Raw genomic sequence first — 52,541 nt, 5'->3', positions numbered from 1 at the left:
ACCTGTTCGCCTGCATCGAAGGCTACTACAATCGCCAGCCGCTCCACTCGGCCCTCGGCGACATCACCCCAGAGCAGGCCGAACTGCAGACCGCGTAACCCGGTGTCCATTCTCCCGAGGGAAGCTCACCCCCATCAGATCTCGATCTGCATGCCCAGTTCAACCACGCGGCCCGGCGGAATGCAGAAATACTCCGACGCGCTGGCCGACATCTTCGACAGCGCGATGAAGACCACCTCCTGCCAGCGCGGCAGCCCGGTCCGCCGGGTGGGGATCAGCGTCTCGCGGCTCACGAAGTAGGTCGTGTCCATCGGGTCGAACGGCAGGCCCGGAATCCGGCGCTCGTTCAACGCGGCGGGGACGTTCGGCTCGTCTATGAACCCGTAGTGCATGATCAGCCGGAAGAAGCCGGCGGGGTGGGGCGTCAGCTCGAACCGCCGCGCGGACGGTATGGTCGGGACATCCTCGATCTCCACCGTCATCAGCACGACGCGCTCGTGCAACACCTTGTTGTGCTTCAGGTTGTGCAGCAGCGACGGCGGCAGGCCGCGCGGGCTGCTGGTGAGGAACACCGCCGTGCCCGGCACCCGCTGGATGGTGCCGCCGCCCTTCATCCGCCCGAGAAGCGCGTCCAGGGGCATGCCGGCCTCCTGCAGCTTGTCCCGCAGTTCGGCGCGGCCGCGCCGCCACGTCATGATGAGCGTGAACACCGCCGCCGCCACCAGCAGCGGGAACCAGCCTCCCTCGACCACCTTCAGGAGGTTGGCCCCGAAGAACGCCACGTCGATGGTCAGAAACCCCGCCAGCGCCAGCCCGGCCTGCCACAGCGTCCACTTGCCGAGCCGCCGCGCCACCTTGTAGGCGAGCAGCGTGGTCGCCACCATGGTGCCGGTCACCGCGATGCCGTAGGCGGCGGCCAGATTGCTCGACGTCTTGAACCCGAGCACCAGGATCACGACCCCGGCCAGCAGCAGCCAGTTGACCGCCGGCAGGTAGATCTGCCCGATCTCGTGCGCCGAGGTGTGGCGGATCTCCATGCGCGGCAGGTAGCGCAGATGGATGGCCTGCCGGGTCATCGAGAAGGCGCCGGAGATCACCGCCTGGCTGGCGATCACCGTGGCGGCGGTGGCCAGCAGCACCAGCGGCAACTGCCCCCATGACGGCGCCAGATGGAAGAAGGGGTTCTCGATGGCGGCGGGATCGGCCAGCAGCAGGGCGCCCTGGCCGAAGTAGTTGAGCAGCAGCCCCGGCAGCACCAAGCCGTACCAGGCGATGCGGATCGGCCGCCGGCCGAAGTGGCCCATGTCGGCGTACAGCGCCTCGCCGCCGGTGACCGCGAGAACGACGGCGCCCAGCAGGACAAAGCCGAGCCCGCCGTGCTCCTCCAGGGTGCGCAGCGCGTGGGTCGGCAGCAGCGCCTGCAGCACCCGCGGCTCCTGCGCGATCTGTATGGCGCCGAGCACGCCGAGGACGATGAACCAGAGGGCGATGATCGGCCCGAACAGGGCGCCGACCCGCGCCGTACCGTAGCGCTGCACGACGAACAGCAGAACGAGGATGACCAGCGTGATCGGCAGCACCCAGTGCTCGAACACCGGCGTCGCGACATTCAGCCCCTCGACCGCGCTCAGCACCGAGATGGCGGGCGTGATGATGCAGTCGCCGTAGAACAGCGCCGCCCCGGCGATGCCGATTCCCATCACGGCCACGGTGCGGCGGTGCCCCGGCCGCATGCCACGCAGGGCAAGCGCCGTCAGCGCCAGGATGCCGCCCTCGCCCTGGTTGTCGGCGCGCATGACGAAGGTGACGTACTTCACCGTCACCACCAGCATCAGCGCCCAGAAGATCAGCGACAGCACGCCCAACACGGTGTCGTGCTCCACGGCCAAGCCGCTCTGGGTGAAGCATTCGCGCAGCGTGTAGAGCGGGCTGGTGCCGATGTCGCCGTAGACCACGCCCAGGGCGCCCAGCGTCATGGCGCGCAGCTTTGCCGTATCGGCGGTCGGGGTGGTGATGCCTGCTTCGCTCATGCGCCTGCTCATGCCAACGGAACCGGCCCGCACCGCACGCGATGGCCATCGCGCCGCCGGATGGGAAAGACGATCCCGTACGTGTCTGGAGAACAGAAGACAAGGCCGAATGTGCGAACGACGTTCCTGATTATGCGCAAATCGTCGTCGCATATATGCCGCATATATTTCCGCAATCGTCTTGAGGTGTCTTTCCTTCATGACGGCCGGGTGCGGGCACGACCGGCGCGCCGCGGCGTATGCGTCGGGCATATTTCGGGAGCGCCAACGCCCCATCGATTTTATACGCCCCTTCGCCCTTCTTTTAGGAGGTTGGTCGAGCCCGAAACGAGCGGCATCCGCCTCGGGCTTCACCGGCAGAGGGCGAACCGCCGCGGCGTCACGCCGCGCTCCGGTGCTCGCCGGGATTCGAGGGTGATGAGGACGACATGCTTACGAAGTCTGAACGCACGCTCTTCGAGAGCCGCCACGGCGGGTCCAACATCCTGTCTGCCAAGGACGAGCAGACCTATCCGACGGCCTCGGAGGTGCTCCATGAGATGGCCCTCACCCTCGCCGGCTTCCTGGGGATCGCGGTGGTGATCAACCTGCTGCTGATCGCGTTCGGCGGATGAGCGTCGAGCGCGGCCGTTGAAGCGACGATCACAGGCGGTTCCATGGATGCGCTCTGCGCCCGTGACGTTACAGGCGGATCAGGACGACACCCAGGATCAGGGAGGCTGCGCCGGCCAGCCGCGCGGGACTCACCAGCTGCTGCGTCAGGCCGAACAAGCCGAAATGGTCGAAGGCGAGCGAACCGAGCATCTGTCCGACGACGATCAAGGCGAGAACGGTCGCGGTGCCGAGACGGGGAATCATGAGAATGGCGGTCCCGATGAACAGCGCGCCGAAAAGCCCTCCGGTCCATGACAGCCACGACGTGGATCCGGCAAGCGATTCCGAAATCCGGGGGCCGGGAGCGGTCAGCGCGACCGCCAGCATCGCCAGCATGCCGACGAAATAACTGATGAACCCCGCCCACCACGGCGATCCAAGATCGGCCCTCAAGTTCGCGTTCAGGACCTGTTGCAGAGCGACGCTCACTCCGGCGCCGATCACCACGAGATATGAAAATGCAGACAAAGCTGTTGCCATGCCGACCCCCCCGGTAACGCGCGCGCAGCGGAATTCTTCCGCATGCCGCGCTCCTGGAGCGATGGGTAGCAGGCCTGTGCCGCAGCGGTCTGGAACGGATGTGACCTAACCGGCCCGGTATCGCCCCGGCGTGACGCCGAACGCCCGCCTGAAGCAGCGGCCCAGATGGCTTTGATCGGAGAATCCGGTCTCGGCGGCAGCCGCGGCAATGGAGTCCCCCGCCCGGAGCAGCCGCCGCGCAGCGTTCAACTTCTCCAGCAGCCAGTATGCGTGCGGTGGCATGCCATGACGCTTTCTGAACTGACGGGAATAGCCCTCACGGCTCATGCCTGCGTGGTGCGCCGCTTGGCCTACGGTTCGCCATGGCTCACCGCCCATATGACCGGCCGTTGGGTTCACACGGTTCCCAGCAAAGCACCGATGGTCTTCCGCAATGATCATCAAGTCGGCCCAGTCGAGCTGTCCCCTCCTTCGCCAGTGCCGGGCCAAGCTGGAAAGCAGGTCGCGTGTCGCGTATTCCCCCGGTGACGTGTAAATGTTGATGCAAACAACCTCGGATGGTTCGGATAGCGAACGGTGCGGTGTTCCCGCTGGGATGTGCCAGCCCTGGCCCGAGGCGATGCCGAGCACGTCATCGCCGATGACGAAGCGGCGGCGTCCCGACAGGACGAACGTGAGTTGGTCCTCGGCATGAAAGTGGGGCGGCAACGCCACATCCAGCCCGAGCACTGTTCCCAATTCGACGATGCCGCTGCCGGTTGGACGCCAGTATTCCCAGGCTCCATGTGAAATCGGCGCGGATCTCAGGGCTATTGGAAGCAGAGGCGATGTCATCGTCGCGTGATTCTGTATTGGCTATGCCGCCGTTTGCGTTATTGCTCGCCGTTGTGGCAGATACTGCGCGGTGGCGGCCACGAGAATGGGGGGCAAACGGTTAAACGTAAAGGCAGGGTTTTCCCCCGAGCGACGATGCATGATCACACTGTCCGCGACGGGTCAGCAGCGTTCAGGGCCGAACATCTCGTGCATCTCGCGCTGATAGTGCTCCTCCGATGTGCTCCACCGCAGATCGGCGAGGAGCTTGGTGTCCGCCCCGGCGGGATATCGGATCCTGAAGCCTTCGTCCGTGGCGGCCGCGTAGACGGCGTCGGCCACCTCCGCCTCGGTGCAGAAGGCGGTGGGATAGTTGGCGAACCGGGAGAAGCAGGCCTGCGCGAAGCCGGCGTAGTCGTCGGGGATCAAGCCCTGCATTCGTGGGCCGCCGTTGGCGCTGAAACGCGTGGTCGGGGCGTAGCCCGGCTCGACGAGTCGCGCCCTGATGTTGAACTCCGCCAGTTCATAGGAGAGCGACTCGGTAAAGCCCTCCACGGCGAACTTGCTGGCGGCATACACGGCGACCAACGGCATCACGCCGACCGTGACGCTCGACGTCACGTTCACGATCACCCCGCCGCCTTGCCGGCGCATCTGCGGGATGATGGCGCGGCAGGCGGAGACCACGCCGAACGTGTTGGTCTCGAAGACGTCGCGAACCGTGCTGTCGGGCGTCGCCTCGACGATCGAGGCGAGGCCGATTCCGGCGTTGTTCACCCAGACGTCGATCGCACCGAACGCGTCCACGGCGGAGTCGATCGCATCGGCGATGCTCTGTTCCCTGGTGACGTCCAGCGGGAGCACCTTCAGCTGCTCCGGCTTCGCCCGGAACAGGGTCGGGTCCGGGCGGCGCATGGTGGCGACGACGTTCCAGCCGTGCTCAAGGAAGAGTTCCGCCGTGGCCTTGCCGTAGCCCGACGATGTTCCGGTGATGAGGATTGTTTTCGGCATAGAGGCCTCCGTCGATTGGATGAGGCCATCCTAGACAACGAGCTATGGACGAACCATAATCTACAGTCCGCATTATATTATGGATCGTCCGGAATGGATCCGCTCAGCGACATCATCGCGCTGCTTCGCCCCAGCACCGCGATCTCCAAGCCGATCACGGGCCGCGGACGCTGGGGGGTCCGCTATGCCGCCCACGACGCACCCGGATTCACGATCATCCTGCAGGGAGAGTGTTGGATCGCCCTCGACGGCAAAGAGCCGGTGAAGTTCCGGCAGGGCGACTTCGTGCTGCTCCCATCGACACCGCCGTTCGCGCTTTACAGTCATCCGGGTGTCGAATGCCCTTTCCGGGAGCCGCAGACTGCCGCCGTCCGGCACGGGGATCAGGATGGCGAACCCGACTTCGTCTCCCTCGGCGGGACGTTCCAGATAGAGAAGGTCAATGCGCACCTGCTGCTCGCGCTGTTGCCGGATATCATCCACATCCGGGCATCGGAAGGCGGCGCCGGCAGGCTTGGCCGGGTCATCGAACTGATCATGGACGAGTGCGCGACCGAGGCCCCGGGCAAGGAAATGATCTTGCAGCGGCTGCTGGAGGTTTTGCTCGTGGAAGCCCTGCGGCGGCTCGGCATCGATCCGGACGCGGCTCCCGCCGGCCTTCTCAACGGCATGCGCGATCCAGGGCTCGCCCGCGCACTGCGCGCGATGCACGCCGACGTCCGCGCCGCCTGGACGGTGTCCGAACTCGCCGGGGTCGCCGGCATGTCGCGATCCGCGTTCGCCGCCCGCTTCGCGGAGACCCTGGGCTGCGGGCCGATCGAATATCTCGCTCGATGGCGCATGGCGTTGGCGAAGGATGCGCTGATGCGTGGTGCAAAGACGCTCGACCGGATCGCCGACGACATCGGGTATGAATCGGCCAGTGCCTTCAGCACGGCCTTCCGCAAGCGGCTTGGGTGCCCGCCTGGAAGGTTCGCGCGCTCCCATGGCTTTTAAATCTTCGAGGTCGTCCTCCCGTCACGGGCGCTGCGGTGCGGGTGGATCCCGCTGCTGCGGCATCCGCCAGCGCCGCCACGCCGAAAACAGCGCCAGCACACCCGACACGGCGCCGACATAGACGAACAGCGCGCGGCTGCCGAAGCACTCCATCGCCAGCGTCGCCAGCATCGGTCCGAGCGCGGCGCCGAGCGCCCATGAGAGCAGCAGGGCGCTGGACAGCGCGACCGCCTCGCCGGGCGGCGCGTGATCGTTGGCATGGGCGACGCAGATGGCGTAGAGCGACAGGGCGGCGCTTCCCCACAGCGTGAACAGGACGAAGAGGATGGTCTCCGAGGCCCCTCCGGCCGCGGCGATCAGCAACGCCGTGGCCGCGGAGGTGCCGGCGAGGGCCAGGATGACCAGACGCCGGTCGCGGCGGTCGGAGAGCCGGCCGATCGGCCATTGCACGACGGTGCTGCCGACCTGCACGCCGGACATGATCACCGCGATCACGGTCGCCGAATGCCCCATGCCGGCAAGATAGGCCGGGCCGATCCCGGTGACCGCCGTGTTGCACAGGCCGATCACCAGGCAGCCGACGAAGGCGACCGGCGACACCCGGACGTAGCGCCATGGCATGCGCGCCTGCGCCGCCGTCATCGACGGCGGCAGCTCCCGCACGGCGGCCACCGGCAGAAGCGACAGCGCATAGCAGACGGCGGCGGCAGCGATGAGCCAGGCGCCCGGGAGGTCCGGGCTGGCCAGCAGCATCTGCCCGCCGACCACCGCGACCTTGCACGCGACCATGTACAGCGAGAACACGCTGCCGCGCGCCCCGGGCCCCGCCCGGGCGGCCAGCCAGCTTTCGGCCACGGTCAGCATGCCGACGTAGGACATGCCCATCAGCACCCGCATCCCGGTCCACGCCCACGGGTTGGGCAGCACCTCCAGGCACACCGTCACGGCGCCGGCCAGCAGGGCGAAGGCGCCGAACGCCCGCACCATGCCGATCCGGCCGATCAGCCAGGGCGCGGCCCAGCAGCCGGCGATGAAGCCGATCGAGTAGCCCGAGGCCACGGCGCCGACGGCAAGCGGCGGTGCCATGGCCTCGGCAAGGCGGATCGGCAGCAGAACCTGCAGGATGCCGTTGCCGACCTGGACGAGACACACGCCGAGGATCAGCGCGATCAGCACCGGGGTGCGCGAGGCCAGCGTCAGGGAATGCAACACGGGTGTGGGGCAGCGGCGGGAGGAGAGGATGGGAAACGCCGGTCAGTGGTCGTCGGGCAACGCCGCCAGCGCGTCTGGCGGCGTGGGGAGGGGGCGTGCGCCGGCCAGATGCCCGTCGACCAGCGCGCGCAGGAAGGCCCGCGTGCGCTCCTGCGCCGGGGCGGAGAAGACGCGCTCCGGCGGCCCGGATTCGACCAGCCGTCCCTCGGCCATGACCACCACCGTGTCCGCGACCTCACGGGCGAAGCCCATCTCGTGCGTCACCACCATCATGGTCATGCCCTCGTCGGCCAGCGCCTTCATGACCTGCAGCACCTCGCCGACCAGCTCGGGGTCGAGCGCCGAGGTCGGCTCGTCGAACAGCATCACCGTGGGGCGCATGGCCAGCGCCCGGGCGATGGCGGCGCGCTGCTTCTGGCCGCCCGACAGGGTCGACGGGTAGACGTCGGCCTTCTCCTCCAGCCCGACCTTGCGCAGCAGGTCGAGGGCGAGGTCGTGCGCCTCCGCCTTCGGCGTCCCGCGCACGACCATCGGCGCGCGCATGACGTTCTCGACGGTGGTCATGTGCGGGAACAGGTTGAAGGACTGGAACACCATGCCGGTCTCCGCCCGCACGGCGTTCATCTCGCGGTCCGGCAGCGGCCGGCCGTCCTTGATGATGCTGCGGCCGCCGATCAGGATCTCGCCGCGGTCGGCGATCTCCAGGCAGTTGCAGCAGCGCAGCAGCGTGCTCTTGCCCGACCCCGACGGACCGATGACGACGGTGGTGCTCGACGGCGCCACCGTCAGGCTGACGTCCTTCAGCACCTCGACGCCGCCGAAGCTCTTGTGGAGATTGCGGATCTCGATCACCGGTTCAGCCCCTTCCGACGCTCAGGCGCCGCTCGGCGATGCGAAGCAGGTGCGACGCCGCGTTGGTCAGCACGAAGTAGATGAGCGCCACCACGAGATAGACCTCCAGCGCGCGGAAGCTGGTGGAGATGATGCGCTGCCCCTCCCGCATCACGTCGTCGATGGTCAGCAGCGACACCAGCGCCGAGTTCTTGATGAGCGCGATGGTCTCGTTGCCGAGCGGCGGCAGCATGCGCCGGAACGCCTGCGGCAGGATCACCTCGCGCATCGCCTGCCGGTACGACATGCCCAGCGAGCGCGCCGCCTCCATCTGCCCGCCCTCGATCGACTGGATGGCGCCGCGCACCACCTCCGACACGTAGGACCCGCTGTAGATGCCGAGGCCGAGCACGCCGCACAGCAGCGCCGGCAGCAGGATGCCGAACTGCGGCAGGCCGAAGAACAGCAGGAACAGCTGGACCAGGAGCGGCGTGCCGCGGATGAAGGCGACGTAGCCGGACGCCAGTCCGTAGATCACGCGCCGCCGCGGGTTCAGGCGGGCGATGCCGACCGCGAGGCCGAGCACGGCGCTGAGCAGCAGCGCGGCGGCGGTCACCTCGATGGTGACCGCCGCCCCCTTGAGCAGTTCCGGCAGCCCCGCCCAGACCGGATCGAAGTTCAGGGTCATGGACAGGGTCCTCCGTTCACTTCTTGGCTTCGAACCACTTGTCCACGAGCTTCTGGTAGGTGCCGTCGGCCTTCAGCTTGGCGATGGCGGCGTTCACCTTGGCGACCAGCTCCGGGTTGTCCTTGCGCATGGCGAAGCCGTAGTCCTCGGTGGTCAGCTGCTTGTCCAGCACCTTCACGCTCGGGTGCGTCTGGGCGTACAGCTTGGCGGCGGGCTTGCCGGTCACCACGAAGTCGGTGCGGCCGGTTTCGACCTGGCCGAACATCTCGGCGTTGGTCTCGACCTCCACCACCTTCACCGTCGGGAAGTTGTCCTTGAGGAACTTGACCGACTTGGTGCCGATCTGCACCGCGGCGGTCTTGCCGGCGATGGCCTCCGGCCCGGTGATCGCCGTGTTGCCGGCCTTGACCATGATGACGAGGCCGCCCGGATAGTAGGTGTCGGAGAAGCCGACCACCTGCCGGCGCTCGTCGGTGATGTACATCGCCGAGGCGATCATGTCGAAGCGGTTGGCCAGCAGGCCGGGGATCAGCCCCTTGAAGTCGATGTCCACCCACTCGACGCCCTTGGTGGCGCCCAGCTCCTTGGCGATGGCCTCGACCAGCTCGATGTCGAAGCCGGTCTTCTTGCCGTCCTGGCTGAACTCGAAGGGCGCGAAGGTCGCGTCGACGCCGACGCGGTAGGTGCCGGTCTTGGCGATGGACGCCAGCACCGCGTCGTCGGCCCGCGCCGGCGTGGCCGTGACGGCGGCGAGGAGCGCCGTGGCGGCGACGGTGGCGGCGGCCAGAAGCGTTTCAACAGACCTCATCGCAATGGTCTCCCTGATCGTTGCAGCCGTCCGGTGGAGGGCCGGCTGGTCGTGGTTCGGCGGTGGCGACGCCGGTCCCTGTCGTACAGCTGTCTTGGCAGCTTTGTGTTTAGCCTATAAAACAGATGTTGTGTGGACGCAACTGCATATCGGCGTACATCAGTATGTGAGCATGAGGCCGGAGGCTTGGCAATGACTCTCGCAACCCCGGCCGCGGTTCCGCCCGTCATGGTTTTGTCAGCAAAACAGCAACGCACCAGGATGAACGCATGAGCGTCTTCGACTTCCGCCCCGCCCGGCGCCCGCTTCTGGTCAGCCTGCCGCACGTCGGCACCGGGCTGCCGCCCGGATTCGCCGACCGGCTGTCCGGCCCGGCACAGGCGTTGCCGGACACCGACTGGCACCTGCCCCGGCTGTACGATTTCCTGGACGGACTGGGCGTGGGCGTGATCCAGGCGCGGTTCTCCCGGTTCGTCGTCGATCTCAACCGCGCGAGCGACGACACCCCGCTCTACGCCGGCGCGACGACCGGCCTGTGCCCGTCCACGCTGTTCGACGGCACGCCGGCCTACCGCCCCGGCGCCGGGCCCGACGCCGCCGAGGTGGTGGAGCGGGTGGCGCGCTGGTGGACCCCGTACCACGAGGCCATCGCGGCGGAGATGGCGCGCCTCCATGCCACGTTCGGACGGGCGGTGCTGTTCGACGCGCACTCGATCCGGTCGGCCGTGCCGCGGCTGTTCGAGGGCCGGCTCCCGGACCTCAACCTCGGCACCAACGAGGGGCGCAGCCTGGACCCCGGCCTCGGCGCCCGGTTGGCCGGGGTGTGCGCCGCGGCCGGCGCGGACGGCTTCACCCACGTGCGCGACGGCCGCTTCAAGGGCGGCCACATCACCCGCCACTTCGGCCGCCCGGCGGAGGGCTGGCACGCCGTTCAGCTGGAACTGGTGCAGGCGACCTACATGGAGGAGGATCCCCCCTACGTCTTCGACGAGGCGCGGGCGGCGCGGATCCGGCCGCATCTGCGCCGCTTCGTCGAGACCCTGCTGGCGTGGGCGGAGGACCGGGCATGACGGAGGGAACGATGGACGGGCCGTTGGACGGGCTGTTCTGCCGGCGGGCGCTGCTGCCGGACGGCTGGGCGTCGGACGTGGCGCTGCGCTTCGACCGCCAGGGCCGCATCGCCGCCGTCGAGCGTGGCAGCGACGGCGCCGGCCTGCCGTACGCCGCCGGGCCGGTCGTCCCGGGCATGGCGAACCTGCACAGCCACGCCTTCCAGCGCGCCATGGCCGGCCTCGCCGAGCGGTCGGGCACCTCGGACGACAGCTTCTGGACGTGGCGGGAGACGATGTACGGCTTCGTCCGGCGGATGACGCCGGAGGCGGTCGAGGCCGTGGCGGCGCTGCTCTACATGGAGATGCTCGAGCAGGGCTACACCGCGGTGGCGGAGTTCCACTACCTGCACCACGACGCCGACGGCCGTCCCTTCGCGGAGCGGGCCGAGATGTCGCGCCGCATCCTGGCGGCGGCCGACAGCGCCGGCATCGGCCTGACCCACCTGCCGGTGCTCTACGCGCACGGCGGCTTCGGCGGGCAGCCGCCGAAGGACGGGCAGAAGCGCTTCGTCAACGACGTCGACGGGCTGCTGTCCATCGTCGCGGCGACGCGCGCGGCGTGCGGCGACTCCCCGAACCGCCGCGTCGGCCTCGCGCTGCACTCGCTGCGCGCGGTGACGCCGGAGGAGATGCGCGACGCGCTGGACGGTCTCGACGCGCTCGACCCGACGGCGCCCGTGCACATCCACATCGCCGAGCAGACCGCGGAGGTCGATGACGGCCTCGCCTGGAGCGGGCGGCGGCCGGTGGACTGGCTGCTGGGCAACGCCCCGGTCGGGCCGCGCTGGTGCCTGGTGCACGCCACCCACGTGACGCCCGCCGAGGTCACGGCGCTGGCCGCCAGCGGTGCCGTCGCCGGCCTGTGCCCGACGACGGAGGCCAACCTCGGCGACGGGGTGTTTCCCGCCGCGGACTTCCTGGCGCAGGGCGGCCGGTTCGGGATCGGCTCCGACAGCCACATCAGCGTGTCTGCGGCCGAGGAGCTGCGTCTGCTGGAATACGGGCAGCGCCTCGTGCACCGGCGGCGCAACGTGCTGGCCGGCGGTCCCGGCCGGTCGATCGGCGCCGACCTCTACCGGGCGGCGCTGGCCGGCGGCGCGCAGGCGCTGGGGCAGGCGGACGCCCGCGGCGCGCTGGCGCCGGGACGCCTCGCCGACCTGGTCGTCCTTGACGCGAACGACCCGAAACTGTTTTCTCGCGCCGACGACGTTCTGCTGGACGCCTACGTCTTCGCCGGCGGCGGGCGCGCGGTGCGCGACGTCGTCGCCGCGGGACGCCTGGTCGTGCGCGACGGGCGCCACGTGCGGCAGGACGGCATCACGGCCGCCTATCGTCAGGCGGTTCAGAGGCTGCTGCGGGATTCATGAGCGACACCGAGCCCAACTACATCGCCCCGGCGCTCCAGCGCGGTCTCGCCATCCTCGAGCTGTTCACGCCGCAGCGGCGGACGCTGACGCTGAGCGACATGGCGAAGGCGCTGGGGATCGGCCGCGCCTCGGCCTTCCGGCTGGCGTTCACGCTGGAGCACCTCGGCTATCTCGATCGGACCGGCAGCGACGGCAAGGCCTACCGCCTCGCCCCGCGGGCGATGCAGCTCGGCTACCATTACCTGTCGGGCCTCGACTGCGCCGAAGTCGCCATCCCGTTCATCGACGCGTTGAGGGACTCCACGCAGATCTCCGCCCACATGGGCGTGCGCGACGGGACGGAGGTCGTCTACGTCTACCGCGCCCACTCGCACATGACGCTGTCGAGCAACATCGCGGTCGGCTACCGGCTGCCGGCGCACGCCACGGCGATGGGGCGGATCCTGCTGAGCGGCCTGTCCGACGACGCCATCGCCCAGCTCTACACCGGCGTGCGGCTCGACCGCTTCAGCGAGGCGACGGCCGTCACGCTGACCTCGCTGATCCAGCAGGTGGCGGCCGACCGGGCGCGCGGCTGGACGCTGAACCGCTCGTCCTTCGTGTCGGGCATCGTCGCCATCGCCGCGCCGGTCCGCGACCACCGCGGCGCGGTCGTCGCCGCCATCAACTTGTCGGGGCCGAGCGCCGTGATGGACACGCCGGCGACCCTCGACCACCTGACCGCCAAGGTGGCGGACACCGCGGCAAGCATCTCGCGCCAGCTCGGCTGGACGGCGCCGGCCCAACATATCGATTGAGCGAGCGGATTCACGCTTCCGGCCTTTCAGGCCGTCCGCGATCCGCTCTGGCGGTCGTCGACCCGGGCGACGAAGGCCCACGCGCCCGCGTCCGCCTCGATGGCGCCGTCCTCGCCGTCCAGGCGCAGGGTCCAGCCCGCCGGCACGCGCACGGTGCCTCCGGCCCGGCGCACGCTGACCGCGCCGTCCACGGCGTAGACCAGAACGACGCGCGCGGCGGGCACCGGCACGGCATGCCCTGCCGTCACGACCTCGAGCGATCCCCTCGCCCGCTCACGGTCGACCATGAGATTGAAATCGCGGATCGGCCCGTCGAGCAGGTCGCACCGCACCCCGGCGTCGCCGGAGAAGCGCACCGCCGGGTCGCCGCGGCGCGCCTCCGTCGCGACGCCGTCGATGGTGAGCCGCATGCCACCCCCCTCGACGACGGCGATCAGGCGCTCGCAACCGTCGAATGCGGAAAACGGCCCGGACTGTCCGACATCGGCAACGCTGGCGCGCCAGAGGAACCGGCCGGGCGCGCCGGCGGACGGAGCGACCGCGATTTCGGCCGTGGTTCCTCCGCCGTTCTTCCAGGGCATGCGACGGTAGCCGGCGGGATCAAGGAGCGTATGGGTCATCGGCATGTGCTTCGTTTTCCAAGGAACTCGGACGCATTCCTTACCCCATGACGGCGCAAGCACCAAACGCGCGCCGCTTGGAGTATTCCCGTGATACGCGTCAGCGGTCTATGACGCTCCACCCGAGTCGGCTGTCGGCGACGCCTGAATGCCGACGACGTTTCCATTCGCGTCACGAATAAGGCGGATTCCCTACGCTTCCAAGCGCTACGGCGCCTTCAGCGGTGGGTGTGTCTGCTACCGGATATCGTTTCGATGCCGAGTCGGTCGTGCTCGCCACCGCAGAGTGGGAGCAAGGCTCCTTCAAGTCCCTCCTTCAGCGGGGCTGGGGGAGGGAAAGAAACCTTGCCGGGAGCATATCGGCATTTCCCCTGTTGATCGGTAGGAACCCGGACCGCAACAGAGGGACTTCGTCATGAAACGTTTCAAGCTGATGGCTGCTGCTCTCGCTGCCACCATGATGCTGGCGGCGTGCAACACCGGAACTCTGGTCGGCGGCGGCGCGGGCGCGGCTGGCGGCTACGCGCTGGGCGGCAAACGGGGCGCCATCATCGGCGGCCTCGGCGGCGCCGCGGTGGGGACGGCGCTCGACAACTGATCGGACGCACAAGCAACCGGACGGAAGGGCGGGGACGACGCGCGAGGCGCGGTTCCCGCCCTTCCCGCGTCCGGCCGGATCACTTCTTCTTGGCGCGGCCCTTGGTGCGGCCGCCCTGCAGGCCGAGGCCCGAGGCCTTCGCAAGCTGCGAGCGTGCTTCCGCGTAGTTCGGCGCGGTCATCGGGTATTCACGCGGCAGATTCCACTTGGCGCGGTACTGGTCCGGCGTCAGGTCGTGGTCGGACGCAAGATGCCGCTTGAGCATCTTCTGCTGCTTGCCGCATTCCAGGCAGGTGATGTAGTCGGGCTTCACCGACTTCTTGATCGGAACCGCGGGGGTCTGCGGCTCGGCAACGGCCGAGTCGCCGGTTTCACTGCCGACACGGCTGAGCGCCGAATAGACGCCCTGAATGACCGAAGGAAGGTCATTCACCGAGACGCTGTTGTTCGCCGCGTACGCTGCGACGATCTGCGCCGTAAGCTGCTGTAGATCCTCTGCCACCTGGGCTCTCCCTGCATTTATCTGGAGTCTGACAGACAGCATACATGAATGTGCCTGATCGTCCAGTGTTTAGCGTGGTGAAAAAGGCGAATTCATTACACGTTCGTGTATCGGCCCCGGCAATCCCCAGTCGAGTCCGGAAAAGAATCGAGTTGAGCCGGTATCGAATCTTCCGCGCCGCGGCGACTCAAGCAGTGGTCGTGCCGATGATCCGCGACGCCGGCAGTACGATGGTGACCGTGGTGCCGAGGCCCGGCGCGCTGTCGAGCTCCACCCGGCCGCCGTGCAGTTCGGCGAAGCGGCGCACGATCGGCAGGCCGAGCCCGATGCCCTCGTGCTGGCGGGCCAGCGAGCGCTCCGCCTGGGTGAAGGGGTTGAAGATGCGGTCGATCATCTCCGGTGCGATGCCTGGCCCGTCGTCGGCGACGCGGATCGCCACGCCGTCGGCGTGCGGGCCGGCGCTGAGCGTCACGTGGCCGCCGGAGGGGGTGAACTTGATGGCGTTGTCCAGCAGGTTCAGCAGCATCTCGCGCAGCCGCCGGTGGTCGGCGCGCAGCGTCACCGGCGGCACCGGCGACAGGGTCAGTGCGACGCCCTTGGGCTGCGCCTTGGCGGACAGCAAGTTGACGCAGGTCGCCAGCAGCGCCGGAAGCCGCACGTCCGACTCCTGGATCTCCACCGATCCGGTCGAGCCGCGCGTGTAGTCGAGGATCTTGTTGACCATGGAGAGCAGGACGTTGCCGCTCTCCTCGATCAGCGTGACGTACTCCTTGTAGTCCGGGTGGCCGAGCGGCCCGAGCGACTCCGCCGCCATCACCTCGGCGAAGCCGATGATGGAGTTCAAGGGCGTGCGCAACTCGTGGCTCATCACCGACAGGAAGTCGAGCTTGGCGCGGTCGGCCTGGCGGGTGGCGGCCAGCGCTTCGGTCAGCTCGGCCGTGCGGTCGGCGACGCGGCGCTCCAGGTCGCGGTTGTGCTGGGCGACCCGCCGGTACAGCGTGCGGATCTGCAGCATGTTGTGCACGCGGTGCAGCAGCTCCCAGGCGATGAACGGCTTGGTCAGGAAGTCGTTGGCGCCGAGCTCCAGCGACTTGCGGCGGGTGTCCTGGTCGGTCTGCGCGGTCAGCACCAGGACCGGGACGTAGTCGCCGGCGTAGACCGCCTTCAGGCGCTCCATCAGCTCGAAGCCGCTCATGTGCGGCATGCGGATGTCGAGCAGCAGCAGGTCGAAGGCCTGCGCCTCGCACAACGGCGGCACCTTGCGCGGGTCGGTCTCGCCGCGGACGTTGGTGTAGCCGTCGTGCGCCAGCATCTCGCGCAGCAGCTCGACGTTCGAGGCGTTGTCGTCCACGATCAGGATCGCGGCGTCCCTGATGTCGTCCTGCGCCATGGTGAACCGCTGCTGTCCCTTTGCTGTCGGCCGGCGATCAGCCTTGCCAATCATTGCCGGAAAAGCAATGGGGTTGTGGACGATGCGGGCCTACGCTTTTTTCTCCCAGGCGCCGCGCTCGTTCTCCTGCCAGTAGGTGAGGCCGTGGCCGGCCGCCTTGCAGGCCTTCCAGCGGTCGCGGGCGGCCATCACGGCCTCCTCGTCGTTGCCGTCGAACAGGTCGCAGACGAGATCATAGGTTGCGAGGTTCCCGCTGGCCGCGCCGTCGATCTGGAACAGCACGGTGGCGCCGTTGGGGTTCTCGTCCTCCGCCGTCAGCCACACCGGCTGCGCGTCGGCGAATCCGTCGCGCTTGGCGCCGTGCGGCAGGAAGGACGCCGGGTCGTAGGTCCACAGGTGCTGGTTCAGCGCGTCGACGCGCTCCGCCGAGCCGGCGAGCACGACGGCCCGCCAGCCGCGCTCCAGCGTCTTCTCCAGCAGCTTCGGCAGCACCTGTTCCAGGCTGCGGCGCTGGAGATGGTAGAAGCGGACTTCGGTCATGGAACGGGAGCCCCCACCTTACCCCTCCCCCCGCCGAGCGGGGGGAGGTCGGGAGGGGAGTAAAGCCCCTCACCCCTCATGGAAATCCGCGACGAAGCGGTCGAGCAGGCGGACGCCGAACGCGGTGCCGCCCTTCGGCACGGTGCTGGTGTCCTTCTTCGACCACGCCGTGCCGGCGATGTCCAGGTGCGCCCACGGCACGTCGTTGACGAAGCGCTTGAGGAACTGCGCCGCCGTGATGCTGCCGGCACCCCGGCCGCCGCCGGTGTTCTTCATGTCGGCGGCGTCGGTGTTGATGTCCTTGTCGTAGGCGTCGGCCAGCGGCAGGCGCCACAGCGGCTCGCCCACCGCCTTGCCGGCGCCGGTCAGCGCCTCGGCGAGCGCGTCGTCGCTGGCGAACAGGCCGGCGTGCTCGTGGCCCAGCGCGATGATGATGGCGCCGGTCAGCGTCGCCACGTCCACCATCAGCCGCGGCTTGTAGAGGTCCTGCGTGTACCACAGGCAGTCGGCCAGCACGAGCCGGCCCTCGGCGTCGGTGTTGACGATCTCGATGGTCTGGCCGGACAGCGAGGCGACGATGTCGCCCGGGCGCTGGGCGGTGCCGGACGGCATGTTCTCCACCAGCCCGACGACGCCCACCGCGTTGACCTTCGCCTTGCGGCCGGCCAGCGCCATCATGGTGCCGATCACCACGGCCGAGCCGGCCATGTCCCACTTCATCTCCTCCATGCCGGCGGCCGGCTTGATGGAGATGCCGCCCGAATCGAAGGTGACGCCCTTGCCGATGAAGGCGACCGGGCGCTTGTCCTGGGCGTCGGGCGCGCCGTTCCAGCGCATGATGACGACGCGCGGTTCGTGCGCGCTGCCTTGCGCGACGCCGAGCAGCGCGTTCATGCCGATCTTGCGCAGCTTCTTCGGGTCCAGCACCTCGACCTCGAGGCCGAGGGCGGTCAGCTCCCGGCACTTGTCGGCCAGCGTCTCAGGGTAGATGACGTTGGCCGGTTCCGACACCAGGTCGCGGGCGAACAGCACGCCGTCGGCCACCTTGTCCAGCTTGCCGAAGGCGCGCTTGGCGGCCTCCGCCTCGTCGGTCAGCAGGCAGACCTTCTTCAGGGACGGCTTGGCGTCCTTCTTGTCCTTGGTGCGGTACTTGTCGAAGCGGTAGGAGCGCAGCCGGCCGCCGAACGCCATCTCGGCCGCGGCCTCGGCGGGCTTGATGCCGGAGCCCTGGGGCAGTTCGACGAAGACGTGCGCCTCGCTCTCGCCGCTCTTCTCCAGCGCGGCGACGACAGTGCCGCCGGCCGACTGCAGGGCGAGCGGGGCGATGTCCTCCGCCTTGCCCAGGCCCAGCAGCAGCACGCGCCCGGCGTCCAGGTTGGCAGGGGCGAGGACGGCCAGCGTCTCGTCCTTCTTGCCGGTGAAGCGGCTCGCCTCCATGGCGCGCGTCAGCATGCCGCCGGTCTTCTGGTCGAGATCGCGGGCGGCGCGGCCCAGCGTGCGCTCGGCAAGCACGGTGACGACGATGGTGCCGGCCTTCGGCAGGGCCGGCTTGGCGAAGCTGAACTTCATCTCCCCCTCTTTCCTTCAGCGGATGGCCGGCCGAGCGTAAAGGGACTGCACCGGCTGTCAAGCCGCAGAGAGGTTGGCCGCAGAGAGTTGGCCGCACGGGTTGTCTTGGCCGCGGTTCGGGCGTACATAGCGCACCGGTTCCCGTTTCCGGCCGCTGGAGGCCGACCTCATGTATTCCTCCGCGACGCTGTCGCGCTACATCGGCCGGCAGTTCGTCACCTGGTTCGTGCTGCTGCTGCTGGTCTTCCTCGGCATCATCCTGCTGCTCGACGTGGTCGAGCTGCTGCGGCGCGCCGGGTCGAAGCCCAACATCACCTTCGGCCTGGTGATGCAGATGGCGATGCTCAAGCAGCCGGAGATCGGGCAGCAGGTCTTCCCGTTCGTCATCCTGTTCGCCGGCATGTTCACCTTCTGGCGGCTGACGCGCAGCGCCGAACTGGTGGTGGCGCGCGCCGTCGGCGTGTCGGCGTGGCAGTTCCTGATGCCGGTGCTGCTGGCCGCGGCGCTGATCGGCGTGATCAAGGTGACGCTGATCAACCCCGTCGGCGCGGTGTTCATCGCCAAGTACGACCAGTTGCAGACGCGCTACCTGAAGCAGCGCTCCAGCAGCTTCGACATCTCCAAGTCCGGGCTGTGGCTGCGCCAGCAGCTCGACAGCGAGCAGTACTTCATCCACGCCGAGACGGTGAACCCGGCGACGCTGGAGCTGAGCAACGTCATCGTCTTCCTGTTCCAGGACGACAAGAACTACGTCGGCCGCATCGATGCCCCGTCGGCGGTGCTGAAGGAGCGCAAGTGGGAACTGCGCGAGGCGGTCCTCAGCCGGCCCAAGCGCGACCCGGAGGATCTGCCGACCTACACCATTCCCACCGAACTGGACATGGAGCAGATCGAGAGCAGCTTCGCCGCGCCCGAGACCATCTCGTTCTGGGACCTGCCGCGCTTCATCCACACGCTGGAGCTGACCGGTTTTCCGGCGACGCGGCACCGGCTGCACTACGCCTCGCTGCTGTCGCAGCCGCTGCTGTACTGCGCCATGGTGCTGTTCGCCGCCGCCTTCTCGCTGCGCCTGCCGCGGCGCGGCGGCACCATGATCATGGTGGCGGGCGGCGTGCTGACCGGATTCGCGCTGTTCATGGCGACCGACATCGTCAAGACGCTGGGCCTGTCGGAGACCATCCCGGTGCCCATGGCCGCCTGGATGCCGGCGGGCATCGCGTTGCTGATCGGCATCAGCGCGCTGTTGCATCTGGAAGACGGCTGAGCCCGTGTCATAGCTCGGCCGAACGAACGATCCCGTTTGCAACTCGGACGGCGGAGCCGTATTAAGGGCCGTTCATCTGGGGAGCGGAAGTCCATGTTCAGTTTGCGTGCCGTCCGGACGGCCCTTGCCGTGGCAAGCGCGTGCGCGGTCGTGGCGCTCGCCCCGGCCGAGAGCGCGGCGCAGAAGGCCCGGGGCCAGTCGTCGCAGCCTCCGGCGCAGGGCGGCCAGTCCGCCGGCCCGTCCGCCGGCCAGGTCGGCGAGCGCATCGCCGCGGTGGTCAACGAGGATGCGGTCTCGGTGTCGGATGTCAACGCCCGGCTGCGGCTGATGGTGGTCAGCGCCGGCATGCCCGACGGCGCCGAGACGCGCCAGCGCCTGATGCCGCAGGTGCTCCGCCAGCTGGTGGATGAGCGGCTGCAGATCCAGGAGGCCAAGCGCCAGGGCATCACGGTGCCGAAGGCCGACGTGGACAAGGCGGTCGAGCAGCTGGCCCAGCAGAACCGCATGGACAGGGCGAAGCTTGTCAAGTTCCTCGCCGACTCCGGCATTCCGCAGGCGACGCTGACCGAGCAGGTCCGCGCCCAGCTGTCGTGGCAGCGCGTCATGCAGCGCCGCGTCCGCCAGGAGGTGGCCATCGCCGACGAGGACGTCGACGCCGCCATGCAGCGCGTCAAGGAGAGCATCGGCAAGCCGGAGTACCTGGTCGCCGAGATCTACCTGGCCGTCGACAACCCCGACCAGGACGAGCAGGTGCGCCGCGCCGGCGAGCGCCTGATCGACGAGATCCGCAAGGGGGGCAACTTCGCCGCCGTGGCCCGCCAGTTCTCGCAGTCCACCACCGCCGCCTCCAGCGGCGACCTCGGCTGGGTGCGTCCGGGCGAGCTGGACCCGCAGATCGACGCGGCGCTGGCGCAGCTCCGCCCCGGCCAGCTGTCGCAGCCGGTGCGCACGGCGTCCGGCTACCACATCCTGCTGGTGCGCTCGAAGCGCGCGGTCGGCGGCGAGGAGGAGGCGGCACCGCCGCCGCAGCCGGTGGTGCAGCGGGTGCAGAAGCCCGACATCGCCAAGGCCAAGGTCAACATGAAGCAGATCGCCATGCCAGCGTCCGACCCGTCGCAGCTCAAGGCGGTGGCGGCGCAGATGGAGCAGGTGCGCAAGGCGATCAAGAGCTGCGCCGACTTCACCGCCAAGGCCAACGCCATCGGCATGCCGGACGGCGGCGACATGGGCATGCTGCGCGTCAAGGATCTGGCGCCGGGCCTGCAGAACCTGGCGCTGGGCATTCCGCTGGGCCAGCCGAGCCCGGTGATCAACACCCCCGGCGGTTCGCTCATCCTGATCGTCTGCAAGCGCGATGTGCCGATGATCACCGAGACGGTGACCGAGAAGGTCGCCGCCCCGCCGCCCCCGCCGCCGAAGCAGGCCCAGGCGCCGCGCCTGCCGACCCGCGACGAGGTCGAGGGCATGCTGATCCAGGAGCGCGCCGAGCTGGTGGCCCGCCGCTACCTGCGCGACCTGCGCCGCGCCGCGTTCGTGGAGTACCGCGTCTGATGACCGCTCGCCTCCCGTTGGCCGTCACCATGGGTGAGCCGGCGGGGATCGGTGGCGAGATCGTGCTGAAGGCCTGGGCGGAGCGCCGGAGCACCGGCGTTCCGCCCTTCGTCGTTCTGGACGACCCGGATCGCCTCACCCGCCTCGCGTCGCTGATCGGGCTGGCGGCGCCGGTGCGCGCCGTCGCCGGGCCGGAAGAGGCGGGCGCCGTCTTCGACTCCGCGCTGCCCGTGCTGCCGCTGGCCCTGGCGGCGCCGGTCGAGCCCGGGCGGCCCGACCCGGCCAACGGGGCGGCGGTGATCGCCGGCATCGACCGCGCGGTGGAACTGGTCCGCGCCGGGCGGGCGTCGGCGGTGGTGACCAACCCGATCCAGAAATCGGCGCTCTACGCCGCCGGCTTCCGCCACCCCGGCCACACCGAATACCTCGCCCACCTCGCCGGGATGAGCGAGGAGCCGGTGATGATGCTGGCCGGCGGCGGGCTGCGGGTGGTGCCGGTGACCATCCACGTGTCGGTGCGTCAGGCGGTCGAGATGCTCACCGCCGAGGCCATCGTGCATTGCGGCCGGGTGACGGCGGCGGCGCTGGCGCGCGACTTCGGCATCGCGGTGCCGCGGCTGGCGGTGGCGGCGCTCAACCCGCACGCGGGCGAGGGCGGCTCCATGGGCCGCGAGGAGATCGAAGTGATCGCGCCGGCGGTCGCCGCACTCTGCGCCGAGGGCATCGACGCCACGGGGCCGTGGCCGGCGGACACGCTGTTCCACGCCCGGGCGCGGGCGCGCTACGACGCGGTGCTGTGCATGTACCACGACCAGGCGCTGATCCCGCTGAAGACCGTGGACTTCGACACCGGGGTGAACGTGACGCTGGGGCTGCCCTTCGTGCGGACCTCGCCGGACCACGGGACGGCGCTGGATCTTGCCGGGACGGGGAAGGCGAGTGCCTCCAGCCTCGTGGCGGCGATGCGGATGGCCGCGGAGATGGCGGTGGCGCGGGCGGGCGGCACCAAAACGGCTCGCCGGAAGGCGTAATCCGCCTTTTCCGCGCCGGACGGTGCCCGTTCCTCATGCGGGTTTGTTAGTATTTCCAATATTCATTGCCGTCCCGAAATGGTTGTGCCGGGGCGGAGCGCCACCATATCGGGATGATGTCGATCTCGACGCAACGACGGCAATCGGGCACACTTCAGGGGCTGTCGGTGCGTCGCGAGGCCCGTGGCGCTCCGTAATGCCGGGGGGCTGTGCGATGGGCGACGCACCAAAGCTGAACTCACTGTTCGTCAGCTACAGACGCAAGGACAGTGCGGGGTGGGGCGGGCGGCTCGTCGAGGAGTTGTGGTCGGTGTTCGGTCGGAGAAACGTCTTCTACGACGTGGACGGCATTCCCCCGGGCTCCAATTTCCGCGTGGTGATTGAGGAAACGCTCGATAAAGTGGATGCGGCCCTGGTGATCGTCGGTCCGCATTGGTTGACCGTGACCAATGCGGAGGGCCGGCCCCGGCTTATGGAACCGGATGATCACGTCCGCTTGGAGATTGCATCGGCTCTGCGGCGGAGCATTCCGACCATTCCCATTCTGGTTGGCGACGCTGAATTGCCCAGGCGGGAGTTCCTGCCGGAGGATATCCAAGGATTGCTGGACCGCAACGCGGTCAAGCTGAGGGACGAGCGGTGGAGCGACGACACCGCGAACCTGATAAGGAAGCTCGGGAAGACGCCGCCGTCGAAACGGGGCTGGGGGGTATCCGGCGTGATTGGTGCCGGCGTCCTCTTCGCCGGCATCCTCTTCGGTAAGGACATCTACGAGTACCTGTTCCCCACGGAACGTGTGACGAAGGCTATTCACGAAGAGAGAATAGAGCCCGGTGCCGCGCTCAATTATGCGCTGAACCTTAAGCACGCCGGGCCAGTGGATGTCTTCGTGGAGGACATCGTTCCGGATTGGAGCGGGCGCCAGAAGAGCCCGGGGCTTCCGGAACTCTTCATGTCCATCTGTTCGGCGGAGGAGGGAAATGCTTGCCCTTCGCGTGAACAGGTTGCGAAATCAAACTCACGGCGCCGTGTGCTTCAGCCCGGACCGGTAACGATCACTTTTTTCAATTTCGTCGCGAATCCACCGCTTGGATATAAGGTTTCCGTTGAATATCCACGATAGCTTGGTCGAGTTCGATCAGAATCCTGGCCGCCGTTTCAAACACGGTGTCGAACATCGCCGGCGTCAGCCGCCCTGTGTTGGTGTTCTGCGGGCTGGGGTGGTAGCTGTCCACCAGCGTCAGCCTTCCGAGCGCGTGCACCGCGCCGTGGCCGAACGCGAACCCTCGAAGGTCCGAGGCCGCCAGCACCGCGTCGTGCGCCACCCGGCCGAGGGCCACCACCGCACGCAGGTCCGGACTCGATAACTCATCCACGAGGAATGGCCGGCACGCCGCCACCTCCGCGGCGGTGGGCCTGTTCGCCGGCGGCACGCAACGCACGGCGTTGGTGATGCGGACGACGTCCTCGCCCAGCCCGTGCCGTTCCAAGGCCGCGCGCAGCCAGCGGCCGGAGGCGTCGCCGCGAAACGGCAGGCCGGTCCGATTGCCGCCCTTCAGGGCCGGCGCGAGGCCGACCACAAGAATACGCGCACCGATGCTGCCCTCCGACGGCACCGGGGCGTTGTGGAAGTCCGCGAACGTGACGCGGTTCTGCGCGCGGAACGCCGCCAGACGCGGGCACCGCGCGCAGTCGCGATCCGGCCCGTTACAGCAAGTCGTCGCCGTTGCCGTAGTCCTGCATCGGGCTCTGGGTCTGGGACGGTCCCTGCTGGACGGTGCCGCCCCCCATGCCGCCATGCTGCGGCGGCTCGCGGTGGTGGTGGACGCGGGCGATCGAACCGGCGAGGTCCTGCAGCTCGATGAAGTTGTCGGCCTGCCGGCGCAGCTCGTCCGCCACCATCGGCGGCTGCGAGCGCACGGTGGAGATCACGCTGACGCGCACGCCCTTGCGCTGCACCGCCTCGACCAGCCGGCGGAAGTCGCCGTCGCCGGAGAACAGCAGGATGTGGTCCACCCGCTCGGCCATCTCCATCACGTCGATAGCCAGCTCGATGTCCATGTTGCCCTTGATCTTGCGGCGGCCGGACGCGTCGGTGAACTCCTTGGTCGGCTTCGTCACCATCGTGTAGCCGTTGTAGTCCAGCCAGTCGACCAGCGGACGGATCGGCGAATACTCCTGGTCCTCGACCAGTGCCGTGTAATAGAAGGCGCGGACCAGACGCCCCTCCGCCGCAAAGCCGTCCCGCAATCTCTTGTAGTCGATGTCGAATCCCAGGGCTCGGGCGGCTGCGTAGAGATTGGCGCCATCGATGAACATAGCCAAGCGTTCTTCTTTATAGAACAGTCGGCTCAATTCCTTTGGCAATGTGGCTGATCGATCCAATGTCATCGTCCTTCTACAAGCAATGATGGAAATATTAGGAGATCCGCCGTAATGCAATACGGCAGTCTGTAAAATAGGCGGGTCGTCGAGGTGCGGCAAGGGTGCAACGGGACGTCCTGCGGACGGGGGACCCCTACGTCCGGCGGGCGGCGCGGGGAGTCTTGCCGCTTGCATGGGCGGCGCGCGGTCAATATATTCGGACCCCTCCCAGGATTCCGGAGTTGGTTTGGCATGGCCCGCGTTACCGTCGAAGATTGCGTTCTCAAGGTTCCCAACCGGTTCGAGCTGGTGATGATGGCCGCCCAGCGCGCCCGCGAGGTTGCCTCCGGCGCCCCGCTGTCCATCGACCGTGACAACGACAAGAACCCGGTCGTGGCGTTGCGTGAGATCGCTGACGAGACGGTGGTGCTGGAGCACCTGAAGAATTCCCTGATCAAGGGCCACCAGAAGCACGTCGAACCCGACGAGCCCGAGGAGGAGATCGTCGAGTTGATGGCCGGCGAGCACGATTGGGCCCGCGGCGCCGACAACTCGCTGGATGGCGACGATGCCATGGGCGAGGAACTGGGCGAGGACGACGATCTCGCCGCCGACATGGACGCCGACCCCGCCAAGGCCTTCGGCGCGACCGAGGACGACGTGGTGGGCCGCGACGCCGAGGGCGACTTCTGATCCGGTGCGGGCGCGCGGGTGGCCGTTCGCGCCACCCGCATCCATATATCCAGATATTTCAACCGTTAGGGCGCGGATGGCGCCGGGTCGGGTGGCATGATCCGGCAATATGAACTCGTTGAGCGGGTAAGGGCCTACGATCCGTCGGCCGACGAGGACCTGCTGAACCGCGCCTACGTCTTCTCCATGAAAGCGCACGGGTCGCAGACCCGCGCCTCGGGCGACCCGTACTTCTCGCACCCGCTGGAAGTCGCCGGCATCCTCACCAACCTGAAGCTCGACGCCGCCACCATCGTGACGGCGCTGCTGCACGACACGGTCGAGGACACGGTCGCCACCCAGGAGGACATCGAACGCCTGTTCGGCCGGGAGATCGGCCGGCTGGTGGACGGCGTGACCAAGCTGTCGCGCCTGGAGATGCAGAGCGAACAGGCCAAGCAGGCGGAGAACTTCCGCAAGCTGGTGCTGGCGATGTCCGAGGACATCCGCGTGCTGCTGGTCAAGCTGGCCGACCGGCTGCACAACATGCGCACGCTCCACCACATCAAGAACCCGGACAAGCGCAAGCGCATCGCCCGCGAGACGCTGGAGATCTACGCGCCGCTGGCCGAGCGCATCGGCATGCACCAGGTGAAGGACGAGCTGGAAGACCTCGCCTTCGCCCAGCTGAACGCGGAGGCCCGCGACTCGATCCTGGCGCAGCTCTCGCGCCTGCGCTCGGAGGGCGAGGACCGCGTCCAGCGCATCATCGACGAGCTCGGCAAGGTGCTGCGGGACGACGGCGTCGAGGGCGCCCAGATCAGCGGGCGCGAGAAGACGCCCTACTCGATCTGGCGCAAGCTGCAGCAGAAGAACGTCAGCTTCGAGCAGCTGTCGGACATCATGGCCTTCCGCATCATCGTCGGGAACGTCGGCGAGTGCTACCAAGCGCTGGGCATCATCCACAGCCGCTATCCGGTGGTGCCGGGCCGCTTCAAGGACTACATCTCGACGCCGAAGCCGAACGGCTACAAGAGCCTGCACACCGGCGTCATCGGCCCGCAGCGCAACCGCATCGAGGTGCAGATCCGCACCAAGGACATGCACGAGGTGTGCGAGCTGGGCGTCGCCGCGCACTGGGCCTACAAGCAGGGGCAGCCGCGCGCCGGGGCGCGCGAATACCGCTGGCTGCGCGAGCTGCTCGACATCCTGGAGCACGCCACCAAGCCCGAGGAGTTCCTGGAGCACACCAAGCTGGAGCTGTTCCAGGACCAGGTGTTCTGCTTCACGCCGAAGGGTGATTTGATCGCCCTGCCGCGCGGCGCCACGCCGGTGGACTTCGCCTACGCCGTGCACTCCGAGGTCGGCGACCACTGCGTCGGCGCCAAGATCAACGGGCGCATGCTGCCGCTGCGCACCCAGCTGCAGAACGGCGACCAGGTCGACATCATCACCTCCAAGGCGCAGACGCCGGTGCCGGGGTGGGAGCGCTTCGTCGTCACCGGCAAGGCGCGCGCCCGCATCCGCAAGTTCCTGCGCACCCAGCAGCGCTCGCAGTACATCGAACTCGGCCGCGCCATCCTGCAGCGGCAGTTCCGCCAAGAAGGCTACGACTACGGCGAAAAGGCGCTGGAGGGCGTCCTCAAGATCTTCCAGCAGCCCGGCGTGGACGATCTGCTGGCGGCGGTCGGGTCGGGCCTGCATTCGGGGCGCGAGGTCTTCCACGCCGTCTTCCCCGGCCACAAGCCGCACGCGCTGGCGCAGCAGACGGTGCAGCTCAAGGACGGCGACGACAAGGCCGCGGCGCTGATCGCCAAGCCCAAGCCGAAGCCGAAGGGCCGCGAGGCGCCGCTGCCGATCCGCGGGCTGATCCCCGGCATGGCGGTGCATTACGCGCGCTGCTGTCACCCGCTGCCGGGCGACCGCATCGTCGGCATCGTCACCACCGGCAAGGGCGTGACCATCCACACCATCGACTGCGAGACGCTGGAGAGCTTCAACGACTCGCCGGAGCGCTGGATCGACGTCGCCTGGGACGTCGGCCCCGACAACCCGGAGGAGCACGTCGGCCGCATCCATCTGGTGGTCGCCAACGAGCCGGGCAGCCTGGGCAGTCTGTCCACGGTGATCGGCAAGAACGGCGGCAACATCACCAACCTGAAGATCACCAACCGCAACACCGACTTCTTCGAGCTGATCATCGACATCGACGTCAAGGACGCCAAGCACCTGACCAACATCATGGCAGCGCTGCGGGCCACGCCGGTGATCAACGCGGTTGACCGCGCGCGGGGGCGTTGAACCCCTCAATCGTTCGGGGCATAGTGCGCCGCACAATCGCTCCGGGCCCGCCGATGCTCTCCACCCTGCTCCTGATCGTCGCCGCGTACGCGGCCGGCGTGGTCAACGCCGTTGCCGGTGGCGGCAGCTTCCTGACCTTTCCGGCGCTGGTGTTCGCCGGGGTGCCGCCGGTCGCCGCCAACGCCACCAGCACCGTCGCCGTGTGCCCCGGCGCGCTGGCCGGCGCCTACGGCTACCGCAGCGAGCTGGGCAAGCTGACCGAGATCAACCTGCCGGCCTTCATCGGCATCAGCCTGATCGGCGGGCTGCTGGGGGCGCTGCTGCTGCTGTGGACGCCGGACGCCACCTTCGCCGTGCTCATCCCGTGGCTGCTGCTGTTCGCCACCGCGCTGTTCGCCGCCGGGCCGAAGCTGGCGGCGTGCATCCGCAGGAAGACGCATCTGGGGCCGGTCGGCGTGCTGATCGTGCAGTTCTTCATCGCCGTCTACGGCGGCTATTTCGGCGGCGGCATCGGCATCCTGATGCTGGCGACCTTCGGCGTCTTCGGGCTGCGCGACATCCACACCATGAACGGGCTGAAGTCGCTGCTGTCGGGCTGCCTGAACGCCATCGCGGTGGTCGCCTTCGTCGCCGGCGGCGCGGTCTACTGGACGGAGGCGCTGATCATGCTGGTGGCCTGCGTGGCCGGCGGCTATTCCGGTGCCCGCATCGCCCGCCGCATCCCGCCGCCCTACCTGCGCAAGTTCATCATCCTCGTCGGCTCGGCCATGACGGTGTATTTCTTCCTGACCAAATAACGGGAGGAAGGGCATGACCGAGACCGTCTTCAGCCGGATCATCGCCGGGGAGATCCCCTGCGCCAAGGTCTACGAGGACGAGCACAGCTTCGCCTTCATGGACGCCGGGCAGGTCAACCCCGGCCACGTGCTGGTGGCGTCGAGGCGCCCGGCGGAGACCATCCTCGACCTGACCGAGGACGAGGCGGCGGCGCTGTTCCGCACCGCGCACAAGGTCGCCCGCGCCGTGCAGGCGGCATTCGAGCCCGCCGGCCTCACCATCCTCCAGGCCAACCGGCCGGCCGGCTGGCAGACGGTGCCGCACGTCCACCTGCACGTGCTGCCGCGCCACGAGGGCGACGGCGTCGGTCTGGAATGGCCGCGCAAGGGGCCGCCGCTCGACACGCTGAAAGAGCTGGCGGCGCGTATCCGTGTAAAATAGTAGGACACTGCCGGCCTGCGACCAAATGGCATAGCCAGGGCGGCTGGGAAAAGCGTCTGGTGTGGTGTATCACCTCGTTCGCGCGTAACGGGTGCTGTTTTGTACTCGAATAGATGGCATTTTGCTCAACTATCGAGAAAATTCGGCAAAAAGACATTCGTCCGCGTCATGCGAAGAACACGGGGGAATGGCACGCCATGCTGAGCAACCTGAAGATCCGCACCAAGATTCTGCTGATGATCGGGGCGGTGCTGACCGGCATGGCGCTGGGGTCCGCCGTGGCGCTGTACAACCTGCGCGCCGCCATCGTCGCGGAGAAGGAGGGGCAAGTCCGCAACATGGTGCAGGCCGCCCTCTCCATCGCCGCCTCGTACCAGCAGCGCGCCGCCAAGGGCGAGATGAGCGAGGAGCAGGCCAAGGCCCAGACCCTCGCCACGCTGCGGCCGTTGCGCTACGGGCCGCTCAACGACTACGTCTTCGTCTACCGGATGGACGGCACCTCGCTGGTCATCGGCCCGCGCCCGCAGGACGAGGGCAAGCCGCGCATGGACGCGCTGGACGCCGCCGGCAAGCCCTACATCCGCGCCATGATCGAGGCGGCGCAGGCCGGCGGCGGCTTCGTCCCCTACGTGGTGGCGCGCCAGGGCTTCAAGGACCCGCAGCCGAAGCTGTCCTACGCGGCGCCCTTCGCGCCGTGGGGCTGGATGCTCGGCACCGGCGTCTACACCGACGACGTCGATGCCGCCTTCCAGGCGAACGCCGCCCAGGTCATGGGCATCGGCACGGTTCTGGTGCTGCTGTCGCTGGTCGCCGCGCACCTGATCTCCCGCGACATCACGAAGCCGCTGGCCGGCCTGTCCGGCACCATGCGGAGCTTGGCCGAGGGTGATCTGGCGGTGGAGGTCGGCCACGCCGGCCGAGGCGACGAGGTGGGCGGCATGGCCGCCGCCCTGCAGACCTTCAAGGACCGTGCCGTCGAGTACCGCCGCCTGCAGGACGAGGCCGATGCCGCCGCCGGGCGCCGCCTCGCCCGCCAGCAGCGGGTGGAGGGGTTGTCGAGGGACTTCGACGGCGCCGTACAGCAGCTGATGCACGCGGTGCAGGACGCGCTGGAGAAGCTGACCTCGGCGTCGGGCGAGCTGTCCGCCACCGCGTCGCAGACCCAGGCGCGCAGCGGCGAGGTGTCGGCCGCCACCCAGCAGTCCACCGCCAACGTCGAGACGGTCGCCGCCGCCGCCAGCGAGCTGATCGCCTCCACCGGAGAGATCGACCGGCAGGTGCGCATGGCCGCCGACATCTCGCGCGCCGCCCAGGCGCAGGCCGAGGCGGCGAACGCCCGCATCGCCGACCTGTCGGACTCCGGCCGCCGCATCGGCGAGGTGGTGCAGCTCATCACCTCCATCGCCTCGCAGACCAACCTGCTGGCGCTCAACGCCACCATCGAGGCGGCTCGCGCGGGAGAGGCCGGCAAGGGCTTCGCGGTGGTCGCCACCGAGGTGAAGAACCTCGCCAACCAGACCGCGCACGCCACCGAGGAGATCATTCAGCAGATCGCCGCCGTGCAGGGCCAGACCGAGGGCGCGGTGTCGGCCATCCGCGAGGTGTCGGAGGTGATCGGCCGCCTCAGCGAACTGGCGACCTGCATCGCCGGCGCGGTCGAGCAGCAGGGGGCGGCGACCAGCGAGATCGTCCGCAACGTCGAGGAGGCGGCGCACGGCGCCCGCCAAGTGTCCAACAGCATCGTCGAGGTCAGCGACGGCGCCTCCCGCACCACCGGCATGGCCGGCGTCGTCGCCTCCGCGGCCGACCGGCTGAACGGCGAGAGCCGTTTGCTGCGCGGCGAGGTGGAGCACTTCCTGCGCGCCGTGCAGGAGGCGTGACGCGGCGCTCCGGCGTCGCTATATAGTCCCGAGTGCCCGCGCCGGCCCTCCCGGCCGGTGCGTGGCCGATTCCGGGAGCGTCGCGATGACCCGTTACCTGCGCCTGGGCGTGAACATCGACCATGTGGCGACTGTGCGCAACGCGCGCGGCGGCAAGCATCCCGACCCCGTGCGCGCCGCCCACCTCGCCGCCGAGGCCGGCGCCGACGGCATCACCGCCCACCTGCGCGAGGACCGCCGCCACATCCGCGACGCCGACGTCGAGCGCCTGATGGCCGAGCTGACGCTGCCGCTCAACCTGGAGATGGCGGCCACCGACGAGATGCTGGCCATCGCGCTGCGGCACCGCCCGCACGCCGTCTGCCTGGTGCCGGAGAAGCGCACCGAGGTCACCACCGAGGGCGGCCTGGACGTCGACGGCGGGCGCGGCCACCTGGAGCGCTACGTCGCCGAGCTGGGCGCCGCCGGCATCCGCGTCTCGCTGTTCATCGACCCGGAGGTGCGCCAGCTGGACGCCGCGCGCGCGCTGGGCGCCCCGGTGGTCGAGCTGCACACCGGCGCCTACTGCGACACCCCACCGGGAGCCGGCCGCGGGTCGGAGCTGACCCGTCTGGTGCAGGCGGCGGCGCACGCCGAGGCCATCGGGCTGGAGTGCCACGCCGGACACGGGCTGGATTACGGCACCGTCGGCCCGGTCGCCGCCATCCCGACCATCGTCGAGCTGAACATCGGCCACTTCCTGGTCGGCGAGGCGCTGTTCGTCGGCCTGGGCGAGACCATCCGCGCCATGCGCCGGCGCATGGACGAAGAACGACCGGGAGCACGGGCCGGGGCGGTGCGATGATCCTCGGCATCGGCAACGACCTCACCGACATCCGCCGCGTCGAGCAGACCCTGGAGCGCTTCGGCGAGCGCTTCATCGACCGCTGCTTCACGCCCACCGAGCGCACCAAGTCGGAGCGCCGGGTCGGCAAGGGCGGCAAGTACGACGCGCGCGCCGGCAGCTACGCCAAGCGCTTCGCCGCCAAGGAGGCGTGCGCCAAGGCGCTGGGCACCGGCTTCCGCAACGGCGTGTTCTGGCGCGACATGGGCGTGGTCAACCTGCCCAGCGGCCAGCCGACCATGGCGCTCACCGGCGGTGCGCTCGACCGCCTGAAGGCGATCACTCCCAAGGGCATGGTCGCCCGCATCCACGTCACGCTGACCGACGAGTACCCGCTGGCCGAAGCTTTCGTCGTCATCAGCGCCGAACCCGAATAACTCACACCGACACGCAGAATCGAGTTCCCATGGCCTTGGTCGAGAAGAAGAAGGACGCCGGCAGCATCGGCGAGACGCTGAAGACGGTGTTCTACGCGGTGCTGATCGCGTTCGGCGTGCGCACCTTCGCCTACGAGCCGTTCAACATCCCCTCGGGCTCGATGATCCCGACGCTGCTGATCGGCGACTACCTGTTCGTGTCGAAGTTCTCGTACGGCTACAGCAAGCACACGGTGGCCTTCGGCCTGCCGCTGTTCGAGGGGCGCGTGCTGGGCAAGACGCCGGAGCGCGGCGACGTCGCGGTGTTCAAGCTGCCGCGCGACAACAAGACCGACTACATCAAGCGCGTCATCGGCCTGCCCGGCGACACGGTGCAGATGATCGGCGGCGTCCTGCACATCAACGGCAAGGCCGTGCAGCGCGACCGCATCGAGGACTACGTCGCCAAGGACAGCCTGGGCCGCGAGACCCGCGTGGCGCAGTACATCGAGACGCTGCCGAACGGCAAGAAGCACCGCATCATCGAGGAGACCGACCACGGGGCGCTGGACGACACGCCGCTCTACAAGGTGCCCGAGAACCACCTGTTCATGATGGGCGACAACCGCGACAACTCACTGGACAGCCGCGTTCCCAGCATGGTCGGCTACGTGCCGGTCGAGAACGTGGTCGGCCGGGCGGAGTTCCTGTTCTTCTCGCTGGAGGACGGCACCCGCTTCTTCGAGGTCTGGCGCTGGCCCTTCGACCTGCGCTTCTCGCGCCTGTTCAACGGCGTGAACTGACGTGACGAACGAAGCCATCGAGCCCGAAGGCGGGGCAGACGTCGCCGAACTCGCTGCGGCGCTCGGCCACACGTTCGCCGACCTCGGCCTGCTCGCCGATGCGGTGACGCACCCCAGCCTGATGGGGCTGGAGCGCTCGGACAAGGGCACCTCGCCCTCGCAGGGCCCCGGCATCGCCTACGAGCGGCTGGAGTTCCTCGGCGACCGGGTGCTCGGCCTGTGCATCGCCGACTGGCTGCTGGAGCGCTTTCCGAACGAGAAGGAAGGGGCGCTCGCCAAGCGGCACGCCGCGCTGGTGCGGCGCGAGGCGCTGGGCGCGGTGGCCGCGGGGCTCGACCTCGGGCGCTACCTGCGCCTGTCGCCGGCCGAGGATTCCGGCGGCGGGCGCGGCAACCGCACCATCCTGGCCGACGCCTGCGAGGCGGCCATCGGCGCGCTCTACCTGGACGGCGGGCTGGAGGCGGCGAAGCGCTTCATCCGCGGCGCCTGGGCCGGCATGATCGACCGCCACCAGCCACCGCCGCTCGACCCGAAGACGGCGCTGCAGGAATGGGCGCAGGGACGCGGCCGGCCGTTGCCGGTTTACGAGATGATGGACCAGAGCGGCCCGGCGCACGAGCCGGTGTTCTGCGTGCGCGTGACGGTGCAGGGCGAGGAGCCGGCGACGGCCACCGGGTCGTCCAAGCGCGCCGCCGAGAAGCAGGCGGCCAGCGCGCTGCTGCGCCAGTTGGGAGTTGCCGTGCATGACTGACGAGACCGACATCGACGATCTGCCCGGCCACCAGCCGGAGAATCCCCGCTGCGGCTTCGTCGCGCTGGTGGGCGCGCCGAACGCCGGCAAGTCGACGCTGCTGAACGCGATGATCGGCGCCAAGGTGTCGATCGTCAGCCCGAAGGTGCAGACCACGCGCTCGCGCGTGCTGGGCATCACCATCGAGGGCGACAGCCAGATCCTCTTCGTCGACACGCCCGGCATCTTCACGCCGAAGAAGCGGCTGGAGCGCGCCATGGTCGCCGCCGCCTGGCAGGGCGCGCACGACGCCGACCTCGTCGGCGTGCTGGTGGACGCGTCGCGCCGCGGCATCGACGACGACACCCGCGGCATCATTGCGGCGCTGCAGGAGCAGCAGCGCAAGGCGATCCTGGTCCTCAACAAGATCGACCTGGTGAAGCACCGCGAGAACCTGCTGGCCCTGACCGCCGAGCTGAACGACGCGGGCATCTTCACCGACACCTTCATGGTGTCGGCGGCCACCGGCGACGGCGTGCAGGACCTGCGCAAATTCCTCGCCGAGCGCCTGCCGGAGGGGCCGTGGCTGTACCCGGAGGACCAGATCTCCGACATGCCGATGCGCCTGCTGGCCGCCGAGGTGACGCGCGAGAAGCTGTTCCTCCAGCTGCACCAGGAGCTGCCCTACGCCGCCACGGTCGAGACCGAGGAGTGGGAGGAGTTCCAGGACGGCTCGGTGAAGATCCGGCAGGTGGTCTACGTGCAGCGCGACAGCCAGAAGGCCATCGTGCTGGGCAAGGGCGGGGCGCGCGTCAAGCAGATCGGCCTCGCCGCCCGCACCGAGCTGGAGGCGTTCCTGGAGCGCCGCGTCCACCTGATGCTGTTCGTCAAGGTCCGCGAGAACTGGACCGAGGACCCCGAGCGCTACAGCGTCTGGGGCCTCGACTTCGAACAGAAATAGTCACGACGCCCCGCGCGCCAGATCGAGCACCGAATCCCGCGCCGGCCTCGGCGGGCGGTCGCGGTCGGCGCCGCGGCGGCTGCGGTAGGTGCGCACGGCGATGGTGATCCAGGTGGCGTGGAACAGCACGCCGCACAGGATCACCACCGCGCCCGGCACCGGCCCGATGGTGGCGCGCGTCCACAGCTGGTCGAGGGTGGCGATCGGCGTCGGGTGGATCAGCAGCTTGCCCACGTAGGCCGCCACCTGGATGCCGAAGATCCAGCCGTAGTTGCGGCGCAGGCGGCGCCCGGCGGCCTCCATCAGCGTGATGTGCAGGGCCGGTGCGCGGTAGTCCTGGTGCAGCACCGTGTTCCAGCCGGTGTCCAGCCGTACCCCCTGGCCCAGCAGGATCGGGCCGAAGAAGTGCACTTCCAGGATGTGGGCGCGGATCCGCCAGAAATCGAAGAAGCGGTAGCGCCGCGCCTCGATCATCAGGAACACCGCGACCAGCAGCCCGACCAGCACCAGCGGCAGCGGCGAGGCGTCGGCGCTGGAGAAGGACAGCGACAGCGCCAGGCCGGTGGTGACCACCGCCCAGTTGGTGGTGGCGTCGAGCCGGGTGCGCCAGACCGTGCTGCGGTACAACTCGCCCCGGTAGAGGTGGGCCAGCGCGCTGACGTCCGCCGAGCCCAGCGTCGGCGGTGTGGATCGGATCTCGTCCATCGGGCGTCCCTCCTGCGGGCCGTACGCTGGCCCTTGCCAAGGAGAGTGTGGTCGCAAGGCGCGCGGGGCAATCGGGCACCGCCAACCGGTGGCTGCCGCCGCTCCGCCGGCTGCGCCGCGGCGGGGGTGCGGAGGCCGGAGTGGAACAGCGTGGAACGTCCTGAAACATTGTGCGGAGGCTGTTCACTTCACACGGTCCTGCGCGGGGCTCCTGGGGCGATAATAAGAAAATTATCCTATCACGGATCGGCTGCGAACGCAACATCAACAGAAGCAGGAAAAGCGCCGAATATGGATAAGACGTTGTCCCGTCGCATTCCAAATATACGAACATGTTGTGGCTGATCTGGAGTCCGTGATCAGCGGCCTTCCGTGGCGTTCAGTATGCGCAAGGCGGGCCGTTCAGCCCCTACCATAGAGTGAAATACCAGTTCTCATCCCTGGCAATTGGACAGCCATTGAGTGATGTGGCGCTCATATCGGAGTTACTGCGCTAACGCCACGGAGTGCGCGTAATCCTTACTCTCACTGTGATTTTTCGTGCTGTTGAGGCACCATCTTGGGGCAGCAAGCGGGAGGATCGGGCGATGTTGCACCTTCCCTTAGCCATAGCGTCCGGGGCTCTGTTGTCCTTGACCCCGTCAGAACGGTTCTTCACTCACGATTGGTACACGGATCTGGTCGGCCCATTTGGGAAATCATGTTGCAATGGTCAAGATTGTCGTCCCGTTCCGTATCGTTATAGTGCAGACAGCCAGCTTGAGATCTTTGCTGAAGGCGTGTGGAGGGTGGTTGATAAAGTGCTCATATTGCCGACCTCATCACCTGATAACCTGGCGCACGCCTGCTATAGGTCTCTTGGGGGCGAATATTATGAGTCGTCGGGCTTCATACTGTTTTGCGTCATTCTTCCTGGATCGGTGTGACCCAGAGATATGAGGAATCGCCGGCCAAGTCAGCAAAGCATGACTTTGAGCGAAGAGGGCCATGACGGACTTTATGGGAAAGCGACGGTGTCGCCCCGGCATTCGGTGATCCCGCACCGGTTTCCCGTGCCTCTGGCATGGGGAGGTGAGGATGGGGCTGGCGGTGGTCGAATCGGTGGACCGGACCGAGCACGCGTGCCGTAATCGGTCGCCGGCGTAACCCCCTACGCCGCTCCCAGTTCCACGCTCTCCCCCACCAGCCGCGCCTCCGCCTCCTCGGCCGGTTCCGGCCGTGCCCACAAGTAGCCCTGGCCGTAGGTGCAGACGATGTCGCGCAGGAACTCCGCCTCGGTCTCGGTCTCCACACCCTCGGCCACCACGTCCATGTTGAGGATCGCCGCCAGCGTGGTGATGACCTGGACGATGGCGGCGCTGCTCTCGCCCTTGGAGATGGCGGAGACGAAGGTGCGGTCGATCTTCAGCGTGTCGGCCGGGAACTTGTGCAGATACGCCAGCGACGAATAGCCGGTGCCGAAATCGTCGATGCTGAAGCGCACGTCGAGGTCGCGGATCGCCCGCATCAGCTCGCGGCATTTCTCCGGGTCCTGCATCAGCAGGCTCTCGGTGATCTCCAGCTTCAGCGAGGAAGGCGGGATGCGGTGCTCGGCCAGCGCCGCCTCGACCAGACTCAACAGATCGTCGTCGCGGAACTGCTGGGAGGAGACATTGACGCTCATGAACAGCGGCTTCGGCCGCGGGAAGCGCGCCTGCCAGCCGGCCAGCTGGCGCGTCGCCTCCTGCAGGGCCCAGCGGCCCATCGGCACGATCAGGCCGCATTCCTCGGCCAGCGGGATGAACTCGGCCGGAGAGACGAGACCGCGCTTCGGGTGGCGCCAGCGCATCAGCGCCTCGAACCCGGCGATGCGGCCGGTCAGCACGCTGACGATGGGCTGGTAGAACAGGCAGAGCTGGCCGCGCTCCAGCGCGGTGCGCAGGTCGGCCTCGGTGCGCATCTGCGACATCGCCTGCCGGCGCAGCGTGGAGTCGAAGACGTCCACCCGGTTGCGGCCGTTCTGCTTGGCCCGGTACACCGCGAGGCCGGCGTCGCGCAGCATGTCCTCCGGCCGGTCGTAGCCGGTGGCGCTCAGCGCCACGCCGATGGACGCGGTCAGCACCACCGCGTGGTCGTCCAGGGGCACCGGCTCCGCCACGATGGCGGCGAGGCGCCGCGCCGCGGTCAGCGCGTCGCCGACATCGTCCACGTCGTTCAGCAGCAGCGCGAACTCGTCCGCCGACAGCCGCGCCAGCGTGTCGCCCATGCGTCGACTGTCCTCCAGCCGCCGCGACATGGTGCGCAGGATCAGGTCGCCGATGGCCGGGCCCTTGGCGTCGTTGATCGCCTTGAAGCGGTCGAGGTCGATCAGCAGCAGCGCGAAGTGCTTGCCCCGCGCCCGCCGGTGGCGGTCGAGCGCAAGCCCGGTGCGGTCGATCAGCAGCGTGCGGTTCGGCAGCCCGGTCATGCCGTCGTGCACCGCGTCGAACAGCAGCTGCTGCTCCGCCTTCTTGCGCGCCGTGATGTCGGTCATCGAACCGGCGAGGCGCACCGGCTGCCCGCTGTCGTCGCGCACCGCCAGGCCGCGCGCCAGCATCCACAGCACGGCGCCGTCGGCGGCGTGCATGCGGAACTCGTGCTGCAAATTCTCGCGCTCGCCGGCCAGATGCAGATCCAGCGCCGCGCGCAGCCCGTCCACGTCCTCCTTGTGGACGCGGGAGAACCACTCGCGGCTGGCCGAACCGATCCGGTCGTCGGCGTAGCCCAGCATCGCCTTCCAGCGCGGCGAGTAGTAGACCTCGTCGCGGTCCAGCCACCAGTCCCACAGCCCGTCGTTGGCGCCTTGCGCGGCGAGCGCGTAGCGCTCCTCGCTGAGGCGCAGTTGCTGCTCGGCCAGCTTGCGGTCGGTGACGTCGGCCTGGCTGCCGACGATGCGCACCGGAGCGCCGGCGGCGTCCTTCACCGCGATGCCGCGGCACGACATCCAGCGCTGCGTGTCCCGGGCGTCGCGCATCCGGTACTCGATCTGGAACGGTTTGCCGTCCTCCTCGGCGCCGCCCAGCGCGGCGGTCAGCCAGATCAGGTCCTCCTCGTGCACGCGGCCCAGCCACTCCTGCGGGCCGTCGCCGACGGCGTGCTCGTCGAAGCCCAGCATCGCCTTCCAGCGCGGCGCGTAGTAGACGCGGCCGGTGGCCAGGTCCCAGTCGTACAGGCCGTCGTTGCTGGCGGCAGCGGCCAGCGCGTAGCGCTCCTCGCTGCGGCGGAGCTGGAGTTCGGCCAGCTTGCGCTCGGTGACGTCGGCGACCGAGCCGACGAGGCGCACCGGCTGCTGCGATTCGTCGCACACCGCCATGCCGCGGCAGACCAGCCAGCGCCACTCCCCCGACTCCCCAGGGGCGTTCCGCGGGCGGACGCGGTGCTCGATGTGGAAGGGCAGGGTGACGCCGCCGCGCTGGCCCTCCAGCGCCGCGTGCAGCCAGTCGAGGTCCTCGGGGTGCACGCGCTCCAGCCAGTCGTCCGGCGGGCCCGGCGATTCGGAGGGCGGCAGGCCGAGGAAATCACGGAAGCGCGGCGACAGATACAGCGTGCCGGCGCGCAGGTCCCAGTCCCACACGCCTTCGGTGCCGGCTTTCTCGGCAAGCAGGTATCGGTCGACGGGACTGGTCAAAACCCTTGGGCCTTTTTTAAGGTCTCTCTCCATCCATTGCCGCTTAGATCGCATCAAATTGCAACTGCTATGACACGGACCCCGGAGCACCGTGCACCCTGTGGTGCCGGGGGGTGCATCCGCGGCGCGGATGTACTATTTTCGTTCCATGGAATGGACCGACCAGGGCATCGTGCTGTCGACCCGTCCGCACGGCGAGAGCGCGGCGGTGGTGACTCTGCTGGCGCGCGAGCACGGCCGCCACGCGGGGCTCGTCATGGGCGGCCGGTCCTCGCGCCAGCGCGGCCACACCGAGCCGGGCAGCGTCGTCGCCGTACGCTGGCGCGGCCGGCTGGCCGAGCACCTGGGCACCTACGTGCTGGAACCGCTGAGGGGCTACGCCGCCGGGCTGCTCGACGACCCGCCGCGGCTGGCGGCGCTCGCCTCGGCCTGCGCGCTGGCCGAGGCGGCGCTGCCCGAGCACCAGCCGCATCCGGCGCTGTACGACGGCCTGTGCGCCCTGTTCGAGGTGCTGGACGGCGCCCCCGCCTGGGCTGAAGCCTATGTGCGCTGGGAGGTCGGGTTGCTGGCGGAACTGGGCTTCGGGTTGGATCTCGAGCGCTGTGCGGTGACCGGGGAGGTGTCGGGCAACGAGTATCTGGCCTTCGTCAGCCCGCGCACCGGGCGGGCGGTGTCGGTCTCCGCCGGCGAGCCCTACCGCGACCGCCTGCTGGCGTTGCCGGGCTTCCTGGTCGGGCGCGGGCAGGGCGGGCCGGACGAGGTGGCGGCGGGGCTGCGGCTGACCGGGCACTTCCTGGAACGCCACGTGCTGAACGCCCCGCTGCCGCCGGCGCGGGAACGGCTGGCGGTGCGCCTTATGAGAACATAACAAGAACATATCCTGCTGGATTTTCTCCCCAGATCTGGTAGGTTGCCGGCATGAAGACCCCAGTGCCTGCATCCGACATCATCGACAAGCCGCTCGAGCAAGCGCTCTCCGAGCGGTATCTGAGCTATGCGCTCTCCACCATCATGGCGCGCTCGCTGCCCGATGTGCGCGACGGGCTGAAGCCGGTGCACCGGCGCCTGCTCTACGCCATGAACGAGCTGCGCCTGAACCCCGAGACGCCGCCCAAGAAGTCGGCGCGCGTGGTCGGCGACGTCATCGGCAAGTATCACCCGCACGGCGACACCGCGGTGTACGACGCGCTGGTCCGGCTGGCGCAGGACTTCGCGGTGCGCTACCGTCTGATCGACGGCCAGGGCAACTTCGGCAACATCGACGGCGACAACGCCGCGGCCATGCGATACACCGAGGCGCGCCTGACCGACGTCGCCAAGGCGCTGCTGGAGGGCATCGACGAGGACGCGGTTGATTTCCGCGCCACCTACGACGGCGACGGCGAGGAGCCGGCGGTGCTGCCGGCCAACTTCCCCAACCTGCTCGCCAACGGCTCCAGCGGCATCGCCGTGGGCATGGCGACCAACATCCCACCGCACAACGTCGGCGAGATCTGCGCGGCGCTGCGCCTCGTGCTCAAGCACCGGCAGGACCGCGTCAAGGCCGCGCTCGCCGGCAAGGAGATGCCGGCGCCGCCGAGGATCGAGGACCTCGTCTCGCTGATGTCGGGCCCCGACTTCCCGACCGGCGGCGTGCTGGTCGAGCCGCGCGCCACGGTGATCGAGACCTACCGCACCGGCCGCGGCTCGTTCCGCCTGCGCGCCAAGTGGCACAAGGAACCGCTGGCCCAGGGCACCTGGCAGATCGTCGTCACCGAGATCCCCTACCAGGTGCAGAAGGCGCGGCTCGTCGAGAAGATCGCCGAGTTGCTGACCAACCGGAAGCTGGTGCTGCTGGAGGACGTGCGCGACGAGTCGGCCGAGGACATCCGCCTCGTCCTGGTGCCGAAGAGCCGCAACGTCGATCCCGAGGTCCTCATGGCCTCGCTGTTCCAGGCGACCGACCTGGAAACCCGCTTCGCCATGAACATGAACGTGCTGGACAAGGACAACGTCCCGCGCGTCATGAACCTGCTGGAGGTGCTGGACGCCTTCCTCGACCACCGGCACGAAGTGCTGGTGCGGCGCTCGCGCCACCGGCTGGCGAAGATCGACCACCGGCTGGAGGTGCTGGGCGGCACTCTGATCGCCTACCTGAACCTCGACGAGGTGATCCGCATCATCCGTGAGGAGGACGAGCCGAAGCTCCGGCTGATGAAGGCCTTCGAGCTGACCGAGGTGCAGGCCAACGCCATCCTCGACATGCGCCTGCGCAACTTGCGCAAGCTGGAGGAGATGGAGATCCGCAAGGAGCACGACGCGCTGTCCGCCGAGAAGGCGGAGATCGTCGAGCTGCTGGGCGACGAGAGTCTGCGCTGGAAGCGGCTGGGCAAGGAACTGGAGGAGACGCGCAAGCGCTTCGGCGACGACCGCCGCACCCAGGTGACCGACGCGCCGCTGGTCATCGACATCCCGCTGGAGGCCATGGTCGAGCGCGAGCCGCTGACCGTGCTGTGCTCGCAGATGGGCTGGATCCGCGCGGTGCGCGGCCACATGAACGAGACCGAGGTCGCCGACGTCAAGTACAAGGAGGGCGACGCCGCCCGCTTCGCCATCCACTGCGAGACGACGGACAAGCTGCTGGTCTTCGCCTCCAACGGCAAGTTCTTCACGCTGGGCGCCGACAAGCTGCCGCGCGGCCGCGGCTTCGGCGAGCCGGTGCGCCTGATGATCGACCTCGGCAACGACACCGAGATCGTCGCGCTGTTCAAGCACCAGCCGGACCGCCGGCTGATCGTCGCCAGCGAGGACGGCCGCGGCTTCCTGGTGGAGGAGGGCGAGGTGATCGCCCAGACCCGCTCCGGCCGTCAGGTGCTGACCCTGGAGAACGGCCGGGGTGCGAAGGCCTGCGTCTTCGTCGGGGCCGGCGACGACCACGTGGCGGTCATCGGCAACAACCGCAAGCTGCTGGTCTTCCCCCTGGAGGAGGTGCCGGTGCTGGCCCGCGGCAAGGGCATGCACCTGCAGAAGTACAAGGACGCCAGCCTGTCCGACCTGAAGACCTTCAAGGCGGCCGAGGGCCTGACCTGGAACCTCGGCGACCGGGTGCGCACCGAGGCCGACATGCGCCCCTGGCTCGCCCACCGCGCCGGCGTCGGCAAGTTCCCGCCGAACGGCTTCCCGAAGAACAACCGGTTCTCGTAAGGCGTTCGGAACCGTTTTTCCCGTTGCGCGATGGCCGGGCTCGTCCCGGCCATTCCTTTGTCGGCCGGGGCCGGACGTGTCGCCGCCCCCCCCCCGCTATTGCGGAAAACCGCAATCCCCAAACTCCCCCGAAAATGGTAATACCGAGCCATGCTCCGGCTTGATGCCAGCCATGGGTATACGGCATAGTACTGCAATCAAAAGAATACCGGGGCGCCGGCCGTTCCATCGGCCGCAGCCGCCACCGGGACGACACGAGGGAGGCGTCGTATGAGCATGCAGGACCACGCTGGCGGACCGTCTTCGGGCCCCGCCCGATGAACCGCCGGGGAACGCCCCGCACGCGTTTCGCGCACCTCCAGCACCATCCGGGCACACCGCCGCACCGTTCCCGTCCGCCATGCCGGCCGGGCCGATGGGCGCTGTCCGCTTCACCTTGACCTCAAGAACGAGAACCCAGGGAGACCACCCGATGAAGCGTCGCGAGTTCCTGTCCACCGCCGGCGTCGGCACCGCCGCCGCGGCCGCCACGGCCACCATCGCCGCCCCGGCCATCGCGCAGTCGATGCCCGAGGTGAAGTGGCGCTGCGCGTCCAGCTTCCCGAAGAGCCTCGACACCATCTTCGGCGCCGCCGAGGAGGTCGCCAAGCGCGTGTCCGAAGCCACCGACGGCAAGTTCCAGATCCGCACCTTCGCGGCGGGCGAGATCGTGCCGGGCCTGCAGGTGCTCGACGCCGTGCAGAACGGCACCGTGCAGTGCGGCCACACCGTGTCCTACTACTACGTGGGCAAGGACCCGACGCTGGGCTTCGACGCCTCCATGCCGTTCGGCCTCAACGCCCGCCAGCAGATGGCGTGGATGACGCACGGCGGCGGCCTCGAGCTGATGCGCGAGGTGTTCAAGGCCTACAACATCGTGCAGTTCCCGGCCGGCAACACCGGCACCCAGATGGGCGGCTGGTTCCGCAAGGAGATCAAGACCGTCGAGGATCTGAAGGGCCTGAAGTTCCGCATCGGCGGTTATGCCGGCAAGGTCATCTCGCGCCTCGGCGTGGTGCCGCAGCAGATCGCCGGCGGCGACATCTACCCGTCGCTGGAGAAGGGCACCATCGACGCCGCCGAGTGGGTCGGCCCGTACGACGACGAGAAGCTCGGCTTCAACAAGGTCGCGCAGTACTACTACTACCCGGGCTGGTGGGAAGGCGGGCCGCAGGTGTCGCTGCTGACCAACGCCAACGAGTACGCGGCGCTGCCGAAGCACTACCAGGCGATCCTCGACCAGGCCTGCGCCGCGGCCAACACCTCGATGCTCGGCAAGTACGACGTGCAGAACATGACCGCGCTGAAGCGCCTCGTCGGCAGCGGCACCCAGCTGCGCCCGTTCCCGCGCGAGGTCATGCAGGCCTGCTATCAGGCCGCCTTCGACACCTACGAGGAGGAGGCGAAGAACAACGCCAACTTCAAGAAGGTCTACGAAGCGTGGCGCAAGTTCCGCGACGAGGAGTACCAGTGGTTCCGCGTCGCCGAATACTACTTCGACAGCTTCGTCTACAACAGCCCGGCGCCGAAGAAGGGCTGACGTGAGTTGACCCCTCCCCCGCCTCTGGCGGGGGAGGTTGGGTGGGGGCAGCGGCCTCCGCAAAGCACAGAAACTGAAAAAGCCCCGCGCGAGCGGGGCTTTTCTTTTGTGCTCTGGAACTTGGGAGCAGCTTGCCCCCACCCATCCACCGGTCGCCCGTAAGTCGGGCGACCGCACTTTGCCTATGATCGCCTCCGGCGCTCATTGCCTTCGGCACCGGCGCCGCGCCCCCGCCGGAGGCGGGGGAGGGCTCTTGCAATGGTCACTGCTTCTGCTGCTGCAGCTGCTTCATCAGGTCGTTGACGTCGCCAGGGTTGTTGTCGCCCGGCTGCGGCTCCATGCCCGGGTAGGCCGGCGGGGCGCCGAAGTCCATCTGCGGGATCTCGATCTGGATGGTGTTCGGATCCACCTTGGTGCCGCGGTCGAGGCCGACCTCCACCAAGCCCGGGAACATGATGACGATGCCCACCATGATGACCTGGATGATCACGAACGGCACCGCGCCCCAGTAGATCTGGCCGGTGGTGATCTTGCCGATCAGCTTGCCGGTGATCTTGTCGGTGTAGTCGGTGCGCGGCGCCACCGAGCGCAGGTAGAACAGCGCGAAGCCGAACGGCGGGTGCATGAACGAGGTCTGCATGTTCACGCCTAGCAGGACGCCGAACCAGATCAGGTCGATGCCCAGCTTCTCCGCCACCGGCCCGAGCAGCGGCACGATGATGAAGGCCAGCTCGAAGAAGTCGAGGAAGAAGGCCAGCACGAACACCAGGATGTTCGTCACGACCAGGAAGCCGAGCGCGCCGCCCGGCAGCCCGACCAGCAGGTGCTCCACCCACAGGTCGCCGTTGACGCCGCGGAACACCAGGCCGAACACCGTCGAGCCGATCAGGATGAACACCACGAAGGACGACAGCTTGGCCGTGGTGTCCATCGCCTGCCGCATCAGGCTCCACGACAGCTTGCGCTTGGCCAGCGCCAGGATCAGCGCGCCGGCGGCACCCATGGCGCCGCCCTCGGTCGGCGTCGCCACGCCGATGAAGATCGTGCCGAGCACCAGGAAGATCAGCACCAGCGGCGGCACCAGCGAGACGATCACCCGGATGAACAGCTTCATGCCGCGCAGCGTGCGCGCCTCCGGCGGCAGCGCCGGGGCGGCGTTCGGGCGGAAGATGGTGACCAGCAGCACATAGCCGGCGTACAGCGCGGTCAGCACCAGGCCCGGGGCCATGGCGCCGGCGTACATGTCGCCGACCGAGCGGCCGAGCTGGTCGGCCAGGATGATCAGCACCAGCGACGGCGGGATGATCTGCGCCAGCGTGCCCGACGCCGCGATGACGCCCGACGCGAGCCGCCGGTCGTAGCCGTAGCGCAGCATGATCGGCAGCGAGATCAGGCCCATGGAGATCACCGACGCGGCGACCACGCCGGTGGTGGCGGCCAGCAGCGCGCCGACGAAGATCACCGCGTAGGCGAGGCCGCCGCGGATCGGCCCGAACAGCTGGCCGATGGTGTCCAGCAGGTCCTCGGCCATGCCCGACCGTTCGAGGATCAGGCCCATGAAGGTGAAGAACGGGATGGCCAGCAGCGTGTCGTTCTGCATGATGCCGAACACGCGCTCCGGCAGCGCCTGGAACAGCGCCGGGGTGAGCAGGCCGAGCTTGATGCCGATGAGGCCGAAGACCAAGCCGTTGGCGGCCAGCGCGAAGGCGACGGGGAAGCCGATCAGCAGGAAGATCACCAGCGCCCCGAACATCAGGGGCGCCATGTTCTCGATCAGGAAGGCGGTCATTGCGGTGTGTCCCCCGTGCTCACGAATGGCCGTGCATCTTGTCGCCGGGCTCATCGCGCAGCCCCATCAGGAAGGCGATGCGCTTGATGAGCTCCGACGCGCCCTGCAGGCTGAGCAGCAGGAAACCGGCGGGCACCAGGATCTTGGCGGGCCAGCGGATCAGGCCGCCGGCGTTGTTGGACATCTCCGAGTGGATGAAGCTGTCCCAGAACATCGGCCAGGACAGCCAGAGGATCAGCAGCGCCATCGGGAACATGAAGAAGATGAACCCGAAGACGTCGATCCAGGCCTGCGTGCGCTTGGAGAAGCGGCCGATGACCACGTCGATGCGGATGTGCTCGTTGCGCAGCAGCGTGTAGCCGGAGCACAGCAGGAACACCGCCGAGAACAGGTACCACTGCAGCTCCAGCCACGCGTTGGAACTGGTGCTGAACACGTAGCGGACCGACGCGTTACCGGCGCTGATCACCACGGCGACCAGCACCAGCCAATAGACGAGCTTGCCGACGGCCTCGTTCAGCGCGTCGATCAGCCCGCTCAGTTTCAGCAGGATGCTCAAAAGCGGATCTCCCTGTTCCCTCGCTGCGGGCTTGGACCCGCCTGATTCTTGGTGCCCGGCTCGTGCGGGATCATCCGGTCAGGATGAGCCCGGATCGCGGCCCTTCCGCAAGCTGCGGAAATCCCTTACGGGCCGCAACCAAAATGGTAACACCTTTGCGCCTCTTTTGACGGAAGACAGGGGCTCCGCGCAAGGGGGTACAAAGCCATAGTTCGCGTGCGGATTCCCGTGGTTACGCCCGTGCCGCCCGCACGGCGCGCGCCAGTGCGGCGAAGCCGGCCACCGGCACCTCCTCGGCGCGCGCGGTCGGCGCGATGCCGGCTTCCGTCAGCAGCGCCTCGGCGTTGCCCAGCGGCTTCAGGCTCTGGCGCAGCATCTTGCGGCGCTGGCCGAAGGCGGCGGCGGTCACCGCCTCCAGGTCCGCCCAGTCGGCCGGCTCGGGCGCGGCGCGCGGCGTCAGGTGGACGACGGTCGAGTCCACCTTCGGCGGCGGCGTGAAGGCGCGGGGAGGCAGGTTGAACAGCACGCGGGTCTCCGCCCGCCACTGCGTGATCACCGACAGCCGGCCGTACGCCTTGCTGCCCGGCTGGGCGACGAGGCGGTCGGCGACCTCCTTCTGGAACATCAGGGTCAGGCTGACATAGTCCTCGATCCGCTTCAGCCAGCCAATCAGCAGCGGCGTCGCCACGTTGTAGGGCAGGTTGGCGACGATGGCGCGGGGGGCTTCGGTCAGCGCGGCGGGGTCAACCTCCAGCGCGTCGGCCTCGACGATGCGCAGCCGTCCGTCCGCCGCCTGCACCACGTCCTGCAGGGCCTCGACGAAGCGGGAATCGCGCTCGATCGCCACCACCTCGCGGGCGGGCGAGGCGAGCAGCGCGCGTGTCAGGCCGCCGGGGCCGGGGCCGACCTCGACCACGGACATCCCCTCCGCCAGCCCGGCCGAGCGCGCGATGCGGCCGGTCAGGTTGAGGTCGAGCAGGAAGTTCTGGCCCAGCGCCTTGCGGGCGCCGAGCCCGAAGCGGGCGATGACGTCGCGCAGCGGCGGAAGGCTGTGCGGATCGAAGGGGGCGGCGGTCATGCCGCGGTTATACGGCCCGGCCGGTCACTCGTCACGGATCACGTGCACCTCGGCCTTGCCGAAGAGCAGGGCGCCGACCACCAGCACGACGACGCCCACGGGGATCGCCACGGCGAGCGCCAGCAGCAGGCCCGACGCGAACAGCAGCGCCCCGCCCACAACCAGCGCGACGAGAACCGCGATCCCAAACGCGTGGAGCTTGGTGGAGGCTTGCCCGGGCATGGGGAATCCCTTATATAGGGAGGGCAGACGACAGGGGTCTCCCCCTGCCGCCCGCCTGTGAGGTTTAGAATTCAAGGGCGATGTGGAGTGCCATCCGCATCGCCCTGATCTTTACCCACAGGGTCAGAGTCAGCTTCCGCATCGTCTGTACCCTCCGATACGCCGTGGGCGGGATTGCCCTTGGCGCGGGCATTCTATGGTATTCAGCGCAACCCGTCGATGCGGCGATGTGGTGCGGACTCAGCGTTCGAGGAGGAAGCCGCGCACCGCGGCAATCTGCTCGGGCTTCATCAGCGACGGCGCGTGGCCGCAGTGCGGCACCTCGACGAGGCGCGCCTTCGGCCCCCGCCGGGTCATCTCCACCGCCGTCTCGGGCAGCAACAGGTCCGAATCGGCGCCGCGCAGCACCAGCACCGGGCAGGTGATGCGGTCCCAAAGCGGCCAGAGATCGACGTCGGCCAGGGGCTGCGCGGTGAACGCCTTGCCGATGCCGGGGTCGTAGGCCAGCGCGAAGCGGCCGTCCGGCAAGCGGCGCGCGCCGTGCTCGGCCATGTGGCGCCACTCCTCGTCGGACAGCCGGCCGAAGCCCATAAGCACCAGGCGCAGGTAGGCTTCGACGCCGCGGATGTCGTCGAACACCGGGTCCTTGCCGACGTAGCCGGCGATGCGCTCCAGCGCCGCCTTGGGGAGGAAAGGGCCGACGTCGTTGATCACCAGCCGGCGGATCGGCGACTTCGGCTGCGCCGCCAGCATCAGGCCGACCAGCCCGCCCATGGAGGTGCCGATCCAGTCCACCGACTCCACGTCGAGCCGGGCGATCAGCGCCGCGGCGTCGGCGAGGTACTGCGGGTAGCCGTAAAGGTCGGGGTTGGCGAGCCGGTCGCTGCGGCCGCGTCCGACCACGTCGGGGCAGACGACGCGGTAGGCGTCGGCGAGGTCGAGCGCCAGATGGTCGAAGTCGCGGCCGTTGCGGGTCAGCCCGTGCATGCACACCACCGTGCGCGGCGCGTCATCCCGGCCCCACTGGGTGTAGGCGATGGCATGGAAGCCCAGCGCGCTCAGGCCCAGGACGCGGCGTTCGGACATCGGCATGCGGGCGTCTCCCCTTCCGGTTGGTCGCCGGCAGTGTATCAGCGCGGCAGGGTCGCTGTCCGCCGCGCGATGACGGGCGACGGATCGGCCGCCGCCGGGTCGAAGGGATGGTTGTCGCGCGCGTACAGCCGGCGGATCAGTTGCACGTAGCTGCGCGTCTCCTCGTAGGGCGGCACGCCGCGGTGCTTGTCCACCGCGCCTTCGCCGGCGTTGTAGCCGGCCAGCGCCAGCGTCACGTCGCCGCTGAAGTAGGCGAGCAGCCAGCGCAGGTACTTCATGCCGCCGCGCAGGTTCTCCTGCGGGTCGAAGACGTCGCGCACGGCGAAGCGCTCGGCGGTCTCCGGGATCAGTTGCATCAAGCCGGCGGCCTCCTTGGGCGACACCGCGTTGGTGCGGAAGGCGCTCTCCACCCGCACCACGGCCAGCACGAGGTCGGGGTCGAGGCCGTAGGTCGGCGCCATGGCGCGGACCATGCGCACGATCTCCTCCGGCGGGGCCGCGACGCCGCGCGGCGGCGCGCCGCCCGGACGGCACCAGGGGCGGATGCGGCCGACCTCGCCGGGCACGTAGGCCACCAGTTTGCGCGCCTCGGCGTGGCCGCGGCTGGCGGCGGCGCGCAGCCACGCGGCGCCGACGCGGCGGTCCCGCTCCACGCCCAGGCCGAACAGGAAGCGCCGGGCCATGCGGTAGGCGGCCTCGGCGTCGCCGGACTCGGCCGCCTCGCACTCGCGCTTGAGGACCGCCGGGGGGTTGGCCGGAACCGCCGAGGTTCCCGGACCCCGGACCACCGCCACGCCGTTCTCCACGCTGGGTGCGCCCGCCCGCGCCGCCGCGAACGGAACGGTCGCCAGGACCAGCAGGAGCACCGGCAAAGCGCGCAGGAAACGCATCTCTCTCCCCGAATGGATGCGGGGATAATGACCTTGTCAGGGCGACTCGGCAAGCATACGGTGCCGAATGGATGCGCCCGGCGCTCCCATATCACACGGTGCCGGCCGGAGAGCCGGTGGAGGAAGAGGAAACGACCATGTCCAGCACCATCGAGCCCGTGCTCGATCCCTTCGCCCTCGCCCGCGAACTGTCGGGAAAGCAGCTGATCGACGGCCAGCTGGTTGCCTCGCGTTCGGGCCGCACGTTCGACGTGGTGAACCCGGCCACGCAGGAGACCGTGGGGCAGGCCGCCTGGGGCGACGAGGCCGACGTGGCCGCCGCGGTGGCCGCCGCGGTGAAGGCGCAGAAGGAGTGGGCCCGGCGCCCGGCGCGCGAGCGCGGCCGGCTGGTGGCCGAGTGCGGCCGCATCCTCGACGCCCACAAGGAGGAGATCGCGCGCCTCGTCGCGCTGGAGACCGGCAAGGCGCTGCGCACCGAGAGCCGGGTCGAGGCCGGCGTGCTGTCGGACGCCTTCACCTTCTTCGGCGGCCTGGCTCCGGAGATGAAGGGCGAGACGGTGCCCTTCAACCCGGCGATGCTGACCATGACGGTGCGCGAGCCGATCGGCGTGGTCGGCGCGATCATCCCGTGGAACGTGCCGCTGCTGCTGATGGCGCTGAAGATCGCGCCGGCGATGGTGGCGGGCAACGCGGTGGTGGTGAAGTCGGCCGAGGAGGCGCCGTTCGCCGTGCTGCGCGCCTGCCAGCTGATGCAGACGGTGCTGCCTCCGGGCCTGCTGAACCTCCTGTCCGGCATGGGGCCGGAGTGCGGCGCGCCGCTGGTGGCGCACCCGAAGGTCGGCAAGGTGACCTTCACCGGCTCGGTCGAGACCGGCAAGATCGTCTACAAGACCGCCGCCGACAAGCTGATCCCGGTGACGCTGGAGCTGGGCGGCAAGAGCCCGATGATCGTCATGGGCGACGCCGACGTGGACAAGGCGGTGGCCGGCGCGGTGGCCGGCATGCGCTTCACCCGCCAGGGCCAGAGCTGCACCGCCTCCTCGCGCATGTACGTGCACGCCGACGTGCACGACGACTTCGTGGCCAAGCTGAAGGCCAAGGTCGACGCCATGGTGATGGGCGACCCGCTGGACGAGGCCACCGACATCGGCGCCATCGTCAGCCGCCAGCAGTTCGACAAGGTGCGCACCTACATCCGCATCGGCGAGGAGAGCCCCGGCGCCACGGTGCTGAAGTGCTCGGCCATGCCGGCGGACCCGAAGCTGGGCAAGGGGCTGTTCGTGCAGCCGGCGCTGCTGGTGGACATCCCGCGCGATTCCGCCCCGGCGCGCGAGGAGATCTTCGGCCCGGTCGCCTGCATCTTCAAGTTCACCGAGTACGAGGACGCCATCCAGGCGGCCAACGACACGGAGTACGGCCTCGCCGCCACCATCTGGACGCGCGACCTGAAGACCGCCATGGACGCGGTGCACCGCCTGGAGGCCGGCTTCGTGCAGGTGAACCAGAACCTGGTGGTGCAGCCGAACCTCAGCTACGGCGGCGTCAAGGCATCGGGCCTGGGCAAGGAGGCGACGCTGGAGTCGATGCTGGAGCACTTCACCCACAAGAAGACGATCATCATCAACATGGGATGATGGTACGGTGCCCCTCCAAGGGTGAAAAAGCTAAGCAAATCAACAAGTAAGGGGGCTTCGGCCCCCTTATTTCGTGTTGCAAGGTGTGGTAAGCTGGAACCGTTGATTTTCCTCGGTTTCCAAGCGTTGCCGGATTTTCCGTGCAACACCGATGCAACACCGAACGGCCGATCTGTTCGTGCTGCGTTCCCATAAAGAAAGCCCCGGCGCTGGGCCGGGGCTTGTTCGTCAGACTTCGTCCAATACCGAAGGCGGGAAGCGCCGGTTCACTCTCTCGAACGTCGGCGGCGGGCTGGGTGGCGCTTTCGTCAAGCCAAGAACTTTGAGGATGTCTTCCAGCGGGACGTTGCAGCAAGCGGCGAGGGTGTGCACGTCCAGCACTCCATGCGCGCGCCGGATAGCTGTGATCTGCCAGGACGGGAGGTCACCCATTGCCCGCCCCCGTCGCCTCTGTGAGCACCTTCTCCCACTTGTTCCGCAGCTCCTCCAGATGGCCGGCCAGATGATGCGCCAGGAAGGCTAAAGCCGTACCGCTGTTCGTGGCGCCGAAGCTCTCCGCCATCATGTTGAGCGCCGCCGCCGCGCCCTCGGCCATGGTGAGCGGGTGCTCAAGCTCGGAGAGCCTGGACCATTCAGACCGTTCGGGATTAGCCATGGCGCACCCCCTGCGCACGGGCGAACAGGTTGGAGCGGCACAGCGGCAGCACGTCGAAGACGGACAGCCGGTTATCGTCGGGCAGTTGGTCGAGTTCACCTCGATCCTCCTCCGGCTCCCGGTCGGGGTCGCCGTCCACCGTGTCGAGGAAGGCGATCAGCTCGTCTATCGTCCGCTCGATCTGCCGGCGGCGGTAGCCGGGCAGCCGGCCGAACGTCTGCACGTCGGCCAGGGCGGATTGCAGCAGCGCGGAGCCGGTGGCGTCCGGGCCAATGCGGCGGCGGGTATGCAGGTCAACCATGGGCCGCCTCCGCCTTCTCAGCCTCGGTCAGGAAGTCGGGATGCCCCAACCCGGTCAGCATAAGGCCCGTGTAGGCGTGGGCCATCAGCAGGGCGTTCATGTTGGCGTTGGCGTGCGCTTCCTTGCCCCACCTGCCGCGGGCCATCCGCATGGCGTTGATGGCGATGGTCAAGGCCCGGTCGGGCGGCAGATCAGGAATGGTGTCAGCCGCCAGTTCAAACATGCCCTCGAAGGAAGCGAGGTCAGGCGAGGGTAGAACCTTCTCCGTTTCCTCGGCCGCCGCCTCGTCGTCCCGGATCTCGCGGAAGCGGGCGACGATGGCGTTACAGGTCTCTTCGTATTCGTCGGTCGGGCTGTGGTGGCGGATCTCGCACATGAGCCGCACGAACTCGCGGGTGGTTCCGTCACTCCGCAGCCACTCCTCTTCCCAGCCCGTCCCGCACAGCGCGACCACAGGCGGAACCTCCGCCCTGGTCACGGCAACGGGGATGGTGGCTGGTAGGGCCGCCAGCGGCGCCGCAGCGACGACGACGGGGGCAGCGGAGGCGAGAACCGCAGCGGTGCTAAGCAGCGCGCGGCGGTCCAGTGCGGATTGTTCGGAATGGGCCGGCGCAACGGGGCTTGCGTCTGCAACCGGTTCGGGTATGATGGGGACGAGTTTAGGCATTGCCGGCAGCTCCTCTCTAGCTGGGCGGTATGTCAGGGGCCGGATTGGCATTCGCGGTGCCAGCCGGCCCTACTCATTTGCGGGGAGTGAGCCCCGCTGCTCGTGGCTATGCCGAGCGTCTACACATCCGATGCTCCACTGATGGGACAGGCATGAAGGGGGTGTTGATACCCCCATCTATCGGATGTTATAAAACATCGGATGTTTCGTAAAGACGGACTTTGACCATGGTCTGTGACCTTGATATGCAGCCTGACATGGCTCAAAAGGCAGACCGCAAAGTCACGATGCTCATCACCGAGGATGAGTTGCGCGAGATTGAGGACGCATGGCATGAGGACCGGATGCGGTCCCGTAACGAAGCCATCCGCGATCTGCTACGGCGTGGCATCGACGCGCGGAAAAAAGAGCGCATTGCCAGCAAGGCGTAATGCGGGACAGCGCCGCTCGTCACACCTTGCGCGCGCCGCGTGTACTGGTATCATTCCCTTGCAATGGTCCCCCCCCCC

General features: G+C 68.6%; 51 protein-coding genes. 25 read left to right on the top strand and 26 right to left on the bottom strand.

Features of this window, described 5'->3' with window-relative positions; genetic code table 11:
- Positions 1-134: 134 nt before the first annotated feature.
- The gene (locus tag TSO221_RS11865) at positions 135-2,030 is read right to left on the bottom strand and encodes a potassium transporter Kup (RefSeq protein WP_109118702.1); all 1,896 of its coding nucleotides are present in this window, start codon (positions 2,028-2,030) and stop codon (positions 135-137) included.
- Positions 2,031-2,458: 428 nt separating this feature from the next.
- Here TSO221_RS11865 and TSO221_RS11860 point away from each other — a divergent pair, with 428 nt between their 5' ends.
- The gene (locus TSO221_RS11860) at positions 2,459-2,644 is read left to right on the top strand and encodes a hypothetical protein (RefSeq protein ID WP_109118701.1); all 186 of its coding nucleotides are present in this window, start codon (positions 2,459-2,461) and stop codon (positions 2,642-2,644) included.
- A gap of 67 nt (positions 2,645-2,711) precedes the next feature.
- Here the strand turns inward: TSO221_RS11860 and TSO221_RS11855 are convergent, their stop codons facing one another.
- The 3 genes from TSO221_RS11855 to TSO221_RS11845 all read right to left on the bottom strand — a co-directional run bounded on the left by TSO221_RS11855 (position 2,712) and on the right by TSO221_RS11845 (position 4,988).
- The gene (locus TSO221_RS11855) at positions 2,712-3,164 is read right to left on the bottom strand and encodes a DMT family transporter (RefSeq protein WP_109118700.1); all 453 of its coding nucleotides are present in this window, start codon (positions 3,162-3,164) and stop codon (positions 2,712-2,714) included.
- Between the two features lie 105 nt (positions 3,165-3,269).
- Complete coding sequence (locus tag TSO221_RS11850) at positions 3,270-3,998, bottom strand: helix-turn-helix transcriptional regulator (RefSeq protein WP_109118699.1); 729 nt, start codon at positions 3,996-3,998, stop codon at positions 3,270-3,272.
- 162 nt (positions 3,999-4,160) lie between these two features.
- Positions 4,161-4,988, bottom strand: a complete 828-nt coding sequence (locus TSO221_RS11845) for an SDR family oxidoreductase (RefSeq protein WP_109118698.1) — start codon at positions 4,986-4,988, stop codon at positions 4,161-4,163.
- Positions 4,989-5,081: 93 nt separating this feature from the next.
- Between TSO221_RS11845 and TSO221_RS11840 the strand changes: the two genes are divergently transcribed.
- A complete protein-coding gene (locus tag TSO221_RS11840; protein WP_109118697.1) occupies positions 5,082-5,984 on the top strand; it encodes an AraC family transcriptional regulator in 903 nt (300 codons plus the stop codon).
- 21 nt (positions 5,985-6,005) lie between these two features.
- Here TSO221_RS11840 and TSO221_RS11835 read toward each other — a convergent pair whose 3' ends face one another.
- The 4 genes from TSO221_RS11835 to TSO221_RS11820 are packed head-to-tail and all read right to left on the bottom strand — an operon-like array spanning position 6,006 to position 9,523.
- Complete coding sequence (locus TSO221_RS11835; RefSeq protein WP_247878016.1) at positions 6,006-7,196, bottom strand: MFS transporter; 1,191 nt, start codon at positions 7,194-7,196, stop codon at positions 6,006-6,008.
- Positions 7,197-7,238: 42 nt separating this feature from the next.
- On the bottom strand, positions 7,239-8,048 hold the full coding sequence (locus TSO221_RS11830) for an amino acid ABC transporter ATP-binding protein (RefSeq protein WP_109118696.1): 810 nt from the start codon (positions 8,046-8,048) through the stop codon (positions 7,239-7,241).
- A gap of 4 nt (positions 8,049-8,052) precedes the next feature.
- The gene (locus tag TSO221_RS11825; protein WP_109118695.1) at positions 8,053-8,715 is read right to left on the bottom strand and encodes an amino acid ABC transporter permease; all 663 of its coding nucleotides are present in this window, start codon (positions 8,713-8,715) and stop codon (positions 8,053-8,055) included.
- Positions 8,716-8,731: 16 nt separating this feature from the next.
- On the bottom strand, positions 8,732-9,523 hold the full coding sequence (locus tag TSO221_RS11820; RefSeq protein WP_109118694.1) for a transporter substrate-binding domain-containing protein: 792 nt from the start codon (positions 9,521-9,523) through the stop codon (positions 8,732-8,734).
- 269 nt (positions 9,524-9,792) lie between these two features.
- Here TSO221_RS11820 and hutG point away from each other — a divergent pair, with 269 nt between their 5' ends.
- The 3 genes from hutG to TSO221_RS11805 are packed head-to-tail and all read left to right on the top strand — an operon-like array spanning position 9,793 to position 12,799.
- Positions 9,793-10,593 carry an N-formylglutamate deformylase gene (gene hutG / locus TSO221_RS11815; RefSeq protein ID WP_109118693.1) on the top strand — a complete coding sequence of 267 codons (801 nt, stop codon included), beginning with the start codon at positions 9,793-9,795 and terminating at the stop codon, positions 10,591-10,593.
- Positions 10,590-12,002 (top strand): formimidoylglutamate deiminase, encoded by a 1,413-nt coding sequence (locus tag TSO221_RS11810; RefSeq protein WP_247878015.1) that lies wholly within the window; start codon positions 10,590-10,592, stop codon positions 12,000-12,002. Before hutG ends, TSO221_RS11810 begins: the two co-directional genes overlap by 4 nt.
- Positions 11,999-12,799 (top strand): IclR family transcriptional regulator, encoded by an 801-nt coding sequence (locus tag TSO221_RS11805; protein ID WP_109118691.1) that lies wholly within the window; start codon positions 11,999-12,001, stop codon positions 12,797-12,799. Before TSO221_RS11810 ends, TSO221_RS11805 begins: the two co-directional genes overlap by 4 nt.
- 26 nt (positions 12,800-12,825) lie before the next feature.
- Here the strand turns inward: TSO221_RS11805 and TSO221_RS11800 are convergent, their stop codons facing one another.
- On the bottom strand, positions 12,826-13,425 hold the full coding sequence (locus tag TSO221_RS11800) for a HutD family protein (RefSeq protein WP_199229459.1): 600 nt from the start codon (positions 13,423-13,425) through the stop codon (positions 12,826-12,828).
- A 409-nt stretch (positions 13,426-13,834) separates the two neighbouring features.
- Here TSO221_RS11800 and TSO221_RS11795 point away from each other — a divergent pair, with 409 nt between their 5' ends.
- Positions 13,835-14,017: a hypothetical protein gene (locus tag TSO221_RS11795; protein ID WP_109118690.1), complete on the top strand. Its 183-nt coding sequence runs from the start codon at positions 13,835-13,837 to the stop codon at positions 14,015-14,017.
- A gap of 79 nt (positions 14,018-14,096) precedes the next feature.
- Here TSO221_RS11795 and TSO221_RS11790 read toward each other — a convergent pair whose 3' ends face one another.
- From TSO221_RS11790 to TSO221_RS11775, 4 genes are all read right to left on the bottom strand, one after another.
- Positions 14,097-14,519 carry a MucR family transcriptional regulator gene (locus TSO221_RS11790; protein ID WP_282187757.1) on the bottom strand — a complete coding sequence of 141 codons (423 nt, stop codon included), beginning with the start codon at positions 14,517-14,519 and terminating at the stop codon, positions 14,097-14,099.
- 187 nt (positions 14,520-14,706) lie between these two features.
- Complete coding sequence (locus TSO221_RS11785; RefSeq protein ID WP_109118688.1) at positions 14,707-15,909, bottom strand: hybrid sensor histidine kinase/response regulator; 1,203 nt, start codon at positions 15,907-15,909, stop codon at positions 14,707-14,709.
- Between the two features lie 90 nt (positions 15,910-15,999).
- On the bottom strand, positions 16,000-16,449 hold the full coding sequence (locus tag TSO221_RS11780; RefSeq protein ID WP_109118687.1) for a DNA polymerase III subunit chi: 450 nt from the start codon (positions 16,447-16,449) through the stop codon (positions 16,000-16,002).
- A 69-nt stretch (positions 16,450-16,518) separates the two neighbouring features.
- Positions 16,519-18,018, bottom strand: coding sequence for a leucyl aminopeptidase (locus tag TSO221_RS11775; protein ID WP_109118686.1), 1,500 nt, complete (start codon positions 18,016-18,018; stop codon positions 16,519-16,521).
- Between the two features lie 169 nt (positions 18,019-18,187).
- On the opposite strand from TSO221_RS11775, the gene lptG reads away from it, so the two are divergent.
- The 4 genes from lptG to TSO221_RS11755 all read left to right on the top strand — a co-directional run bounded on the left by lptG (position 18,188) and on the right by TSO221_RS11755 (position 22,987).
- The gene (gene lptG, locus TSO221_RS11770) at positions 18,188-19,282 is read left to right on the top strand and encodes an LPS export ABC transporter permease LptG (protein ID WP_109118685.1); all 1,095 of its coding nucleotides are present in this window, start codon (positions 18,188-18,190) and stop codon (positions 19,280-19,282) included.
- 129 nt (positions 19,283-19,411) lie between these two features.
- Positions 19,412-20,833, top strand: coding sequence for a peptidylprolyl isomerase (locus tag TSO221_RS11765; RefSeq protein ID WP_247878014.1), 1,422 nt, complete (start codon positions 19,412-19,414; stop codon positions 20,831-20,833).
- Positions 20,833-21,864 carry a 4-hydroxythreonine-4-phosphate dehydrogenase PdxA gene (pdxA, locus tag TSO221_RS11760; protein WP_109118683.1) on the top strand — a complete coding sequence of 344 codons (1,032 nt, stop codon included), beginning with the start codon at positions 20,833-20,835 and terminating at the stop codon, positions 21,862-21,864. Before TSO221_RS11765 ends, pdxA begins: the two co-directional genes overlap by 1 nt.
- Positions 21,865-22,078: 214 nt before the next feature.
- Entirely contained in the window at positions 22,079-22,987 is a 909-nt protein-coding gene (locus tag TSO221_RS11755) for a toll/interleukin-1 receptor domain-containing protein (protein ID WP_158284063.1), read from the top strand.
- Here TSO221_RS11755 and TSO221_RS11750 read toward each other — a convergent pair.
- Both TSO221_RS11750 and TSO221_RS11745 read right to left on the bottom strand, forming a co-directional pair.
- Positions 22,929-23,480 carry a uracil-DNA glycosylase family protein gene (locus TSO221_RS11750; RefSeq protein WP_348770258.1) on the bottom strand — a complete coding sequence of 184 codons (552 nt, stop codon included), beginning with the start codon at positions 23,478-23,480 and terminating at the stop codon, positions 22,929-22,931. The two genes, TSO221_RS11755 and TSO221_RS11750, sit on opposite strands and share 59 nt — an antisense overlap.
- Positions 23,481-23,571: 91 nt before the next feature.
- Complete coding sequence (locus TSO221_RS11745; RefSeq protein WP_247878017.1) at positions 23,572-24,183, bottom strand: NYN domain-containing protein; 612 nt, start codon at positions 24,181-24,183, stop codon at positions 23,572-23,574.
- 297 nt (positions 24,184-24,480) lie between these two features.
- Between TSO221_RS11745 and rpoZ the strand changes: the two genes are divergently transcribed.
- The 10 genes from rpoZ (at position 24,481) to era (ending at position 34,032) form a co-directional block, all read left to right on the top strand.
- Entirely contained in the window at positions 24,481-24,921 is a 441-nt protein-coding gene (rpoZ, locus tag TSO221_RS11740; protein WP_109118680.1) for a DNA-directed RNA polymerase subunit omega, read from the top strand.
- Positions 24,922-25,017: 96 nt separating this feature from the next.
- Positions 25,018-27,201, top strand: coding sequence for a bifunctional (p)ppGpp synthetase/guanosine-3',5'-bis(diphosphate) 3'-pyrophosphohydrolase (locus TSO221_RS11735; RefSeq protein ID WP_109118679.1), 2,184 nt, complete (start codon positions 25,018-25,020; stop codon positions 27,199-27,201).
- A gap of 53 nt (positions 27,202-27,254) precedes the next feature.
- Positions 27,255-27,998, top strand: a complete 744-nt coding sequence (locus TSO221_RS11730) for a sulfite exporter TauE/SafE family protein (RefSeq protein WP_109118678.1) — start codon at positions 27,255-27,257, stop codon at positions 27,996-27,998.
- 13 nt (positions 27,999-28,011) lie between these two features.
- A complete protein-coding gene (locus TSO221_RS11725) occupies positions 28,012-28,419 on the top strand; it encodes an HIT family protein (protein WP_109118677.1) in 408 nt (135 codons plus the stop codon).
- Positions 28,420-28,616: 197 nt separating this feature from the next.
- Positions 28,617-30,299, top strand: coding sequence for a methyl-accepting chemotaxis protein (locus tag TSO221_RS11720; protein ID WP_158284062.1), 1,683 nt, complete (start codon positions 28,617-28,619; stop codon positions 30,297-30,299).
- An 85-nt stretch (positions 30,300-30,384) separates the two neighbouring features.
- Positions 30,385-31,143 (top strand): pyridoxine 5'-phosphate synthase, encoded by a 759-nt coding sequence (locus tag TSO221_RS11715; protein WP_109118675.1) that lies wholly within the window; start codon positions 30,385-30,387, stop codon positions 31,141-31,143.
- The gene (gene acpS / locus TSO221_RS11710; protein ID WP_109118674.1) at positions 31,140-31,559 is read left to right on the top strand and encodes a holo-ACP synthase; all 420 of its coding nucleotides are present in this window, start codon (positions 31,140-31,142) and stop codon (positions 31,557-31,559) included. The genes TSO221_RS11715 and acpS overlap by 4 nt, the downstream gene beginning before the upstream one ends.
- Before the next feature lie 29 nt (positions 31,560-31,588).
- Positions 31,589-32,341 carry a signal peptidase I gene (gene lepB / locus TSO221_RS11705; protein ID WP_109118673.1) on the top strand — a complete coding sequence of 251 codons (753 nt, stop codon included), beginning with the start codon at positions 31,589-31,591 and terminating at the stop codon, positions 32,339-32,341.
- 1 nt (position 32,342) lies between these two features.
- Positions 32,343-33,092: a ribonuclease III gene (gene rnc / locus TSO221_RS11700; RefSeq protein ID WP_109118672.1), complete on the top strand. Its 750-nt coding sequence runs from the start codon at positions 32,343-32,345 to the stop codon at positions 33,090-33,092.
- Entirely contained in the window at positions 33,085-34,032 is a 948-nt protein-coding gene (gene era, locus TSO221_RS11695; protein WP_109118671.1) for a GTPase Era, read from the top strand. The genes rnc and era overlap by 8 nt, the downstream gene beginning before the upstream one ends.
- On the opposite strand, the gene TSO221_RS11690 is transcribed toward era, so the two are convergent.
- Both TSO221_RS11690 and TSO221_RS11685 read right to left on the bottom strand, forming a co-directional pair.
- On the bottom strand, positions 34,033-34,737 hold the full coding sequence (locus TSO221_RS11690) for a DUF2270 domain-containing protein (protein ID WP_109118670.1): 705 nt from the start codon (positions 34,735-34,737) through the stop codon (positions 34,033-34,035).
- Between the two features lie 1,150 nt (positions 34,738-35,887).
- Positions 35,888-38,383, bottom strand: coding sequence for an EAL domain-containing protein (locus tag TSO221_RS11685; RefSeq protein ID WP_109118669.1), 2,496 nt, complete (start codon positions 38,381-38,383; stop codon positions 35,888-35,890).
- Positions 38,384-38,531: 148 nt separating this feature from the next.
- Here TSO221_RS11685 and recO point away from each other — a divergent pair, with 148 nt between their 5' ends.
- The 3 genes from recO to TSO221_RS11670 all read left to right on the top strand — a co-directional run bounded on the left by recO (position 38,532) and on the right by TSO221_RS11670 (position 43,145).
- Positions 38,532-39,251, top strand: a complete 720-nt coding sequence (gene recO, locus TSO221_RS11680; RefSeq protein WP_109118668.1) for a DNA repair protein RecO — start codon at positions 38,532-38,534, stop codon at positions 39,249-39,251.
- A gap of 50 nt (positions 39,252-39,301) precedes the next feature.
- Complete coding sequence (gene parC, locus TSO221_RS11675) at positions 39,302-41,566, top strand: DNA topoisomerase IV subunit A (protein ID WP_109118667.1); 2,265 nt, start codon at positions 39,302-39,304, stop codon at positions 41,564-41,566.
- A gap of 472 nt (positions 41,567-42,038) precedes the next feature.
- Positions 42,039-43,145, top strand: a complete 1,107-nt coding sequence (locus TSO221_RS11670) for a TRAP transporter substrate-binding protein (protein ID WP_109118666.1) — start codon at positions 42,039-42,041, stop codon at positions 43,143-43,145.
- Positions 43,146-43,407: 262 nt separating this feature from the next.
- On the opposite strand, the gene TSO221_RS11665 is transcribed toward TSO221_RS11670, so the two are convergent.
- The 6 genes from TSO221_RS11665 to TSO221_RS11640 all read right to left on the bottom strand — a co-directional run bounded on the left by TSO221_RS11665 (position 43,408) and on the right by TSO221_RS11640 (position 48,775).
- Positions 43,408-44,934 carry a TRAP transporter large permease subunit gene (locus TSO221_RS11665; RefSeq protein WP_109118665.1) on the bottom strand — a complete coding sequence of 509 codons (1,527 nt, stop codon included), beginning with the start codon at positions 44,932-44,934 and terminating at the stop codon, positions 43,408-43,410.
- A 19-nt stretch (positions 44,935-44,953) separates the two neighbouring features.
- The gene (locus TSO221_RS11660; RefSeq protein ID WP_109118664.1) at positions 44,954-45,493 is read right to left on the bottom strand and encodes a TRAP transporter small permease subunit; all 540 of its coding nucleotides are present in this window, start codon (positions 45,491-45,493) and stop codon (positions 44,954-44,956) included.
- 232 nt (positions 45,494-45,725) lie between these two features.
- The gene (rsmA, locus tag TSO221_RS11655; RefSeq protein ID WP_109118663.1) at positions 45,726-46,571 is read right to left on the bottom strand and encodes a 16S rRNA (adenine(1518)-N(6)/adenine(1519)-N(6))-dimethyltransferase RsmA; all 846 of its coding nucleotides are present in this window, start codon (positions 46,569-46,571) and stop codon (positions 45,726-45,728) included.
- Between the two features lie 24 nt (positions 46,572-46,595).
- Complete coding sequence (locus tag TSO221_RS11650; protein ID WP_109118662.1) at positions 46,596-46,793, bottom strand: hypothetical protein; 198 nt, start codon at positions 46,791-46,793, stop codon at positions 46,596-46,598.
- A 240-nt stretch (positions 46,794-47,033) separates the two neighbouring features.
- Positions 47,034-47,885, bottom strand: a complete 852-nt coding sequence (locus TSO221_RS11645; RefSeq protein ID WP_109118661.1) for an alpha/beta hydrolase — start codon at positions 47,883-47,885, stop codon at positions 47,034-47,036.
- Positions 47,886-47,923: 38 nt separating this feature from the next.
- Complete coding sequence (locus TSO221_RS11640) at positions 47,924-48,775, bottom strand: lytic transglycosylase domain-containing protein (RefSeq protein ID WP_109118660.1); 852 nt, start codon at positions 48,773-48,775, stop codon at positions 47,924-47,926.
- 137 nt (positions 48,776-48,912) lie between these two features.
- Here TSO221_RS11640 and TSO221_RS11635 point away from each other — a divergent pair, with 137 nt between their 5' ends.
- Entirely contained in the window at positions 48,913-50,409 is a 1,497-nt protein-coding gene (locus tag TSO221_RS11635) for an aldehyde dehydrogenase family protein (protein WP_109118659.1), read from the top strand.
- A gap of 424 nt (positions 50,410-50,833) precedes the next feature.
- On the opposite strand, the gene TSO221_RS34985 is transcribed toward TSO221_RS11635, so the two are convergent.
- The 3 genes from TSO221_RS34985 to TSO221_RS11625 are packed head-to-tail and all read right to left on the bottom strand — an operon-like array spanning position 50,834 to position 52,032.
- Positions 50,834-51,064, bottom strand: a complete 231-nt coding sequence (locus TSO221_RS34985; RefSeq protein ID WP_146208784.1) for a hypothetical protein — start codon at positions 51,062-51,064, stop codon at positions 50,834-50,836.
- Positions 51,057-51,365, bottom strand: coding sequence for a hypothetical protein (locus TSO221_RS11630; RefSeq protein WP_109118658.1), 309 nt, complete (start codon positions 51,363-51,365; stop codon positions 51,057-51,059). The genes TSO221_RS34985 and TSO221_RS11630 overlap by 8 nt, the downstream gene beginning before the upstream one ends.
- The gene (locus TSO221_RS11625) at positions 51,358-52,032 is read right to left on the bottom strand and encodes a hypothetical protein (RefSeq protein WP_146208783.1); all 675 of its coding nucleotides are present in this window, start codon (positions 52,030-52,032) and stop codon (positions 51,358-51,360) included. The genes TSO221_RS11630 and TSO221_RS11625 overlap by 8 nt, the downstream gene beginning before the upstream one ends.
- 227 nt (positions 52,033-52,259) lie before the next feature.
- Here TSO221_RS11625 and TSO221_RS11620 point away from each other — a divergent pair, with 227 nt between their 5' ends.
- Entirely contained in the window at positions 52,260-52,463 is a 204-nt protein-coding gene (locus tag TSO221_RS11620) for a hypothetical protein (protein ID WP_109118656.1), read from the top strand.
- Positions 52,464-52,541: the final 78 nt, after the last annotated feature.

This window comes from Azospirillum sp. TSO22-1 (assembly GCF_003116015.1).
Taxonomy (GTDB): Bacteria; Pseudomonadota; Alphaproteobacteria; order Azospirillales; family Azospirillaceae; genus Azospirillum.
The sequence above is the reverse complement of the archived record's forward strand: the minus strand, read 5'-3'. Positions and strand labels throughout refer to the sequence as shown.

Excerpts from the sequence above, each read along its gene's own strand:
- TSO221_RS11820 (WP_109118694.1), bottom strand. The coding sequence starts at position 9,523 with ATGAGGTCTGTTGAAACGCTTCTGGCCGCCGCCACCGTCGCCGCCACG.
- TSO221_RS11800 (WP_199229459.1), bottom strand. The coding sequence starts at position 13,425 with ATGCCGATGACCCATACGCTCCTTGATCCCGCCGGCTACCGTCGCATG.
- TSO221_RS11745 (WP_247878017.1), bottom strand. The coding sequence starts at position 24,183 with ATGTTCATCGATGGCGCCAATCTCTACGCAGCCGCCCGAGCCCTGGGA.
- hutG (WP_109118693.1), top strand. The coding sequence starts at position 9,793 with ATGAGCGTCTTCGACTTCCGCCCCGCCCGGCGCCCGCTTCTGGTCAGC.
- TSO221_RS11795 (WP_109118690.1), top strand. The coding sequence starts at position 13,835 with ATGAAACGTTTCAAGCTGATGGCTGCTGCTCTCGCTGCCACCATGATG.
- pdxA (WP_109118683.1), top strand. The coding sequence starts at position 20,833 with ATGACCGCTCGCCTCCCGTTGGCCGTCACCATGGGTGAGCCGGCGGGG.
- parC (WP_109118667.1), top strand. The coding sequence starts at position 39,302 with ATGAAGACCCCAGTGCCTGCATCCGACATCATCGACAAGCCGCTCGAG.
- TSO221_RS11730 (WP_109118678.1), top strand. The coding sequence starts at position 27,255 with ATGCTCTCCACCCTGCTCCTGATCGTCGCCGCGTACGCGGCCGGCGTG.
- lptG (WP_109118685.1), top strand. The coding sequence starts at position 18,188 with ATGTATTCCTCCGCGACGCTGTCGCGCTACATCGGCCGGCAGTTCGTC.
- TSO221_RS11825 (WP_109118695.1), bottom strand. The coding sequence starts at position 8,715 with ATGACCCTGAACTTCGATCCGGTCTGGGCGGGGCTGCCGGAACTGCTC.
- TSO221_RS11715 (WP_109118675.1), top strand. The coding sequence starts at position 30,385 with ATGACCCGTTACCTGCGCCTGGGCGTGAACATCGACCATGTGGCGACT.
- rsmA (WP_109118663.1), bottom strand. The coding sequence starts at position 46,571 with ATGACCGCCGCCCCCTTCGATCCGCACAGCCTTCCGCCGCTGCGCGAC.
- TSO221_RS11635 (WP_109118659.1), top strand. The coding sequence starts at position 48,913 with ATGTCCAGCACCATCGAGCCCGTGCTCGATCCCTTCGCCCTCGCCCGC.
- TSO221_RS11620 (WP_109118656.1), top strand. The coding sequence starts at position 52,260 with ATGGTCTGTGACCTTGATATGCAGCCTGACATGGCTCAAAAGGCAGAC.
- TSO221_RS11845 (WP_109118698.1), bottom strand. The coding sequence starts at position 4,988 with ATGCCGAAAACAATCCTCATCACCGGAACATCGTCGGGCTACGGCAAG.
- TSO221_RS11650 (WP_109118662.1), bottom strand. The coding sequence starts at position 46,793 with ATGCCCGGGCAAGCCTCCACCAAGCTCCACGCGTTTGGGATCGCGGTT.
- TSO221_RS11780 (WP_109118687.1), bottom strand. The coding sequence starts at position 16,449 with ATGACCGAAGTCCGCTTCTACCATCTCCAGCGCCGCAGCCTGGAACAG.
- TSO221_RS11855 (WP_109118700.1), bottom strand. The coding sequence starts at position 3,164 with ATGGCAACAGCTTTGTCTGCATTTTCATATCTCGTGGTGATCGGCGCC.
- TSO221_RS11735 (WP_109118679.1), top strand. The coding sequence starts at position 25,018 with ATGATCCGGCAATATGAACTCGTTGAGCGGGTAAGGGCCTACGATCCG.
- TSO221_RS11625 (WP_146208783.1), bottom strand. The coding sequence starts at position 52,032 with ATGCCTAAACTCGTCCCCATCATACCCGAACCGGTTGCAGACGCAAGC.
- TSO221_RS11840 (WP_109118697.1), top strand. The coding sequence starts at position 5,082 with ATGGATCCGCTCAGCGACATCATCGCGCTGCTTCGCCCCAGCACCGCG.
- TSO221_RS11640 (WP_109118660.1), bottom strand. The coding sequence starts at position 48,775 with ATGCGTTTCCTGCGCGCTTTGCCGGTGCTCCTGCTGGTCCTGGCGACC.
- TSO221_RS34985 (WP_146208784.1), bottom strand. The coding sequence starts at position 51,064 with ATGGCTAATCCCGAACGGTCTGAATGGTCCAGGCTCTCCGAGCTTGAG.
- TSO221_RS11775 (WP_109118686.1), bottom strand. The coding sequence starts at position 18,018 with ATGAAGTTCAGCTTCGCCAAGCCGGCCCTGCCGAAGGCCGGCACCATC.
- TSO221_RS11785 (WP_109118688.1), bottom strand. The coding sequence starts at position 15,909 with ATGGCGCAGGACGACATCAGGGACGCCGCGATCCTGATCGTGGACGAC.
- TSO221_RS11755 (WP_158284063.1), top strand. The coding sequence starts at position 22,079 with ATGGGCGACGCACCAAAGCTGAACTCACTGTTCGTCAGCTACAGACGC.
- lepB (WP_109118673.1), top strand. The coding sequence starts at position 31,589 with ATGGCCTTGGTCGAGAAGAAGAAGGACGCCGGCAGCATCGGCGAGACG.
- rpoZ (WP_109118680.1), top strand. The coding sequence starts at position 24,481 with ATGGCCCGCGTTACCGTCGAAGATTGCGTTCTCAAGGTTCCCAACCGG.
- recO (WP_109118668.1), top strand. The coding sequence starts at position 38,532 with ATGGAATGGACCGACCAGGGCATCGTGCTGTCGACCCGTCCGCACGGC.
- TSO221_RS11645 (WP_109118661.1), bottom strand. The coding sequence starts at position 47,885 with ATGCCGATGTCCGAACGCCGCGTCCTGGGCCTGAGCGCGCTGGGCTTC.
- TSO221_RS11860 (WP_109118701.1), top strand. The coding sequence starts at position 2,459 with ATGCTTACGAAGTCTGAACGCACGCTCTTCGAGAGCCGCCACGGCGGG.
- TSO221_RS11805 (WP_109118691.1), top strand. The coding sequence starts at position 11,999 with ATGAGCGACACCGAGCCCAACTACATCGCCCCGGCGCTCCAGCGCGGT.
- TSO221_RS11670 (WP_109118666.1), top strand. The coding sequence starts at position 42,039 with ATGAAGCGTCGCGAGTTCCTGTCCACCGCCGGCGTCGGCACCGCCGCC.
- TSO221_RS11850 (WP_109118699.1), bottom strand. The coding sequence starts at position 3,998 with ATGACATCGCCTCTGCTTCCAATAGCCCTGAGATCCGCGCCGATTTCA.
- TSO221_RS11630 (WP_109118658.1), bottom strand. The coding sequence starts at position 51,365 with ATGGTTGACCTGCATACCCGCCGCCGCATTGGCCCGGACGCCACCGGC.
- TSO221_RS11865 (WP_109118702.1), bottom strand. The coding sequence starts at position 2,030 with ATGAGCGAAGCAGGCATCACCACCCCGACCGCCGATACGGCAAAGCTG.
- TSO221_RS11720 (WP_158284062.1), top strand. The coding sequence starts at position 28,617 with ATGCTGAGCAACCTGAAGATCCGCACCAAGATTCTGCTGATGATCGGG.
- acpS (WP_109118674.1), top strand. The coding sequence starts at position 31,140 with ATGATCCTCGGCATCGGCAACGACCTCACCGACATCCGCCGCGTCGAG.
- TSO221_RS11665 (WP_109118665.1), bottom strand. The coding sequence starts at position 44,934 with ATGACCGCCTTCCTGATCGAGAACATGGCGCCCCTGATGTTCGGGGCG.
- TSO221_RS11725 (WP_109118677.1), top strand. The coding sequence starts at position 28,012 with ATGACCGAGACCGTCTTCAGCCGGATCATCGCCGGGGAGATCCCCTGC.
- TSO221_RS11690 (WP_109118670.1), bottom strand. The coding sequence starts at position 34,737 with ATGGACGAGATCCGATCCACACCGCCGACGCTGGGCTCGGCGGACGTC.
- TSO221_RS11810 (WP_247878015.1), top strand. The coding sequence starts at position 10,590 with ATGACGGAGGGAACGATGGACGGGCCGTTGGACGGGCTGTTCTGCCGG.
- era (WP_109118671.1), top strand. The coding sequence starts at position 33,085 with ATGACTGACGAGACCGACATCGACGATCTGCCCGGCCACCAGCCGGAG.